Genomic DNA, 57,671 nt, shown 5'->3' on the forward strand with positions numbered 1-57,671 from the left:
AGAAGGGGATTTTGCCCTGTTAATCAACCGCATTAATAACTACACCTATACTTATGAGGCGAAACTTTCAGTCGCATCTTATGAAGGTTTAAAAGCGCTTGCCTTTGTTTGTTATTCTGAAAAAAGTGTTTTAGTGACTAAGAAACTGCAGGCAAGTCGTTCATTTGATCAATGGAGATATCCGGTATTTTCAGGTTTAGAATTAGGTTGGCAACAAGCTTATCATTGGCTTGAAAATGAATTACTGGCCGTTAAAGTAAATTAGCGTCACCGTTAATAAAAAGGGATAGCCATCGGTTATCCCTTTTTATTTTAAGGATGGTCTTGTTAAAAAATGAGTATCCTTGTGTGTCAACGGGCGTGGTTTAGTCGCTAAACCACGCTAATTTTTACATTATAGTTGAGCAAAGCACTTATCAGCAGCGGCTAACGTTAATTCAATCTCTTTATCGGTATGAGCCATAGATAAAAAGCCAGCTTCATAAGCTGAAGGTGCCAAGTAGATGCCGTTTTCTAGCATTAAGTGGAAGAAACGTCTGAACTTATCTGTATCGCAAGCGGTTGCTTGTTCAAAAGTAGTGACAGGCTCTGGTGAATCTGTAAAGAAAAAACCAAACATTGCACCAGCATAATTAATGCTTAATGACACGCCATTGCGCTCGGCTGCTGCTTTTAAACCCATAGCAAGCTTTTCAGTTGATGCACTCAGTTGCTCGTGTTTATCACCGATGCTTAATTCATTTAATGCCGCTAAACCGGCAGCCATAGCGATAGGGTTACCCGATAAGGTACCTGCGTGGTAAACAGGGCCAATAGGTGCGATATAATCCATAATCTCTTTTTTACCGCCAAACGCACCGACAGGCATACCACCACCAATAACTTTACCTAACGTCGTTAAATCAGGAACAATATTGTAATGTGCTTGAGCCCCACCTAATGCAATACGAAAGCCGGTCATTACTTCATCAAAAATCAGTACACTTTTATGTTCATCACAAACGTCACGTAGACCTTCAAGGAAACCTTCTACCGGAAGAACACAGTTCATGTTTCCAGCAACAGGTTCGACAATAATACAGGCAATTTCATCTTTATATTTAGCAAAGATTTCTCTAACTTCGTCAATATTATTAAAACTAACAGTTAATGTGTGCTTGGCAACATCAGCAGGAATACCTGGTGAATTTGGCACCCCCATGGTGAGTGCACCTGAGCCTGCTTTTACTAATAGCGAATCAGCATGACCGTGGTAGCAACCTTCAAACTTTAAGATTTTATCACGTCCAGTGTAGCCACGAGCTAACCGGATTGCGCTCATGGTAGCTTCTGTACCTGAGCTGGTCATACGAATGCGCTCCATTGACGGTACTAGTTCACGTACCTTCTCTGCCATAGTGATTTCTAGCTCGGTAGGTGCGCCAAAACTTAAGCCATGTTGAGCAGTTTCAATAACTGCTGCTAAAATAGCCGGGTGGTTATGGCCTAAAATCATTGGTCCCCAAGAACCGACATAATCAATATAAGCTTTATCATCGGCGTCATAAATATATGCACCTTCAGCGCGTTTAATAAAACAAGGCGTACCGCCAACACCATTAAATGCACGAACAGGTGAGTTTACACCACCGGGAATAATTTGTTTTGCGCTGTTAAAAAGTTGTTCTGAATGGTTCATAAATTGCCTACTTTGTTAATTATAATACGACTAACATTAAATAAACTGTTGTCACTTATATACTTAAGAATTATTTATTTGTTGGTGTACCAAGTCACTGGTTTTTCAAATTGGCTGAGCTTATTTTCGACACCCAGTGTTAAGGCAAATAATGCCATACGGACCAGTACACCATTTTGGGCTTGTCTAAAAATAGCTAGGTTGTCTAAATCATTTAAATCACTATCAAGCTCGTTTGCTTCAGGGCGAGAATCGCGTGGTAAGGGATGCATTATCACAGTATGTTGCTGGCAAAACTGCTGATAAATTTTTCTATTTAAGCTGAAGTGACCACGGTATAAATTAGCTTCGTCTTTACTGGCAAAGCGTTCTTGCTGAATGCGTGTTTGATAGATGATATCGCACGATAAATTATGGTCAATTTTATCGGTAACCACAACTTGATGTCCGGCATTGGTTAAGGATGAGATTATACTGTCGGGCATGTTAAGTGCGTCAGGAGATATCATCGTTACTTTCATGTTTTTATATAAGCTGAGTAATTTTGATAATGAATGTACGGTTCTCCCGTGTTTGAGATCACCCATTAAGACAATATTTAAACCGTCTAAAGTTTTGTTATATGGCGCCATTTCAGATTGCATGGTAAACAAATCAAGTAAGGCTTGTGTTGGGTGTTCATTAGCTCCATCTCCGCCGTTAATAACCGGTACACTACTGCCTTTTGAAAACTCTTCAACCGAATACATCGTGGGATGTCGCATCGCAATAATATCAGAGTAGCCGCTAATAACGCGTGCCGTGTCAAAGAGAGATTCACCTTTACTCAACGATGAATTTTCTTGTCCAACGGTCTCACGAACAGCACCACCAAGAAGGTTAAAAGCGGCACCAAAACTGACCCGGGTACGAGTACTGGGCTCGAAAAAAAGATTATTGAGAATTGCACCATCCAACACATGACAACGCTTCTTACGCATAGCATAAGGCGCCATTAGTGATGAAACTTCTAAAATACGAGAGATAGCATCGCGATTAAGCTGCGAGACAGAAAGGATATGACTTCCTTCAAACTTCATCATAAAAAGTTACCCAAAATTATAAGACTGCGACTATTTTTGATGCAGGAATATAGCACAATTCAGAAATGTTGAGAATAGATTATCGCTGCTATTCAATTTCTGTGGGTCTAAATCAAAGCGCTCAACCTAATTGATGAAAGCTTCTTATGGGCTATAAGCCAGAATATAAGCAAAGATCGCCCATTAGAAAGGTTTTAAATACACCAAATATAATATGGCGAGTAATATAAGGACGGGAAATTCATTAAAAATTCGATAAAATTTTCCTGAACGTACATTTTTATCTTCTTTAAAATCTTTAACTAACTTAAAACAATAACCATGGTAAGCGAGCAGTAAAATCACTAACGTTATTTTTAAGTGCAACCATTTTGAAACGATAAACCAAGCGTATCCATAATAATAAATCAAGGCTATGCCTAAAGACACAGTTAACACAGCAAAAGGTGTTACAAAATATAACAAACGTTTTTCCATACCCTTTAAATGCTCGGCAACCTCAATACTAGAGGTTTCAGCGTGATTAACAAACAGGCGTGGTAAATAAAAAACACCCGCAAACCAGGCGATCATAAAAAAAACATGGCAAGCTTGTAACCATAAAAGAGTTGTCATACTGTTGTTTTTCCTTCTAATAAATAACTTCTGATCTGTTCAAAAGTAATAATGCCTAAGATCTCATTAGGATCATTATCATAAATATAAACACCACCATCTCGCTGTTCAATCAGGGCTAAATAGGCTTCAGCTAAAGTTGATTGGCTTTGCAAAGGTAGTAGCTGTAATTGTACTATTTCTACGCGCTTAGTGCCTGAATCGTGTTTTATTTTTAACCATGAAAATGTTGAGTAAGGACTAAGACTTTCTGTTTCAGGTGCTACTTCAATAATAACATGATTTAATAATTCAACATTCTTCAATGCCCTGAAAACTTCCAAAGAACATTCTTGTTGATAAACGCTAATATTTTCCTGTAAAACGCCTAATACACCGATACGTTGTAATGATTTCTCGATGGGGGATTTTCGATATTTGAGACCCTGTTGCTCAAGTTGCATAACAAATACCGATCGGTTGTTGAAAAACTGCCCTGAAAAGACACAGGCAGTGGTGATGACTATCATTGCAGGCACAACAACCTCTAACTGATTTGACAACTCGACTACCGTTAATAATGCGGCAAGGGGAGCGTTTAGTGTTGCAGCTAAGAACCCCGCCATACCCATTAAGGCATAATCACCAGCAAAATTTTCTCCGGGAAGATAACCCGTAACTAATATTGAAACACAGGTGCCTACAATAGCACCAATACCAATAATAGGACCGATAATTCCACCAGGAATACCTAAGCCTAAAGCGGTAATGGTCATCAAAATTTTAGCAAATAAAACCCCAAGTAATAATTGTAAAGGAATATTATTTTCTAAGGCAAACGTTATTACACTTAAGTCTGTGCCCATAGCAAAGGGTACAAAAAATCCAAGTATCCCAGTAATTAATGCTGCTAACATAATGCGTGGCACAATATGAATCGAGCTCGAATATTTTATAATAAGGACTAAGTATCGGTTAAAGCCATAGGCTAATAACCCAAGTATTAACCCTAATATAATCAAAATAGGATAATGATCAAAACTGAGGGATATTTTACTAAAATATCCAAATTCATGGGTAGGTCCCAAAAGGCTTCGGCTGATCATTGACCCTGTAATAGAAGCGATCATCACAGGAATAAAAATATGCACTTTGTATTCGCGTAAAATAACTTCCATAACAAATATAACAGCGGCAATGGGGGTATTAAAACAAGCGGAAATACCTGCGGCAATGCCACATGCACATAGTGTGCGTATGGTATTAAACGGTAGATTTAACTTGTTACCTAAATAACTGCTACAAGCAGCTCCTAAATGTATAGCAGGCCCTTCTTTTCCAACTGAGAAGCCGGACGCTAATGCAATCACACTACCGAAAAATTGATTCAACGTATTGCGAAATGGAATAATGCCATTAGCTACTTTTAGGCGATGCAACACAAAAGGAATACCGGTACGTAAATACTGGTAGCCGGTTAGCCAAGCAAAAAATAAAATGACTAATCCGCCTACTATAGGCAAATGGAAACGACTTAAAGCACTTAAGCTGGTATAGTTATTTTTTTGGACTAAATAAAAGCTTTGAACTGTCTCAATGCTGTAGGTGAATAGCACAACTAGAAGTGCTGATGCAGTGCCACCTAAAGCGGCTAACAAACAAAGTTGCCAGGAAGTTCTCGGTAAGGCTAAACGTTTTCTAAGTAAAGAGAGCGATATCATAATAATGAATGGGTGCACCTTTTATTGTTTGAGCCTAAAAATATTTATTAACTCGTTGGATATCATAATACTTTTCAAATGAATTGGTTAGCAAAAATAAATCTAAATACGGTTGTTGTGCGTTTAGGCGCATTCCGTTCCGCCCTTTTACTTCTTCTCGTGATTGTTATCTGTCTTTACAGTGGCTATCGTGTTGGGAATTTTTATCATGGTTATCAAGTTAAAACGTTAGCACAACAGCAAACGCGATTGAGTAAACTTTATGAAAAAAATGTTCAGCAAAACAGTCAGATTAATACCCTTGAAGTAGAGCTAGAAGTTGAACGTATGGCTAATCAGCACTCCCAAGAGCTTTTAAAAATAATGGAGTCTGAGCATTATGAAGTAAAAAAAGAATTAGCTTTTTATGAAAAAGTGATGGCACCAGAAAAAACCGCTGATGGATTGGCAATCGATCGAATGATGGTCCATCCAACAGCCAGTCCACATCATTTTCGTTTTCAAATTGTTTTAATGCAACAGCAAGTACGTAAACGTTTTGTTAAAGGCTATGTCGATTTTACTTTATTGGGGAGTTTAGATAATAAGCCGAGCGAATTAAAGTTAAGTAATATATCGGTATCTACAAAGAAAGATTTATCCTTTAGTTTTCAATATTTTCAAATCGTTGAAGGTGAGTTTACTCTTCCAGATGATTTCTTACCTGAAAAGTTAGAATTAGCTGCTATTTTACCGAAGAACAGATGGCAAAAATATCAGCGAATAGACCAGAGCTATATTTGGAATGATTTATTAAAAAACACTCAATAATGACAAGTGTTTTTTAATTATTCACGCTATTCCACAGTAAGCTTTTCCATAAGTGCTATAGCAGCAGCTCTGTTAGGAAGTGTACTTTCATTTTCTAACGCAGCCTTTAGGTATTTTTTTGCTTCACTCTTGCGATCTAATTGATATAAAGTAACAGCTAAGTGATACTTTATTTCAGCATTGTTGAAATCTTTAACAATAACTTGTCTAAATATAGGTAGTGCCAAATCTGCTTGTTTGTTTAGGGTATAAGACCAAGCAAGTGTATCCATTATTGCGACATTATCAGGTAATAGCTTGTGTGCTTTTTTTGCATACGTTAATGCCTGAGGGAACTGCTCCAGTTTAATGAATACTTGTGCGGCGTTATTCAACAAAATTGGCAGTTCAGAAAACGCTTCAATTAAATCTTGGTATTTTTTAGCCGCACTCTGAAGTTGATTTCTTGCGACTAGTGTATCGGCGATTGCTATTTGAGAGGTAATGTCTTTTGGGTTCTCTTTAACCCAAGGGGTTAATAAGTTAAGCGCCTTTGAAAAGTGCTTTTGTTGTTTGTATACACGATATAAACCATAAACAGCGGGCCGGTTTTTACTTTTTCGCAAGGAAGCTAGAAATATTTTTTCTGCTTCGTCTAGTTTTCCTAACTGTAAGTATAAGTTACCCTCAAGGTTGTTTAAAAAGATAATATTAGTAATTTTTTTGGCTATACGCTTTAAAATATCGAGCGCTAACGTTTCGTTTTTTTGTTGTAGATAAATATCAAACAACTTTAAATGGGAGTCAAGATTTTCAGCATTCCATGAAATTGATCGTTTTAAGCTGAGTGTAGCACCTTCAAAATCTGAGCGTGACAATTGGGCATCAGCAAAAACATTATAAACATTTGATTTATCATTACTATTTTTAACCGCTAACTCGAAAGTACTAAACGCTTTTTGGTATTCTTTATCTGCCATGTATAAATTAGCGAGCGCTAGATAAATACTTCCTGCCTTGTTGTTCTTGTTTAAAAACTGACTGGTTAAGGTTATCGCTTCTTTCAATTGGCCAAGCATGACTTGTATTTCAATAATATTTATTAATGCATTGGGGTTAGTGTTATCAACACTATAGGCCTTTTTGTAGGCTGATAACGCTTCATTATTATTGTTGGTTAGGCGATGTATATTACCTAGCTCAATCAGTAAAAATGAATTGGGTTCTGTTAGTTCAACGATTTTCTTATTTATTGTTGCTATCGCTTTTTCTGGCTGTTGTTCTATAACATCGATTCTTGATAAATGGACAAGTGTTCTAAGGTTGTTAGGGTTTAACTTTAGTGATTGTTCTAGTGATTTTTTTGCTAGTAGGTGCTGTTTTAGTTGACCTAATAAAATACCTTTTTGTAAGTGCAAAACGCTATCATCACTTTGTAAAGTTAATGCAAGGTTCAATTGCTCTAGTGCCTGTTCAAACTGATTGTTTTGTTGGAAGGCCTCTGCGAGCAGCACAATAAAACTTATATTAGCATCTATTGATTTTGCTAATTGAAGGTGAGTAATAGCTTGTGGGAATTTTCCCGATAAAATTTCTAACTTTGCTAACTCAAATAAAGGTTGGGGATTTTCTTTATCACTGTTAATAACATCTTTGAGGTAATCCTCAGCAAGTTGTAGTTCTCCTAATACGGTATAGGTCTGACCAAGAAGCGACCATGTTTCAACATCGTTAGGGGCTACTAGTCTAGATTTTACTAATAATGTTTTTGCACGAAAGGGATTATTCAATGCGAGTTCAATTTGAGCGGCTAACTTTAACGCTCTTATATCGTCACTAATAATAGCGATATATTTTTGCAAAAAATCTTGAGCCTTTAAATTTTCTTGTTGCTGAAAACTAATCACACCCGCTAAATAAAGATACACGGGATTCTGTTTCATTATATCTTCGGGTAATCCCATCAATACGGTATTGATATGGGCGGTTGTTTTATTAACTTCTTCAGTATTACCTAAGGCACTGTTCGCAATTATCTTTAAATAATTTGCTTTTGGCTCATTGGGAATTTCTGTGATGATTATACTAAGGTCGTTTAAAGCAAGTTGAAAATCACCCAGTTCAATATATAAACTGGCTCGCGTAAGTAACGCAGGAAAATCTTTATTGTTTAGCTCAATAACTTGTGAAATTATTTTTAACGATTCAATCTGATTACCAGCTTGCTGTTCTATATTGGCAAGCATTGTTAAAGCGATACTGTTGGTTGGCGATGAAGATAGTGCCTTATCAATATAGACTCTTGCTTGGAGCATACTTCCATTAAGCATACCTACTTGTGCTATGCCTAATTGGGCTTTAATACTACTAGGCATATACTCTAAAGCTTCTTTGAATAAAACTTTTGCTTGCGCTAAGTTATTCATCGCTATGAAAGCACGTCCTTGCAATACGGCAACTTTACTCAGTTGTTGTTTTTGAGTTATAGAAGCCATTGGGGCATTAATTACTTTTTTATATTTTTGCTGTAAAAGATAAGCTTCAAGCATTAACGGCAGTATTTTACTTTCATCGGCATTCTTTTCTTGGGCGTTTTCTAGTTGATTTTCTGCTGATGCGCCATCACCCATAGCAATATATACTTCGGCGAGTAACACCATAGAAGGTAAATGTTCAGGATTATTTTTTAAAGCATTCTTTAAATGAATAATTGCCGCGTTGAGTTCAGAAAGGTAAAAACTTGCTAGGGCATCTTCATAAGGTTTATCTGCGCTTTGATCGGGCAAAGCCAGAGCATGCGAACTCAGCAATAAAATTGTCCCGCAGAGTAAGGCTAAAGTCGTTTTTACCAAAGAGGCCATTTAATTATTTCTCTTATGAAAATCAATTGCTAAGGATACTAGGAGTCATTATGAATATCTAGCAGATCTTTAATTGTTTAAGTTGTACATTTAATAGTTGTCGATATTTTTTACACTTTTAGGTAAGATAATCGTTATATGAAATAATATAATCCTATGCATTTAAAAATAAAGGGCTTTTTAATCTTGGCCTGAATATTGAACTGGGTTGGGTCAATAAGTAAATAAAAATTTATACATAGTCTTGTGTTTTTATTACACATGTTATTTATGCCAGTATTTAGGAGTAGGTTTAAAATATGAAATGTTTAAAATGGATTGCAATAGCTGCACTATCAGTATCAAGTATTAACGCGTTTGCAGATACACTTAGCGCCGAAGACATGATGAAGCAGTATGCTGATAAAGGTTATTCTGATATTCAAGATAATTATATAGGTAAAGGTCATAGAAATGACATCAATGGTAAATCTTATCTATATGACGTTGACCAAATGTTTGTTTCTCGTGTCGGTACCACACTATCTGTTGATATCTTTACTGCATTTTACAACGATATAAATAGAGACGGCATCAGGCTTGGTGATTTGTTTATGGCTGCTAATAATAGTTTTAACAGTACTGGAGAATCGCCTTGGGATCCCCAAGGAAATACCTCAGATGACAGCTTTACTAGCGCTGCAGCTAATTCAAATACCGGCACAAATTGGAACTACGTTTACGATTTAAGTGGTGCACGTAATTCTAATTCAGGAACTGGGCATTTGAAGTCGAATTTTGGTGCTAATCAAGTTGTTTCTTCAACGACTCTTCATGGTAACAGTGCCCGTGCTGATCAAGCGGTTATGCTTGCTGATAATAATCATACTGATAAGATTCATGATTCATCTTCATGGTATGCAGATACTTCTTATAGCTATGCTAAGACCGTTGGTGATACATATAATGGCTACGGTAAAGTGAGTTTTTCGTTTGATGTTGCCAATACTGCATTAGCGACAGCTAATCAAATAGCCTTTCGTTGGGCAATGACCTGTGCTAATGACATTATTGAAGGTGTAGCTTCTTTTGCTCCACCTAGAGATACTATTGCAGTGCCAGAGCCACAAACATTTGTGTTAATGTTACTTGCTATGTTTGGTCTTATTTATCGTAGAAAAATAACTCACTAATTTACTATTAGCTACTGACCCGTTAGTGGTTTAATTAATGCGCTATAGTTAATTATATAGCGCATTTTTTGTATATATTTTAGATAAAATTCTTCTTCTTGCTGATAAATTTTACTATCTCAGACAATACTTGACTAAATTAGTCAAGTTTAAGATAATACACGCGAGACACTCCCGTAACATCTTTGTAAGTAGAGCAATATGTCAACTCCCGAATTACCAATAAAATTTTCCGATGCCGCCGCAAATAAAGTATTATCTTTGATCACAGAAGAAGAAAATCCGGAATTGAAATTACGTGTTTATGTAACAGGTGGTGGCTGCTCTGGATTTTCATATGGCTTTACTTTTGACGAAAAAGTGAACGATGGTGACATGACTATCGTTAAAAAAGGCGTCACTATGGTTATTGACCCGATGAGTTTACAATATTTAGTTGATGGTGAAGTTGATTATATTGAAGGCTTAGAAGGCAGTCGATTTTTAGTACATAACCCAAACGCTTCATCAACCTGTGGTTGTGGATCTTCTTTCTCAATCTAATTCTCTTTAGTTACATTGTGATTAACAAAAAGCCAGCGAAATATTACTGGCTTTTTTGTGCTTTTTTGTGCTTTTTTTCAGCTACGGCCATTCTTTTATTTAAAAAGTTTTTTAAATTAGGCATGCTATTACACCTGATACTGCCGCCAAGCAGGGTTGACATCGTATTTAGCGCACTATTAAATTTACTGCTATTACAATCGACTTCTTTAATTTTTGCTTTCGCTGGGGCTAACTGATCATACGTTGTGATGGATTGGGCAATTGTACTCTTATCGGTTAGGTATTTAGTTAAGCTGTCGTTTGCAGCGTTTTCACGAGCTTGGTTATCTAAACGTTGCTTAAGCTTCTCTAGTGACGTTTGACTCATTTTTTTACTTGATGTTTTACTCTCCAACACGTTTTTATCAATTGGCTGTTTAGATAACTTTGCAGGCAAAATATTCCTATTATTGGTTTTTTCTAACCATTCATTACTTATTTTTGTTTCATCTGTTGGTATGGTTTCTTTAATGGCTAGCGGTTCCTTGCTGGAAGTAAGAGTCGCTTTTTTCCTTAACCGTAAAGGAAAATATAGGCGAGCTTGAATAATAGGGTTAACCGAATCGTTATTTTTTACTGCGCTAAGTGGAACTGTTGATAACCCTTGTGTAAAAATTATCAGTACCGCTATATGCAAGATAATTGAGAAAGTCAGTCCATTGCTTAATTTATTTAAATGTAATCCTGCTTGTTAACTTTATATTTGGCACTGTAGTATTGAGCTATAAATCTTTTAAAAGTTCAGTATTCGCTTAATTAGGGTTCAATGGTTTAATAAAGATAGTTTGCCACTTTTTTAAGGCGAACCTATTTGCATGTCGGCGCAAGATTCTTGATACTGAATTAATTCTATAATCAATAATATTTATAAAAGGGAATATAATGCTTAAAGTGCCTTTTCAATCGGTAATAAAAACGCTTGTTTTCAGTAGTACTTTGTTAGCTTTATCAAGTTCAGCGGCAACACTGACTGAATCAGAAACTAAGCAACTGACACAATTAAAAAATACCGCTCTGCAATCTAATTTGTCCTATAAGGTCTTAGAATCTTTAACCACGGAAGTGGGGCATCGATTAATGGGTTCAGAAGGTGATAGAAAAGCTGTCATTTGGGCGCAAGCTAAAATGAACGCTTTAGGCTTTGATAAAGTGTGGACAGAAGAAGTCACGGGTACTTTTTGGCAACGTGGTGAAGCACAAGCAAAAATAATCTCGCCTTATCCTCATAAGGTCGTCGCCATTGCTCTTGGTGGCAGTATTGCTACCAGTGAAGAAGGGTTGATTGGAGATGTTGCACATTTTGAAACCTTAGCTGGCTTAATCGCGGCACCAGATAACAGTTTAGATGGAAAAATTGCATTTGTTTCTTATCAAATGGAAGAGCATATCGACGGTAACGGCTATGGTCCAGCAGTAGGTACGCGTGTGGGTGGGGCAGTTGTAGCCGCTAAAAAAGGGGCATCAGCATTAATTATGCGTTCTGTAGGTACAGACAATAACCGTATAGCTCATACCGGCATTATGCGTTATGAGGCTGGCGTGAAAAAAATTCCTGCGGCTGCGCTTTCAAATCCTGACGCAGACTTACTTGTTAATCAATTAAAGCGTAATAAACCGGTTAGCTTTTATCTAAAATTAACCAGCCATACTGATGCTAAAATAACAGCTGTTTCTGCCAATGTCATTGGTGAAATAACCGGTAGCGAATTTCCTGATGAAATTGTCTCAATTGGTGCCCACCTTGACAGCTGGGATGTCGGTACGGGTGCATTAGATGATGGTATGGGTGTTGCTATGATGCTTGCCTCTGCTCACCATATTGCTCAATTACCTATACGTCCAAAGCGCACTATACGCGTCATTCTTTTTGCAGCTGAAGAAGTGGGTTTATTAGGTGCAAAAAAATATATGGAGGTCCATGAAAAAAATATGGATAATCATATCATTGGCGCTGAATGGGACTTTGGTGTTGGTCAAATTTATAAAATGACTTCGGGTGTTGGTAAAGAGTCATTAACGGCAATTAACGATCTTGCTAAGCATCTTGCGCCGTTAGGCGTTGAATTATCAAACGATAATAATGCACAAGCACAATCAGATATGAGTGTAATGAGCGCTGCAGGTATGCCAAGCATGAATTTTGCACCTGATGGCACCAAGTACTTTGATTATCACCACACAGAGAACGATACCTTGGACAAGGTGAACCCTGAAGACTTAAAGCAAGCAACAGCGGTTTACACCCTCTTTGCTTATTTTTCAGCCCAGTCAGGAATTAACTTTAGAAAATAATATGAGGAGTCGTGAAAAGTTAAGGCTGATTTTTCGCGACTCATTATTCATCACTTCGTAAATATAATCCCTTATTCTTTTTATTTAGCTCGCCTTCACCTGCTCTTCTATTCGTACAAGTATAAGAAACATTTATTGTTTTCTTGATTTTATTAGAACTATAAACTTAACTTTTAATAAATATACTTACTCATAGTCAACAGAAGAAGTTCTCTAAAGTGCTCCACGAGAGTAAATGAATAGTACCTTCACTGTGCCTTATTTTCAGTTTTATTAAAAAAGGTGAATTAATCTTTGGTGTTTACTCGCGTTAATGCTGGTAAGGTAATAGGGGGCTATAGCTATTTAGTATGAAATTACTAAAAACGTATCCAGCTAATCATCTTATGATTTATAATAAGTTGAACTTAGCCTAGCGATTGAATAACAACAGACTTTCTTGTGGAGTGTATGCTTGATAAGCACTTCTAGCAGATTTAGAGCATTGTGTAGAACGGAGTCTAGTCATTGAGTTTCATGTAAGCTCAACTTAAGAAAATGCTAATGTAAAAGTAGTTAAAAATTTTTGAAGGCCCAAAGGGTTTATTATTTGAGTATTTTAACAATGTACGGTGCATCGTACGTCATTTACGATTAGGATAAATATGAAGTTTTTTAAAGAATTACCTATATTTCATAAAATATTAGCAATACTAGCGATTGCAATTTTGAGCTTTGTTATTAATTTACTTATTAACATTACTGCCATCTCTAAAAACCAAATATTATTACAAAAAATTCAAAATACTACGATTCATTTGGTTAACTTAACCAGTGAAAATGTCAGTACTTGGCAACGTGTAGATGAGCTCTATAACCAGAGTGTCTCTTTTGGTGATGAAGAGTTAGTTGATCAAGCTAGTAAGTTAGTTACGGTATTAACTGGTAATTTAACGCGTATTGATTCACTTGAACCCTTGTTTTCCGATACTTCTACTTTAGTCTCATTAAGCAACGAGTATAATGATATCGCACGAAAGATTTCAGTAGGATTTATCAAGGAAGAAATCGATTTTCAATTGGCCTCAACAAAGACCAGTATTGATAATAAAGCAGATATTTACCAAAAGGTTACTGACAGCTTAGCCCAGGAAAAAGAAAAGGCAGCTAAAGTATTTAATACCTTGGTTGAAGAAACTGTGGCTAACTCTAGTGACTCAAGAGATTTAAGTATTTTAGTGGGTATTTTACTTTTGGTTATGATGTCACTGTTGAGTATCATTATCGCACGTTCAATTAGTCATTCAGTATTAAATATAGATGCTTCTTTAAAAGAACTGGCAGAAGGTGATGGTGATTTAACTAACCAGATTGAAGTAGTGAGCCATGATGAATTAGGCAATGTTGTTAAGCACTTTAATGCTTTTACTCAGTTGCTAAGAGGTATTGTTTCAGATGTCATTGATGTTGTGCCACCCCTGACTAAAAGTGCTGAACAATTGGCTGAAAAGGTACGTGATGTTGATGCTAATGTACAAAGCCAAGCAGAAGTGGCTGAAATAACAAAACAATCTATGGTTGAAATGCAATTTAGTGTTGCTGATATTGCTAAGTCTGCCGCAGAAGCCGCAAATGCTGCAGGTTCTGGAGAAGCAGAAGTTAATCGAGGCATGGAGAATGTTCAGCGTTCTTTACTTATTTCAGGTCAATTAGTCCACGAAATTGGTAATGCAGCTGATGTGGTTGATAGGCTCGCTAAAGACTCGCAGAACATGAACAAAATTCTTGATGTTATTAATGGTATTGCCGAACAGACAAATTTATTAGCGTTAAACGCTGCAATTGAAGCGGCCCGAGCGGGCGAGCAAGGCCGAGGCTTTGCTGTAGTTGCAGATGAAGTTAGAAGTTTAGCTTCAAGAACAGCGTTATCGACTACTGAGATTCGTGGTTTACTAGATAAGCTCATTTCAGCGGCTGACCAATCGGTAAGTACTATGGGATTAGCGCGAGAAAAAGCAAATACCAATGAGGAAATATCACTTGCAGTTGATAAATCTTTAACAAATATAAAAGAACAAATCGGTCATATCAGTTCAATGAACAGCCAAATTGCTACGGCAACAGAAGAGCAATCTTGCGTTGCTGAGACAGTTGTTAATAATATAGAGCAGATGTATAACAGTTTTGGAGCGACTCAAACAGCGATCGAAGAAATTGGTAATGTGGCTCATTTAGTTGATAAAAATGCCATTCAATTACAGAAGGCAACATCGAAGTTTAAGGTTTAAGACCTTTACCCTTCCATTAAAATAAATTCGATGATTTTGTTCATATCTAGATCAAAATCATCGGCTCTTACCCCTCTAATAATAAAGTCTTCATTGTCGGATAAATTTATATCTTCAGCCATTACGTAACGGCCATCTAGAGAATTATAGAATGAACGGACATTAGGGTTGATTGGGTCGCCGTCATTTCTGCTTTCGACAATAGCCAGTTTATTGGAACTCAATTCGACTAATGAGCCAACAGGGTAAATACCCATACACTTGATAAATAAGTCGACTAAACGCTGATCTAAATGCTCTTTTTGCGCCAAACCTCTTAAAATACTAAATGCTTTTATATGGCTATAACCCTCTTTATAACAACGGTTGGCGGTTAGGGCATCAAAAATGTCACAAATGGCAATCATCCGACCATATTTCGTGATTTTTTCTTTAGGGATGTTATAAGGGTAACCAGTGCCGTCTAGCTTCTCATGGTGGAGGGCAGCAACTTCAAGACTCAATTCGGAAATACCCGGTGTCGACTCTATTATTTTTATCGAGTGGTTTACGTGGCTTTTCATTATGGTAAATTCAGCTTCTGTTAACTTACCCGGTTTATTTAAAATGCTGTCTGGAATATTAATTTTACCGACATCATGTAAAAAAGCACCAACTGAAAGTAACTGAACTATTTTTTTGTCTATTTTTAAAAAACGCGCAAAAATCGTTATTAATACAGAAACCGATACTGAGTGCTCAAGTAAGTACTCATCTTTTTTCCTGATATTGATAACACAGGCTAAGGCATCCGCATTTTTAAATACGGTATCAATGGTTTTATTCGTTATTTCAATAACGGGTGTTAGGTTTATATTTCTTCCTTGTTGAGCATCTGCAAATACTTGCCGTTGAATCTCTTTTGATTGATTAAAAAGTTTTTTCGCTTTGCTTATCTCTAAGATAATGGGTGATTTATTACTTGCGGGTAAGGGAGTCTCTTTTATACGACCAACTATATTATTATCGGCATCGAAGGTCAGTGTTTTGCTGGTATCAATTAATAAACTTTCGACGCCCCTGCTACGCAAATTACCTATAACCTTGATATTTTTTATATGGCCAGGGGTTGTTAAGCTGTAAGCGCCTCGTTGTTTGGCAATATCAACCACATAATGCCCTTTTAATAATCCTGAAATTTCAATTTCAACAATCATACATAATTTACTCGTTAAACTAACAACTGTTTTCTATTATTCTTTAGTCGATATAAATGGGTATCAGCCTCTTTTAGCAGTTCGTCCATCGAACGTTTTCCATCACTTGCTGCTACCCCACAGGTTATTGTAACGGGTACAACGGCTTGTTGGTAATGCATAGGGTTTTTGATAAAAAACTCGCTTAAACGTATTGCTGCTAGTTCCGCTTCTTGGTGTTTTTGGCTTGCCAATACCACAACAAATTCATCGCCTGCGAAACGAAAACAGCGGTCATTCTCTCTTATTAATCCTTGTAAATTTGTTGCTATATAAGTTAATACTCTATCACCACAATCATGACCGTATCGGTCATTAACTTGTTTGAAATCATCACAATCAACAAATAATAGTGAAAAGGGAACGCCATACCTTTGCTGTCGTACTAACTCCTCAGCAATATACATTTCCATTAAACGACGGTTGGCAACACCGGTTAAGCGATCATAATGTGCCATGTATTCAAGTTGCTCTCGAATGAGTACATTGGATAAGCACAAACTTACTTTAGTAGCGAGTTGCTCTAAATGAAAGGTGCCAAGTATATTACTAAAGCGACTTTTATCTCTATCAGAAAACAATAGGCTGCCAAAAAGTTGCCCTTCTAGTATTAAGGGAATAAGCGCAATAGATTGTGCTTCTATGAGTAATTCAGTAGGTATAACAGCAGGTAAATTATCTAAATCATTCGTTAGGAAAGGTTTACTGTCATGATGAAAAGCTTTTAACTGCTCTAAAGATATTTTGTTACTATGTCGCTGTTGCCAATTCGATTGCAATCGTTCGTTGAATAAATAGCTAATCGGTGTTGGTTCAACCAAAAGTAAAGTAATTGAAGTGATATCAAATTTTTGTTGTATTGAGTTCAACAAACGTTGGATAAGTTCTTCACAAGATTTACTTTCAAGTACTTCTTTTTCTATTTCAAATAGCTTTAGTGCAATGTTTTCATTAGCTTTTGAGTTGGCGATTAGTTGCTCAATTTCTAATTCTGACATAATCATTTCTTGTTTTATGAAACCGTTTTAATTGTGTTCTTTTCAGAGCTATTGTGCAAGGGCTTAGTCAAATCCCCTTTGTTAATCGCGATATTGACTAAAACATTACTTTTAAACGCTAAGGTAGTTAAGATAATGGTATTAATATTGCTTAACCTTTAATAGTTGATAAAAGAGGCTGTTGGCAACAAAAAAATGTCAGTCTTCATTACTTAACCTTTTTTATGTTCAGCCGATAATAAGTTAATGCTTATATATTTATTTGAATTTTTGGATTGTCATTTATGCGATTTTTATTAGTAATTTTAGCGTTGTTATTTTTTATAAGTAATACCAGCTATGGTCAAAAACTTGAAGCCGTGCAAATTTATACAGATAACCAGCTGTTGGGTTTGATTAAAGAGAATAAACATTTAGGGCAAGTTGTGCTCGACGAATGTCAGCTTGTACAAGACATTGAAGCACGAGCCACTAAATCAGAATACCCTTCGTACCAATTTCTTTGGGGGGATATGCTAGCGTATGGTGTCTGTGTTAAAAAAGATGTACCGCTTGGACTTCACTTTATGAAAAATGCTGCAGACCAAGCTTTGCCTGAGGCACTTGAACAACTCGGGCGTTACTACCATACTGGTAAATTTATGCAGGTTGATGTAGAAAAAGCAATGTTTTATCTCAGAGAAGCCGCGGCAGTAAATAATTTAAAAGCACAAATCCGTTTAGCCGATATTTATGCACAAGGCTATGGCAGTCCATTAGACTACCCAGAGTTATATACACAACTTCATCACTCGGTTACCGATGATAAAAAAATTCATCAGCAAATTGCAAAAATATTATCAGTGTTGGCAGATAAAATGCCAGAGCATGTTGTTAATTCAGCCAAAGAAGGTAAATTTTAAGCTGTTTTTCATGCGATGACATTTTTTATCGCATTACTCGCTTAATAGCTTTAGCTAATCAACCCCTTGATTAACATGAGCCTAAACGAATTTATTGCGTTATTAAATTTTAAAATAGCATCATCATTCGATAAAATTAATGCCTATCGGCATCGTTTTTAATTACCACTGAAAACCAACGCTTTGATTGGTAACGGGTATAGGTATATAATTGCTGCATTAACACATTAATCGAGTTTATCCCCTGAAAGATCCTCATCAAAAACGCGAAGCACAAAAATACGACAATCCAGTGGCGAGTCGAGAATTACTATTATCAGTAATAGAAAACTCTGCTGTGCCACTTAATTTTAAAGCGATATGCAAAGCTTTGAATTATCATGATGAAACTCATCATGTTGGCGTAAAACGACGTTTGCGTGCTATGGAAAATGCAGGTCAGCTTGTTTTTAATAAACTTAAACAATATGTCATTCCTGCGAAAAATAGTTTGATCACCGGTAAAGTTACCGGTCATCGTGATGGTTTTGGCTTTTTTATACCTGATATTGCTAAAGGTGAGAAGCCAGGCAAAGACTTTTATATTTCATCTCACGAAATGCAACGGGTATTCCATGGTGATATTGTTAGCGCTATTTTAGTGGATCGTACCGATCGCAAAGGCCGACAAGAAATTAAAATAATTGAAGTCATCGAACCGCGTAAAGCTGGCATTGTTGGCCGCTTCTATGTTGAACATGGTATCGCTTATATTGTTCCAGACGATGCGCGTATTAAACAAGATATTTTGATTGAACCCGAAAGCAAGCTTGGTGCGCGCCACGGACAAATGGTGGTGGTCAATGTTTTGCACCGTCCATCAAAACGCAATAATGCCGTAGGTGAAGTGATTGAAGTCTTAGGTGATCATTTAGCACCAGGCATGGAAATTGACATTGCTCTACGTGAGCATGATTTACCACATGAATGGTCGGCTAGCGTTATTGAAGAAGTTGCAACAATAGCAGACGAAGTCGAAGACGAAGCAAAAATTTCACGAGTTGACTTACGTGACTTACCGCTAGTCACTATAGATGGCGAAGACGCTAGAGATTTTGATGATGCTGTTTACTGTCATCCTGAAGAATCGGGTGGCTGGCGTTTATGGGTGGCTATAGCCGACGTAAGTTACTACGTACGTGATGGTACAACGCTTGATGATGAAGCTATATCTCGTGGTAATTCGGTCTATTTTCCGAGCCAAGTTATTCCTATGTTACCGGAAAAACTATCTAACGGCTTATGTTCATTAAACCCTGATGTTGACCGTTTATGTATGGTTTGTGAAATGACTATCAGTGCGTCAGGTGAGTTGTCGGGTAGTAAGTTCTACTCAGCGGTTATGCGCTCACATGCTCGCTTTACTTATAGCAAAGTCGCAGCAATTCTATCGGGTGAAGACGCAACCGAAAAGGCAGCGTTGCGCGAACAATATCAGCCATTAGTCGGCGATTTAGAAAATTTATATCAAATGTATTTAGCATTAAAGACCTCGCGAACTAATCGTGGTGCCATTGCTTTTGAAACCTCCGAGTCTCTATTTTTGTTTAATAGTGATCGTAAAATAGAATCGATTGTGCCGCTTATTCGTAACGATGCGCATAAAATCATTGAAGAATGTATGGTTTTAGCGAATGTGGCAACGGCAAAATTTGTAGAAAAACACCAAATGCCCGGTTTATTCCGTGTCCATGACAAACCGAGTGAAGATAAGTATAAAAACTTTGTCAGTTATTTAACTGAACTCGGCATATCCTTGCCAACGCGAGAGCAACCTGAACCTGCTGATTACGCTAATATTTTAAACCATGTTCAAGGTCGTCCAGATCAAGAGTTGATCCAAACCATGTTGCTGCGTTCTATGCGCCAAGCCGTTTATCAAAGTGAAAATTTAGGACATTTTGGTTTAGCACTCGAGTCTTATAGTCATTTTACTTCGCCAATTCGTCGTTATCCAGATTTGGTTATTCATCGAGTGATTAAAGCGATTCTGGCAAAGCAAGCACAAAGCGCTAACGAAAGTAATGAAGCGAACGCCGGATTTTACCAATACTCACCTGAAGAAGTTATTGAACTAGGAGAGCATTGTTCAATGACCGAACGTCGTGCTGATGATGCGACTCGTGATGTTGCTGATTGGTTGAAATGTGAATTTATGCAAGATCACGTTGGTGATACTTTCACCGGTGTTATTTCAACCGTGACTAATTTTGGTCTATTTGTACGCTTAACCGATTTACATATCGAAGGCTTAATTCATATAACCTCTTTAGGGCATGACTATTATCACTTTGATGATGTTCGCATGTGTTTGAGCGGTGAACGTTCGGGCACTAAATATCGTATTGGTGATGTTTTAGAAGTTAATGTTGCCGCAGTAAACTTGGATGAGAAAAAAATAGATCTCGTTTTGTCGGGTGAACAAGCCCCGAAAAGTAGTGGTAAACCTGATGGTAAATCGAAAGCTAAAAGTACAGGGCTGAGAAAAAACGCCGATCAGGGCTTTAATAGGCCCAAGGGAACTAGCGAGAAAGGAGCGCCTAAAAAGCCAAAAGACAAGAAAACAGAAAAATCAAAAGCTAAAAAGCGTACCGCACGAAAAAAACGTCCAGGTAAAAATGCTCGTAAAACGGCTGAGTAATATCGGTTAAAAAGTCGTAACGATTAACGTTCGACCGATACGTAATGAAGCTCGATATAGAGTAATTAAAGAAGAAGTTGAAAAGAGAATAACATGGCAAAACAAGACGAATTAGTATTTGGTATTCATGCTGTTAATGAATTAATTAAACGTGCTCCAGAACGCTTTATTGAGCTTTTTTTATTAAAAGGTCGTGAAGATGAACGGTTAATGACGATCATTAATTTATCAAAAAAGTATGACATATCCACCCAGCTTGTTAGCCGTAAGGTCCTTGATGAAAAAAGTGATGGCGAACAGCATCAAGGCGTCTTAGCACGTATTACTCAAGGAAAAACTTACACCGAAAATGATCTCGTTGATATTCTAGCCCAAGCCAAACAAAAAGATGAAACACCCTTTTTATTAATTCTTGATGGTGTCACCGATCCTCATAATCTTGGTGCGTGTCTTAGAAATGCAGATGCGGCTGGTGTACAGGCTATTATTGTTCCAAAAGATAATGCGGCCCGCCTAACAGCAACAGTGCGTAAGGTTGCTGTTGGTGCGGCTGAAACCGTGCCATTGGTACAAGTGACAAATTTAGTACGTACGATGAAACAGTTGCAAGACAATGGTGTTTGGATTATTGGTACAGCAGGAGAAACGGATCATTGTTTATACGATGAGAAATTAGCTGGTCCAATGGCATTAGTGATGGGCGCAGAAGGTAAAGGTATGCGTCGATTAACCCGTGAAAACTGTGATCAATTAGTGAAGTTACCTATGGCTGGCAGTGTTTCAAGTTTAAATGTTTCTGTTGCTACCGGCATTTGTTTGTTTGAAATAGTACGCCAACGCCGTTAATGCTTACCTACATTAATGCTAGTTAAGTTGCTCCACAGCTTTAAATCCCAATAAAATCATCAAAGAAGTCATTTTCTTGGTGATTTTTTTGTTTATTGCCCTGTATCCTTATATTTATCTTGCCTTCGCTGCTTATATTTACTACACTTCGCGACCTTAATTCAGCCCGAACTTTTTGTTCCTTGCCTCTTTCTGGTGTTTGGCTGAGCCAGCTAATGAGGCTACAACCGTAAGGAGCTCGTAATGCGTCATTACGAAATCGTATTTATGGTTCACCCTGATCAGAGTGAACAAGTACCTGGCATGATCCAGCGCTATACAGACTTGATCAATGCTGCTGAAGGCAAAGTCCACCGTCTTGAAGACTGGGGCCGTCGCCAATTAGCATACCCAATCAATAAATTGCACAAAGCACACTATGTTTTATTAAACATTGAAGCGCCACAAGCAGTTATTGATGAGCTTGAAACAGCTTTCCGTTACAATGATGTTGTTATTCGTAACATGATCATGCGTACTAAAGACGCAGTAACAGAAGCGTCAGCAATGGCTGCTGCTAAAGAAGAACGTCGCGACGATCGCCGCGAAGTTAAGAAAGATGCTCCAGCTGTTACAGAAGCACCAGTTGCTACTGAAACTACAGAAGAAGCTGCGAGCGAATAAGTAACTCGTGACAAACTCTCTTTATGAGAATTGCCTTGTGTTGGTAGGTGAAGTGGTAAAACCACCGAAAAAATCAACAAGCCCTGCAGGTATTCAGCATTGTCAGTTTTCAATGGACCATAAGTCCATACAAAATGAAGCTGGCATGAACCGACAAGCATTTGTCCGAATACAGGTTGTCGCAACAGGTGAGCTGTCACAAAACTTAACTCGTGATTTAATTGCGGGCAGTAAGCTCAAAGTGACTGGTTTTATAAACCGTCATGAATCAAGAAATGGTAACCCACTTCTTGTCTTACATGCTCAACATATTGAAATGATTAATTAAGGTGGTTTTTTTGGTTGGTTAATCTACCCAATAAAGACACCATATTTAGGAGAAATCCATGTCTCGTTTTTTTAGACGTCGTAAGTTCTGCCGCTTCACAGCGGAAGGTGCTACCTCTATCGATTATAAAGATATTGCTACACTGAAAAACTATATCACTGAAAGTGGTAAAATCGTTCCTAGCCGTATTACTGGTACTGCCGCTAAATATCAACGTCAACTTGGTCGTGCGATCAAGCGTGCTCGTTACTTAGCTTTATTACCATATACTGATTTACATAAGTAACCTAAAAAGGGGTTTTGAAAATGGAAGTAATACTTCTTGATAAAATCGCCAAATTAGGCGGCCTTGGTGACAAGGTATCAGTTAAATCTGGTTATGCACGTAACTTCTTATTACCGCAAGGTAAAGCTGTTTTTGCATCTGAAGCTAACGTTGAACATTTTGAAGCACGTCGTGCTGAAATTGAAACAGCATTAGCAGCAACTTTAAAAGCTGCTGAAGCTAAAGCTGCTAAAATCGTTGAATTGGCTGAAATCACTATCGCATCATCTGCGGGTGAAGAAGGCAAATTATTCGGTTCTATCGGTACTAAAGATATTGCTGATGCAATTACTGAAGCAGGCGTTGAAGTAGCGAAAGCTCAAGTACGTATGCCTTTAGGTACAATCCGTGAAACGGGTGAATTCGAAATCGCAATTCACTTACACAACGATGTTGATACTAACATTAAAGTTGTTGTTATCGCTGAAGCTTAATTTAGTTCGCTAAATTACGTTGATAAAATACCGTTATTTCTTTTTAAGAATAGCGGTATTTTTTTGCCTATTGTTTCCGATAGTATAAATATTTTTACCTGAAAATTATCACTGTAAAATAATTCCCCTCTAAAATATCATCAAAAAGTAGGCATACTCCAGTCGTTAGCGTTAAGTAAACCTCGTTCAATTAAACCGCCAATACCTTGTAAACCACCAGTATGTAATAAGACGAGGCGATGTCCTTTAGGAAAATACTGCTGATCTATTAGGTCTAATAACGCTAAAATCATTTTTCCTGAGTATACAGGTTCAAAAATGAAACCTGTTTGTTGGCTAAAGCTTAATATTTTTTCCACATCTTTTTTACTAAATTTAGCATAACCGCCACGGTGAAATTCTGGCATTATTTGCCAATTATTGAAATGTAGATTATCACCGAGCAGGCTATTTACCTGTTCTGTTAAGTAACCGTCTTGCTTTAATACGCCAATCCCTAAAATATTATGCTGATTATTATCTGCTTTTATAAGTCCGGCTAATGTACCACCACTACCCACAGGTGTTATTAAAGTATCAAATTCACATTGTTGATTTAATTCAGCTATTACTTCGCCAACGCCACCTAATGCTAAGGTGTTACTGCCGCCTTCAGGCACTATGAAATAGTCAGGGTATATGAGTTGTAATTGAGCTAAATACTCCTTGTTTTCACGAAGTCGATAGGATTTTCTGTCAACAAAGTGCAGTTCCATACCCCATCGCTGCGCCATCGAGAGGGTGAAGTTACTCGCATATTCCTTTTCACCCCGAATAATACCAATGCTTTTTAACCCCTGCTGATGGCAAGCAAAGGCGAGGGCGTGAATATGATTAGAAAAACTGCCTCCAAAACTTATCACACCGATATAGTTATGTGCTTGCGCGTGGCGTAAGTTTAATTTTAATTTACGCCATTTGTTGCCAGATATTATTGGATGAATAACGTCGTCTCGTTTGATCGAAACAGAGAGTTGATGCCTCTCAAATAAAGGGTGGCTGATTTTCTGTAAAGGAGATTCTGTTTTCATAAAAGGTAATGTTATTCTTTACTTAAATATAACTACTCGATAAAAAACTTGCGCCTTTAATGGAATAGGGGATAATGATTTATAGACATCTGACTATAAATAATAATATTGATAAATGTCACTTATTAAAAAAATAAATAATTTTTTCTCCAAAGTTGAGTCCAAAGACTTGTTAGGTGTAAGTTTACATCAGCATTCTTTTGCCTTTTTTTCTTGTCCAGAGCAGGGGGAATCTCAGTTTCAACAAATTAACTCGCCATTGGCAGAGCATCCTCAACAGATTAAAATTCAAAAAGAAAAGTATCAGTTGCAAGGGCAATGTCATCTAGTGCTGGCCTCATCACAAACCCAAATATTGCAAGTCGACAAACCCAATATTCCCGATAATGAATTAAACGCCGCTTTAAAATGGCAGATTAAAGATCTCGTTAACCATTCTCCAGAAGATATGGTACTCGATTATTTTGACGGTCCAACACTTTCTGGTGGCAATGACAAAATAAACGTTGTTTGTACTTCTAAAAAAGAATTATTAGCCTTAATTGGTCCACTTAATCAAGATGGGCTAATATTGAAGTCGATTACTACCGAAGAATTCGCCTTTGCCAGTTTATTGCCAGTGAAAGATGATGCCTGTTTAATGGTATGTCAGCAACCTAACGAAGAAATAATTTTATTGATCGTTAAGCAAGGCAAAGTATTCTTCTCTCGTCGTTTACGTGGTTTTGCTCAAATTGCAACCAAAACAGAAGAAGAGCTATCGTTTGGCATTGTTGATAATTTAAACCTTGAAATTCAACGCTCAACTGACTACTTTGAACGTCAATTAAAACAAGCACCCATACGCAGTATTGAAGTTATTGTGCCGATGGCTAATGAGGCATTACTTGCACGTAAATTGGCTGAAAACACCAATGTTGCTGTGAACTTATTCACCATGCCTGAAGGTTTTAACCATGCACGAGAGTTTGCGGTAAGCTTAGGAGCAACAAAATTGAATAATATGGAGCCAATAAAATAATGGCAAAAAATTCAATTAATTTACTACAACAAGACTTATTGCCTAAACAAGTGCTGGTGACTTTACCCCGCGTTGTTATGCTTTGGTGTTTAGCGCTCGTCTTTATGTTGTCTTGGACTTTTTTTGACCATTATCAAGTAACTGAATTAACGGCTAAGTACGTAGCGCTTTCTCAAATCAAAACTAATCAAGATAACCAACTTGCTCAACTAGAAGATAAGCTCAAAGCGAACACAGCAGACGTGAAAGTGCTTGAAGAACTAGCAATGTTGAAAATTGTTTTGAAAAATAAAAGTGTGCTATTGAATGAATTAACTGACCGCACTCATACTTCGGTGGCAGGCTTTGCCTCATCGATGACAGAACTATCTTTAATGCACCATAAAGACATTAGTTTGCAGCATGTTAATATTACTTATCAAGATTTAACCTTTTCTGGTGTGGCGCGAACGCCAGAAGCCGTACCCGCATGGTTAGCTAAATTTGAAACATCAAAGTTTTTATCAGGTAAATCATTTATTAATTTTTCTCTTAACGAAAATGAGCAAAAGCTTACCGAATTTTTAGTTAGTTCTAAATCAAAGACTGGAGGCGCCGATGAATAAACAATGGCAAGCGTATAGTGAAAAATATTTAACGATTACTCCTCGTGAACAATATATGGTGTTATTAACTGGTTTAGTTGCCATTATATTTATTATTCATAACTTCTTTATTGATGATAACGCGCTAAAGATTGTTAAGCTTGATAAGCAAATTATACAAGTGAACAACGACAATCGAACAGCTAAAGCTTCTATATTAATTTTTGAAGAAGGCTTGTCAAAAGATCCTAACGAATCATTAAATAAGCAAATTTCACAATATAAAGATAAATTAAATAAGGTTGATGTAAATTTATTAAAACTTACCTCAGACTTAATAGACCCTGTTCAAATGCGTTACGCGTTAATGCAGTTATTAAAAACCCAGAAAGGTGTTTCTTTACAATCATTTCAAGTTATTGCTGCGCAGCCGATGAATATCGCTAGTACCACCGATGATGAGACTAAAGCGGTTGTCGTTAACTCTGACCAGCCAGCATTGATACTTTATCGTCATGCTATAAAAATTAAACTCAGCGGTAGTTACTTTCAATTACGTGACTACTTAACACAGCTGGAAGCATTATCTTGGAAGTTTTTTTGGCAAGAGTTTACTTACCAACTAAAAGAATACCCAGTGAGTGAGTTAGAAATAGAAATGTACAGCTTAAGTACTAAACGGGAGTTTATAGGTGTTTAAAATCTTAACTTTCAACAGTATTTTTTATATAACTTTACTGACTTCTATTGTGGTTAACGCCCAAGATGTTGACCCAACTAAACCACTTTCGGGTACTGATTTTTCATCAATGAGCAAAGCTCAAACGACACCGAAAGCAGAATTAATATTAGAAAGTATTATTCATGGTGTAGAAGTACACACTGCTGTTATTAATGGCCAAGTGTTAAAAATAGGTGATTTTATTCGCCAGTATGAATTAGTAGCTGTGAACAATACCAGTGTGGTCTTACGTTCAGCAGAAAAACGCTTAAAGCTCAGTGTTTTCTCTAGTGTCGTGGTGAAATCAAAATGAAAAGATATGATCAAATGAAAAACACTCAAAGAAAATTTTATTGTTTCACCTTACTTTTAACTTTGTTTGGTTGTCAAACGGCGCCAGATAAACCAACTGAAATGATTAATGCACTAGACAAAGCGATTGAAGAATCGAGTAAACCTGAGCCTAAAGCATTGCAACAAGTGCCAAATGCTATTCAGCAAGAATTAATGCAACGTAATGTTAGCCAAGCTCGAGAGGGTTTATTGGCAGAAAAACGTTTAGAAATTGCCGCTAGCGATGTTAGTGCACAAGAGTTTTTCGCAGCCTTAGTCGACGAGTCAGCGTACAGTGTTGTTGTACATCCTGACGTAAGCGGTACGATTACCCTGAACTTAAAAAGCAGTACGCTTAATGAAGTGCTTGATGTTGTTGAAGAGGTTTATGGCTATGAAATTAGACGTAGTGGTAAAATAGTACAAGTTTACCCAGCCGGTATTCGCACTGAAACTATTCCACTAAATTATTTGTTTGTTAAACGCTCTGGCATGTCGAGTACTAGCATTAATTCTGGTGGTGTGTCAGAAAATGATCAAGGTAGTGGTAATAACTCAAATAATAGTTCAAACGGTAATTCAAACAATTCAGGTAATTCAGGTGGTGGAAACAACCAAAATAGTCAGCAAGGAAGCAGCGGTATTAATATTTACACTGAGACCACATCTGACTTCTGGGCTGAATTAAAAGAAACGCTAACGGTATTGGTCGGTTCTGAAGAGGGGCGTTCAGTCTTTGTTTCTCCGCAAGCAGGCTTAGTGACTGTTCGCGCTTTTCCCGATGAAATAAAAGTCATTAAGAGTTTTATTAACGATACAGAAACTCATTTGCGCCGCCAAGTCATTATTGAAGCTAAGATTATGGAAGTTACGCTCAACGATGATTATCAGCAAGGTGTTAAATGGGATCAAATTTTAGGCAGTATTGGTAGCACTAACTTAGCTTTTTCAACGTCTGGTTCCATTGCTGGCAATGTTATTTCAAATACCATTGGTGGTACAAGTAACCTAACCATTAACAATAACGATTTTTCAGGCGTTATAGATTTACTCTCTACCCAAGGGAATGTACAAGTATTGTCAAGCCCAAGAATTACCGCTACCAATAATCAAAAAGCGGTAATTAAAGTCGGTGGTGATGAATATTATGTTACAGAGGTTTCAAGTACGACGACTACAGGTACGTCAACTACCACGACACCTGAAATTAACCTAACACCTTTTTTCTCAGGGATTGCTTTGGATGTTACTCCTCAAATAGATGGTAATGGTGAAGTTATTCTTCATGTTCATCCTTCAGTTACTTCAACTAATGAGCAGACTAAAGTCATTAAGCTTGGCGGTGAAGACATAATTTTACCCCTTGCACAAAGTAGTGTACGTGAGTCCGATACTATTATTCGTGCTAAATCAGGTGAGATAGTGGTGATTGGTGGGTTAATAGAAACACGTAAAGTGATGTTAGATTCAAAAACACCTTTCTTGGGCGATATTCCATTTATGGGTGAGCTATTTAAAAGTAGAAGTGAAACTACCCAGAAAAAAGAACTGGTGATCATGTTAAAGCCGATTGTTATTGGCCAGGATACTTGGAAAAATCAATTACAAGATGCTCGCTCACTATTGAAACAATGGTTTCCTGAGGAAAATGATTTTTCTCAAAGTGAAAAAGGTAGGTCTAATGATTCAAACGATAATGAATAATAGCTAAAATTTATGTACCTTTACCACTTTGGTCTAACGGAACTTCCGTTTACATTAACACCAAATACTGCATTTTATGTAGGGTTAGAGCCGCATAACGAAGCGTTAGCTGTATTACTAACAGCACTGAAAACAGGTGAAGGCTTTATAAAAGTTATCGGTGAAGTTGGTACGGGTAAAACCCTACTTTGCCGTAAACTGCTTAACGAAATACCCGAACATTTTGTAACCGCTTATATTCCTAACCCTTATTTAAAACCTGATGAATTACGACGAGCGGTGGCGGTTGAATTAGGTATCAAACAAGCACAGCGAATGTCAGTGCAATTGCTTACTCAACGTATTCAACAGCGATTATTAGAACTTCATTTAGCCGGTCATTCGGTAGTGCTTATACTTGATGAAGCACAAGCTTTACCAGAAGAAAGCCTAGAGGCTTTACGCTTATTTACTAATTTGGAAACTGAAACACGTAAACTTTTGCAAGTTGTGCTGTTCGCACAGCCAGAATTAGATGAGCGCTTATCGACGAAAAGATTTAGGCAGTTAAAGCAACGTATCACTTTTTCTTATAAATTACGTGCGATGACAGCGCCAGAAGTTCAACGTTATATTCAACATCGTATGCAAGTTGCTGGCTATAAAGGTGCTTCTTTATTTAGTGCCGCCATATCGAAGAAGGTGGCGAAAGTTAGTTTAGGGATCCCACGTTTAGTTAATGTGCTATGTCATAAAATGTTGATGTTAAGTTATGGCCAAGGTCAATATCAGATAACGAACAAGCATTTATCTGTGGCGATAGAAGATACCGAAGCAACAACTCAAGCGAGCAATGTTAAAGGCTATTTAAGTATTACGGGTCTGATCATTTCAGCCATCTTAATGGTCTATGTTTTAAAAAATTATGGAGTGATCGCTTGAGCGTAATTAACCAGATGTTAAAAGATTTAGATCAGCGTAAAGCTGAACAACAAGGTTCGAGTGATTTTACCGTACCTGTTTCTTCAGCGTCCTTAAATAAAAAAACTGTTTTTATCTGTTTACTGATCATTATTTTATTAAATATTTGTGGTATTTTTGTTTGGCAAATGTATGTTGAAAACCAAACATTAAAAATGTCTAATTCTTCAGAAATTAATCGAGTTGGAAAAAAAGCCAAGCAAAATCAGGTCGTAATAAGTGAACATTTAGCACAACCACCGAACAGCACTGAACCAGTAAACATGACCAAAAATAGTGTTGTAGCATCTAAACAGGCTAGTTTGAATAATGATTTGAAAGGAGAACAGCTAATTCAAGTTTATTTAAACCAAGCTAATTTAGCTGAAACTCTTTCTAAGAACAATACAATCGAAAAAGCGCCCAGTAATATTGATGCGCCAGAGACAAAAAATAGTGGTTTAGTGAATGACTCAAATATTCAACAAGCGTTAATTGACTCTTTAGCGCCAGTAGCGAAAAAATCGACATTAACAATATCTCGAAAAGCACTAACGCCTTATCAACTTGCAGAGCAAAAATTAAAACGTGCTGAGCAAGCGCTTGCCAACAATGATATTTCTAAAGCAGAGACTATGTTCGAAGATGTATTATTAGTTCTGCCAACACATAAAACAGCAAGAAAACATTTAGCGGCTTTATGGTTTGGGCGTCAATCTTATGCTGCGGCGTTAAACTTACTTTCTCAAGGTATTAACTTATCCCCTGATGATAGCGAATTTCGTGTGATGCAAGCTCGAATTTATTTACAACAAAACAGAGTACAACAAGCATTCGCCACTTTAAATAATATGCCAAATGTCAATGATGTTATTAACGTTGAATATCAGAGTTTACGCGCAACAACAGCGCAGCAACTTAAGGAATTTACATTCTCTGCACAAGCTTACCAAATTTTAGTTAATATTGAACCTTCTTCAGGGCGTTGGTGGTTGGGCTTAGGTGTCGCTTTGGACAGTAACAGTGAATTTAAGCAAGCAATTACCGCGTATCAAAACGCCTTAACTAAAACAGGGTTATCTGGAAGTGCTGAGAATTTTGCCCGTCAGCGTATTATAGAATTGGGAGAATAATTATGGCAGCACCTAAATTAAAAATGCGCCTAGGTGATTTGTTAGTACATGAGCATATCATTACTAATGAACAATTAATGCAGGCACTGAATAGTCAAAAAGCGACTGGACGAAAACTAGGTGACACCTTAATTGAACTTGGCCATATCGGTGAGCGCCAATTACAAGAATTCTTAGCGCAACAGCTTAATGTGCCTTTCTTAGATATTAGCCATCGTCGTATTCCCAATGAAGTTGCCTCATTATTACCAGAGGTTCACGCACGTCGTTTACGTGCGTTAATTATTGAAGACCAAGGTGAAAGTGTTTTGCTAGGGATGAGCGACCCTGCTGATTTAAGTGGTCTAGACCAGCTTGAAAGAATGCTTGAACCGAAAAAAATAAACCTTGCAGTGGTCATGGAATCACAGCTTTATCAAGCATTTGATGGCTTGTATCGACGTACAGCAGATATTGAATCATTCGCCAGTCAGTTAGAAGAAGAGTATGAACAAACTACTGATTTCGATTTATCATCAACATTTTCAGATGATAGTGGTGATGCAACTGTTGGTAAATTATTACAATCGGTCTTTGAAGATGCTGTGCAGATGCGTGCCTCTGATATCCATATTGAGCCAGATGAAAATCTATTGCGCATTCGCCAACGAATAGACGGTGTATTACAAGAAAATATTTTAAAAGAAAATAAAATTGCCTCAGCCATGGTTTTACGATTGAAGCTAATGGCTGGCTTAGATATTTCAGAAAAACGCTTACCACAAGATGGCCGTTTTAATCTTCAAATTAAAGGCCATAATATCGATGTCCGTATGTCTACTATGCCAGTACAGTATGGTGAGTCGGTCGTTATGCGATTACTTGATCAGTCTGCAGGTTTGTTGTCTCTCGATAAAATTGGAATGCCTGCCAACTTAGTAGCCCGTGTTCGTCATCAAATTACTCGGCCACATGGTATGGTGCTAGTTACAGGGCCAACAGGGAGCGGCAAAACAACAACTTTGTATGGTGTGTTAACCGAACTTAACCAAGCAAGTAAAAAAATTATTACCGTAGAAGACCCAGTAGAATATCGTTTACCTCGGATAAATCAGGTACAAGTAGCACCAAAAATCAATTTAAATTTTTCAACAGTGCTACGTACTGCGCTTCGCCAAGATCCAGATATTATTATGGTTGGCGAAATGCGTGATCAAGAAACGGTCGAAATTGGTTTACGTGGCGCTTTAACCGGTCACTTAGTGTTATCTACACTGCATACTAATGATGCCATTACCAGTGCCTTACGATTGATTGATATGGGCGCGGCGGGTTTTCTTGTTGGTAGTTCATTACGTGCGGTGATTGCACAACGTTTAGTACGCAAGATCTGTGAATACTGTCTTGAAGACTATTCGCCAGACAGTCAAGAAATGATGTGGCTTACTCACCTTGCTGGTGACCAAGCCACAACAGCCAGTTACAAAAAAGGTTGCGGCTGTCAGTCATGTCAATACACTGGTTATCGAGGACGTATTGGCGTTTTTGAATTATTGGAAATGAATGATGCGATGATGGCAGCTTTAAAACGTGATGATGCTGAAGCATTCACTGAATTAGCAAAAGCTAATCCTACTTTCACACCACTAGCACAAGCGGCATTTAATTATGCAAAACAGGGTATTATTAGCGTAGAAGAAGTACTTCGTTTAGTTGATAGTATTGACGTTCAGGGTTAAGAGTAGACTTAATTATGGCTATATTTAGTTACGTAGGTAGAAATGCTAGCGGCTCACAAGTTAAAGGGAAAATAGAGGCAAAAAACGCTAATACAGTTGCAGAGCAATTGTCACGTCAAGGTATTATTCCCGTTGCTATTAATAAGTCAAAAGATAGCGGTTCAACGGATATAGCAAATATAGATATTGGTGATTTACTTGGCTTTTCTGTTATATCATTGGATGAACTCATTGTTTTTTGTCGACAAATGTATGCACTTGTTCGTTCGGGCGTTCCAATATTACGCGCGATCAACGGTATGGCAGAATCAAGTACCTCTGATAAGCTAAAAGTTGCTTTAACTGATATTGGTAGTCAATTAGAAGGAGGTTACACCCTTTCAACCGCTTTAAGTCAATTCCCAAAGCTTTTCTCACCTCTGTTTGTTTCGTTGGTCCATGTTGGCGAGAATACCGGACAGCTAGACGGTTCGTTCTTAAAGCTGGCAAATTATCTTGAACGAGAGCAAGATACCCGTAAGCGAATAAAAACCGCCTTACGCTATCCAAGCTTTGTTCTTGGCGCGATTGTGATTGCCATGGTTATTTTGAATATTTTTGTTGTTCCTACATTTGCAAATATGTTTGCAAAATTAGGCGCTGACTTACCCGTGACAACAAAAATGCTAATTGCCAGTTCGAATTTCTTTTTAAACTATTGGCCTCATTTACTTGTCGGAAGTGTATTTGGCTTCTTTGGCCTTCAACATTATTTAAAAACTGAGCGTGGTATGTATTTATGGGACCGATTAAAAACAAAAATACCAGTTGTTGGAGGGGTGATTGAACGGTCGATTCTGTCACGATTTTCCCACACATTTGCAATTGTACTTAAAGCAGGTGTTCCTTTAACAACAGGATTAACCTTAGTTGCAGACGCCGTAGATAACACTTATATGCGAGATAAAATTTTAGCTATGCGCGGTGGCATTGAAAGTGGAGACAGTTTATTGCGTTCAGCCAGTGTCAGTAAGTTATTTACTCCTCTCGTTTTGCAAATGGTGGCTGTTGGTGAAGAAACCGGTCGAGTAGACGAGCTTCTAGAAGAAGTTGGTGACTACTATGAACGCGAGGTTGATTACGAACTGAGTACGTTAACGGCCCGTATTGAGCCGATAATGATTGCTATTGTTGCTGCGATGGTATTGGTGCTTGCATTGGGTATATTTACTCCAATGTGGGACATGATGTCGGCCCTTAAAGGTACATAGTGTTTGTCTTTAATCGTTACGTTTGATTATTCTCCATGTAACGAGCCCATAACTTGAAACGTAGATCAATTTAGTTTGTTGATTTAATTGTTGAGGTATCTATAGCATAATAATATTTATGGACTAAATTAGTTATAATATGACATTACAACAAGTAAGCGCTAAAAAAGGTAAGTCGTTAGCTGAAAATCTGATCATACTTGCTATGATTAGTTTACTTATGGCGACATTCCTCTATTATTTTTTTAAACAAGAGCAGTATTTATTCCGTGTAGGTTTTGACTCTGTTGCCAATACGTTTTCCGCACGAGTTATAGGCATTCATGCGCAATGGTTTATGGATAATAAGCCCCGCTGGGTCCAGATCAAAGAAGCAACAGCAGTCAATGGCGATCGCGAAAATAATCGTATTGCAGTAAACGAATTCGGTTGGGTTGACATATCAACTGTAAATAACCTAAGTCATGAAAACGAGTGTCAGGAAATATGGCAACAAGTGTTAGCAACACCTATGATTTATATAAAGCAGCCTATTTCTGCAGTAATAGTTAATATAAAAACTAATCAAGTGGGGCAGCAACAAAAATATCTTTGCCAATATAGCTTACCTTCGGGTGAGTATTTTGAATATCATCCAAGTAACGGTAAGGTCACTGAAATAAAGATACATTAATAAAGATATATTAATAAAAAGTATTGAATTTTTTCTCTATAGGCTAATAATGCTGTAAAAGTACACTAAGTAAGTGACTTTATTAGTAAATCGTTGTTAGAATCAATTTGGAACACTAGTTAAAGCGTTAGCAAAACGATAAAAGAGGTTATGATGAAGAAACAAGCAGGTTTTACACTCATTGAATTAGTCATTGTTGTAGTTATTTTAGGCTTCTTAGCGGTAACGGCCATTCCTAAATTTCTTGATTTAACTGATCAAGCTAAACAAGCCAATATCGAAGGTATGGCAGGTGGTTTTGCAACGGGTATTTCTCTAGCTAGAGCTCAGTGGGAAGCTGAAGGACGTTCGACTACAGGCACAAATAACACCACAGTTTATGATGGTGTAAGTCTAATATTAACCACTGAAGCAGCAGGTGTGCGTCCCGGTTATGTAACGGGTTTAACCGATGGGGCAACATTAGGTGGTGACTTCGACGCAGCTAACTGTAAAGAAATTTGGGATAATATTTTTCAACAACCTCCAAAACTAAAAATATTTGCTGAATTAGACAGTACTACAAATTATATTGTTGCTGAAACAGGTGATGTCGCTGACTCACATTGTATTTATTATTTAAAAGAAACATTGAATAAAGATGCAACAACGGGTGGGTTTGTTGACCCAGGTGTGGCAAATATAGGCAACAATTTTACCTATTATCCTGCGACTAGTCGTGTAGAGATTAATATTGCAGTAATAAACTAATTGTTAGATAAATAAATAAATAAAAATTTAAAATTAAATTAAAAGGTAAATTATGAAAAAATTACAAAGGCAAGCCGGTTTTACGTTAATTGAATTAGTTATCGTTATTGTTATTTTAGGTGTTTTAGCAGCAACGGCAGCCCCTAAGTTTATTGATCTGACTGGTGATGCCAAAAAATCAGTAATTCAAGGGGTGCAAGGTACCATTAATTCAGCGATGAATCTGGCTCATGCTAAAGCTATTGTTTCAAGTCAAACTGGGGCTACAGGACAAGTTGTTATTAATGGTCAGTATTATGCTCTAATTTATGGCTACCCTACTGTAGCAGGAGCAGGAACAGGAACACCTGATGGTACAACAGGAAAAGGCTTGGGCATTGATAAATTAGTTGAGTTAAGTAACGGCTCTGATATCACTTACGCTGCGGGTGTATATAGTCATGATGATGCGGCCGATCCAACAAAATGTAAAGTAACTTATGCAGACGCCTCTGGTTCAGGCAGTCCGGTTATTGTCACCCCTGCGAGTGCAGAAATTGATGTAACTGATTGTTAGGGTGTTCTTGATTAGATTTTAATTTTTTAAAGGGGAGCTTGGCTCTCCTTTTTTATTTTATATTTAAAATCTGGTAAAGAGTAATGAGAACCAAAGGTTTCACCCTCATTGAATTAGTTGTTGTTATCGTGATTTTAGGTATTCTTGCTGCTACGGTTGCACCAAAGTTTATTGATTTAAGTGTGGGGGCTCGAACCGTAAGCCTAGAAGGTGTAAAAATTTCTGTTCAAGGTACTTCTTATTTAGTTCATAGTATTACTTTAATTGCAGTCAATCAAAGTAATACAAAAACAGATACACCAATACCATCTATCACGTTATCATCAGGGTCCTCAACAGCACTTAGCTACAGATACCTTACTGTACCAGGCAACTTTACTCACCCAATACCCTAGTTTATTGGAACGCGTTAATTGATGTTGATGAAAGCTTTAATCTTATTTTTGGCATCCAGGTAGAGGGGCTTAATTATATATCTAATTGATGGTTATCTTGATGGTGCTCCCGATCCTAATAGTGCGTGTGTTGTTGTACATAATGAAGTCTCAGCAAAATTTAGTATTCCTGGCATTAAAATAAATGAGTGCATTTAACTTATTACACATTAGGCTTATAAAGTAGGGTTTGATTTATGAAGAGTGATTTTTTGTTAAAAAATGGGAAGTTTTCTCAGTATTCAGGTTTTACTTTAATTGAGTTGGTTATTGTGATCATGATAATAGGCATCCTCTCCGTAACCGTTATTCCTAAAATATTTACTTCGGGTGGTTACGAAGAAATTGGCTACCAAGCTGAAACTGTAGCTAAATTGCGTGCGATTCAATTAAGGGCCATGCAAGATACTTCAGCTATCCAATGTTTATTAGTTTATGTGACCGAAAAAAAACTAGGCATCCCAGATAGCAATTGCAGTCCGCCAAGTTTCTTATCGAATACAGAGCCAAGTAGTACTATAGTAAAAATTAGTGAACAGTCGTTAAGCTTTGATGATCAAAATGGTGGTTATAGTTTTTCTTTTGATCAAATGGGACGGCCAGATCAAGCCAGGACCATAAGTATAGAAGGTGGCGAGCAGACTTTAATTATTACTATTAATGCAGAGGGCTATATCAGTGCGAATTAATATAAGGAAGCCAACTAAGCAAAATAGTGTTATTACAAAACATGCAGGCTTCACTTTGGTTGAGCTCATTGTTGGTATCGTTGTGTTATCTATTTCTTTTTCTATATTAACCACATTACTTTATCCGCTAGCAAATCAAAGTGCCGAGCAAGTTCACCAAATCAGAGCAGCTGAATTAGGTCAATCGATGATTAATGAAATCATTGGTCGAGCTTTTGACGAAAATTCTGATATGTCAGGAGGTTTTATCCGTTGTGGTGAGTCTGGGATTAGTTGTTCTGCCATTGGCGCTGATAGCGGCGAAACCAGAGCTGGTTATGACGATGTTGACGATTATGATGCTATTAATTTTGGTGATACTTTAGAGAACTCGTTAGGTGAAGATATTTCTACTCTATATGTTGGTTTTTCAATGGACGTTAAGGTGATTAATGATGCCAATTACGACGGCAATGGCACAGGAGATAATTCAACCGCTAAATTAATTACTGTCACTGTACGTACTCCACAAAATTTTGATTTTGTATTCTCTGTTTATAAAGTGAACTTCTAATGGCCAATATTTCTATGCAGAAAAAGCAAGCTGGTTTTACGCTAATAGAATTGGTAACTGTCATTGTTATTTTAGGTGTTTTATCAATAGGGTTAAGTAGCTTTTTAAAGTTTGGGGCACAGATTTTTATTGAAGCGACAGACCGAAATCAAATATTGTCGTCAGCGCGATTTGCAATCGAGCGTATAAATCGAGAGTTAAGAGGCGCTGTACCCAACAGCGCAAGAATTTTATTTAATGGTTGTTTAGAGTTTACCCCTATAGCACAAAGCTTTGTCTATATTGATATACCGGTTACACCTGAGCCGGATGCTAATGTTGTTACACTAGTACCTACTGATACTTCATTCACCGCTGAAGAGGATGATAATTATTCTGTGGTGGTTTATCCATTAAATAGTGATGATGTTTATCAAACGATTAATAGTAAAGTGTTTCCATTAAAGTCAGGGAATTTCAATGGCAGCGGTTCTCCTCATACATTAACGTTTTTTAATGATATTAGCTTTACTGAAGACTCTACTACTCAACGACTTTTTATTAGCAAAAAAGCGGTGATGTACTGCCATGAGAATAACAATGAATTAGTACGTTACGATATAGATGGTCATAATTCTGATGGTAGTATTAGTGGTCAAAGTACGGGTGTGTTAATGGCTGAAGATTTAATTACTGCTACTTTTAAAGCTGGGACAGGTTCACGTCAACGAAATGGTACTATTGAGTTAGGTTTCGAATTTTCTCGTAACAATGAAACGATTCATTTTAATAATGAAGTACAGGTGCCTAATGTTCCTTAATCATGTTGGTCAGCAACTATTGCTAACAAAAACTATAACTCATTGTAAAGTTAGAAAAAATCAACAAGGTAGTGCTTTAGTTATTGCAGTATTTATTATTATCGTGATAACAGTCTTAGGTTTGGCACTTGTTCGTATGTTAAACACTAGTGCAGAATCTGTTGCCTATGAAGTGATGGGTACTCGCGCTTACGCGACAGCACAAATCGGGGTTCAGTGGGGGGGGCGAGAAATTTTTCCTCTAGGTACCGGTGCATCTCGCCATTGTGATGGCAGTACGGTTTCAGAAAACAATAACAGTTTTGTGTCTCCGCAAACGTTAAATCCCCCTAGTGGTATAAGTAATAATGACGGCTTAGCTAATTGTCAAATAAGCTCTTTAATCTGTAAAGATTTAAAATATGATGGCGTAGTATATTTTACGATTACCAGCACAGGGCAATGTAATGTTGGTGGGATAGTTACTTCACGAACGATTGTAATAGAAGCCCGTAGTTTATAAGCTTTAAATACTATTATTACTCATGCTGTATTGTATAATGTGTCAATATTCTTTACAAAACATAATACTTATAGTTAATTATTTTTATAATGTACGTTAAAACAATGCGTTGGGTTTTGGCTTATAAATTGATTAGTGTTTGTACAGTGAAAGTTTTACTGCAACTCTTCATTAATTTTAAAGGTTTTTATTGGGCTTGGGCTTCTCCAGTAAACATAGAGGTACACGAATAGGCTAAATTAACCTAACCAATACTGCATAAAGGGTAGATATTTGCTTCTGAAGATGAATTAAATATTTTGAAAACAGAATTAACTCTTCAAGGTTTCACGGGTATTAATGGAAGTGGTAACGAATTTACTATTCAAGCCATCTAATATTGGAATACACATTACATTCGCTTTAATACCGTAGATTTTAATAATGACTGGGTGAATAGTAATTGGACAATAACACCTAATATTTATTGGAATTACGAAACATTCTACGTACGTAATATTGCTGACAGACCTACAGCTGAATTACCTGAACCATCTATCCTTATGATTTTTGCTATCGCACTAATTGCTTTATCGATGAGAAAATGCCCTATTCAATAATGCTGAGGTTAAGTAAAAAAAATTCAAAACAGCCTCGCCATTGTCGGGATTTTTTATTGCTTGTTTAGATACTTAGCGTTACATTTGTTCTATAATTACTGGTAATATTTTTAACAGATTGACGATTAATTATACCATTTTAGTTTAATGGCATTTTTATATTTGTTTAAAAGCAGGTTCTATCTATTTATGAAGCGCATCGTATTACTATTATTTCTGTCTATTTCATTTTTTGTTGGCGCAGCCACAACGACAATCTATGATTTTTCTGTAAGAAATCAGGGAGTAGATATTTTTGCATATGAAGGGATTTCTAGCACTCAATTACCTTCAAATAATGGTACTGCATTCTCACAACTATCTTTTTCAAATTATGATTATATTGAAATAAATAATAACACCTACCATGACCTTATAAATTATGATAGAGACCTATATCCTGCTTTGCTTTTCTTTGTAGAACTAGATGAAACAGCTAACGAAGTTACAGAAATGAATGTTTTTTGGAATGGTTTTGGGTCAAATAGTAAAGCAGGTAAAACAGATGGTGTACTTATTTATATTTGGAATATTCAGAGTAATTCTTTCGACTTGCTTACGCAATCAACAAGAAACTGGGTGGAAGAATTAGAGCAAAGCGTGACTTCAAATATTACTGCTTATATTGATAGTAATAATCAAGTTGCCATCTATATCGTTTCACAAGAAAAAACATTTAATAATGAAAGTAATTGGATTGGAACAGATTATTTTAGTCTTTCAGTTACAGCTGAAAATAACGTTGTTCCTGCAATACCCATTGTTGATTATCGTTTTGATGAATGTATATATACGGGTTCAGGATCTGAAGTTATAGATCAAACCGGAAACTATAATGCGGGTATCAATGGCATATATGAATCAGCAGTTGAAGCACAAATAAATTATTCGCTTGATCTTTCAGCGCCAAGCTATGAGGATTGGTTAACATTACCTAGCGGTGTTATTGACGGCCTTAATGATTTAACGTTATCTGTGTGGGTCAATGTTGCTAATGGCTATAGCCAACAAGCAATATTTCATGCATTAGGAAGTAGTACAGATGATGATGAGTTCGAGGTATACCTAAGTAACGAAAGTGATGTATATGTAAAGGTGCAGGATGTAAGTACAATATTAGAAGGCAACATAACCATCACTGACAGTATGTGGCACCATATTTTGGTAACACGTACCAGTGACCAAGTCTGTTTGTACGTAGATAATCAATTTCAAAATTGTGATACTGGGGTTGGCAGCGGGCAATTATCGGTACCCTCGTCAAACGCGATAGTTATAGGACAGGAGCAAGATAGTTTTGGAGGTTCATTTAATCCAGCACAAAGCTTTGAAGGTCTAATCGATGAATTTAAGATTTATGACCAAGTACTTTCATCCACTGAAATAACGAGTTTATATACCAATGAATTCGCTAACAATAATTATGATGGTACAAGCCGTGATGCGGTACGTTGTAATTTTGAACCCATCGCAAAATATAATTTAGAAGAAAGTACTTGGAGCGGTAGCAATTCAATATTAGATAGCTCTGGTAGTAATTTTCATGCGAGCCCTGTAGGGAATATATCATCAACGCTCCTTAATCCTATTTCATGTCAAGCCGTTGACATACCAGATAATAATAATCTGGCTACACGTGATGCTATAGATACGGGTGTTGATGTCAATACATTAGGTGATCAAGGTAGTATAGCTTTTTGGTATCGAAGTAATGACGAATGGGATGGACCTTCTTCTGCAAAGGTATTATTTGACGCATCAGCAAGCTCTGACGCTCAGTTTTTGATGTATATTTGGCCTGGAGGTTACTTAGAGTTTGAAGCTTCAGATCCTGATGGAAATAGGATAGAACGATACACAGATCAATCTTCAATTGCTGCCAATACTTGGGTACATATTGTTGTTACTTGGAATGCAAAGAGTGATGATATTAAGATTTATGTTAATGGGGTAAGTAATACTGTTACCCCTTATTTGGGAAACACACTAACACAAGGGTTAAATTTAAGCCTAGATACATTGTACTTTGGTGATAATAACAGCACAACTGAGTCCGAGCTTGGCGGTTCAGCACATGGTTCAATAGATGAAATACACTTATTTAGTCATGTTCTTACGCAAACTCAAGTCAATGCTATTTATGCTGACACTCCCCCCTGTGACACCATTCATCATTTCGAAATAAATCATGATGCTCAAGGGTTAACGTGTCTTAGCGAAATTTTAACCCTAAAAGCATGTGCCGATGAAGCTTGTACTGCAACAATTGATACGCCAACCGAGGTGCAAATATTTGCTGGTGGCGAGCTAAAGCAAACTGTTACTGTTATAGGTGAAACAAGCACTAGCTTTAATCACTTAGTTGAAGAAACCATTACGCTAAGTTCAGATCAGACTTATACCTGCAATAATGGTAGTAATACAAGTTGTGGCATAAGCTTTGCTAATGCAGGTTTTTTACTCGATGTGAACTCAGGATCTGATGTTTCGTCTTGTGAGAGTGTTAATTTTGAAATTAAAGCGGTTAAGTTAAGTGATTCAGGCGTTAGCTGTGCACCTGCTTTTACTGGTAGCCAAGATTTAGATGTTAGTTTTAGTTATTCTAATCCCACTTTTGGAACAAAACTACCCTTAATTAGCAATGCCAACATGGCTACATCAGGACAGAGTCAAACACGCAGTATTATCTTTGATGCAGCGGGTGAAGCGACGCTACCTGTCGAGTACGCTGATGCTGGCACCTTGACATTTACGCTCAGTGAGAAGGTTTCATCGGGAGTGTCTAGTGCTACTATTAGTAAAGATTTCATTCCATCAAAAATTGTTTTAACGGCGTATAAATTAGATGACGTACTTTTAAATAATGTGACGCCTGACGGTAATCCAAAACAGGTTGCAGCAGAAGGTTTTAAATTTAATTATAGTGGGCAATGCAGTGACAACACCGAAACACCTAACTACATACCTCAATCATCGAGCGCCGTAGCCTTAGATGTTAGGCACATTTTACCTTCATCAGGCACTTCTGTTTTGGGTGATTTAACTGTTGGTGTTGATTTAACTAATGATGTAACTGTAATCAATGCTTCAAATTCAACGGATGAAAACTGGCAAACCATAAATACTACAGAGAAAGAGTTCCTCGCCAGTTACGATGAAGTTGGTATCATCAGTGTTAATATAAAAGATAATAATTATCTGGGAAGTACCATAAATGCTTTGAGCTTTCTTGATGTTGGTCGTTTTTACCCAAGTTACTTTGATGTAACTGTTACTGACAACTCATTTGAAAACGCTGGCGCTACAGATTTTACGTATATTGGTCAGCCATTTGGTTATTTTAATGTTCCTTTATTAACCATTACAGCACAAAATGCTTCAGGGGTTAAAACACAAAATTATACGGAAACATCATTTCAAAAATTAATAGCGGCTAATATTACCAGAACATTCCCATTAGCAGATACTGTAGTTAATGGTATTGATAATGCGACTAAAATGGTTGTAGAAGCTACAACATCAACGGGTGATTTGATCAAATTGTCAAATGGCGTAATGCATTATAGCTTCTCTCCTTCGGATACATTTACCTATACTAAAGATAGTAATTCAGAAGTATCTGAGTTTACGGTGAGCTACGATATACTCATTAATAGCATTATTGATTCTGATAGTGTGGGTATAAATGTTAATACAACTCTTCCGTTAATTATACAACCAACAGGAGGCTTTCAACGTTTTGGCCGCTTAGTACTCGCAAACAGTTTTGGCCCTGAAACATCAGCATTAATTCAGTCTTTTGAAGTTGAATTTCTTAATACCTCTGGTAATTTTCAACGTAATTCGGATGATGATTCTTCAGTAATCACAAATGTTGGTTCTCATTGGTCTTTTACTAACCCCACAAATGACATAATCATTAGTGATCTTTTAATTAGTGGCAATGTGGGCAGTTTTACTGGCGGTCAATTTCAAAATATTTACCTGCTTAGCGGTGATAAACAAGGGGCTATTGATATTAAGTACACTACTCCAACATGGTTGAAATATAACTGGTCAGGTAACGTGAGTAATTTGCATGATGAAAATGCAAATGCAACAGCCACATTCGGTGTGTATCGGGGTAATGACCGAATTATTTCATGGCGAGAAATTGGTAATTAGTGATTTTTACCTAACAATTCACTTGATTATGACCTGCACAGTAAAAAATTGATAAAAAAGTTATTATTTTTGATATTTTTGATGATTCAAATAACACAATATTGAAACACTCAGGTATGATTAGCCAATATATTATTAATACACTTAACTAAATGCTATTTGATTAATTCAAGGTTTTGTTGAGAGCAAAAGGGGATTATTCTCCTTCATAACATTTTAGGATATTTTGATCTTATGTTTAAAAAATTACGCGGCATGTTTTCTAATGATTTATCAATAGATTTAGGAACGGCGAACACTCTTATTTATGTAAAAGATCAAGGCATCGTTTTGAATGAGCCTTCGGTAGTTGCTATTCGCCAAGACCGCTCTGGTGGTTCAAAAAGTGTTGCCGCAGTAGGTTCTGCTGCAAAACAAATGCTGGGCAGAACGCCAGGTAATATTGAAGCTATTCGCCCAATGAAAGATGGTGTTATCGCTAACTTTTTTGTTACTGAGAAAATGCTGCAATACTTTATTAAGCAAGTTCATAGTAATAATTTCTTGCGTCCAAGTCCTCGTGTGCTCGTTTGTGTTCCTTGTGGCTCAACTCAAGTAGAACGTCGTGCGATACGTGAATCAGCACTTGGTGCGGGTGCTCGTGAGGTTTATCTTATTGACGAGCCAATGGCTGCTGCTATCGGAGCAGGCATGCCCGTTTCAGAAGCAACAGGTTCAATGGTCGTCGATATTGGTGGTGGTACCACCGAGGTTGGTATTATTTCATTGAACGGTGTAGTCTATTCTTCTTCTGTACGTATCGGTGGTGATAAATTTGATGATGCTATTATTAATTATGTACGCCGTAACTTTGGTAGTTTGATCGGCGAAGCAACTGCTGAGCGTATTAAACATGAAATTGGTTCAGCCTATCCAGGTGAAGAAGTACTAGAAATTGAAGTACGTGGCCGTAATTTAGCAGAAGGTGTTCCTCGCAGTTTTACGTTGAACAGTAATGAAATATTAGAAGCACTACAAGAACCACTAACCGGCATTGTTAGTGCTATTATGGTTGCTTTAGAGCAAGCGCCACCAGAACTAGCTTCTGACATTTCAGAGCGTGGTATGGTACTTACAGGTGGTGGTGCATTATTACGTGACTTGGATCGTTTATTAATGGAAGAAACGGGCATTCCTGTTGTCGTTGCTGATGATCCACTTACGTGTGTGGCTCTTGGTGGTGGTAAAGCGCTTGAGATGATTGATATGCACGGTGGCGATTTATTCTCTTATGAGTAAGTAACACTTCCGTCTGTCGTTGTAGGGTAAATTTAGCTATTAGAAGTACTTATTGATTAATCTCATCTTGTATCTATTACTTAAATTTACCTATGTAGCTTAACGATGACCATTCCCTAAATAAATTTTAGGTTTATATGAATCCAATATTTAAACATGGCCCTTCCCCTCAGCACCGACTCTTGTTGGTGCTGTTTTGTTCTGTGTCTTTAATTTTCTTCGATCACAAAATGAATAGCTTTGAAAATATTCGGGGTTATTTACAGTCTCTGGTCAGCCCCTTACAGTATTTAGCGACGACTCCTAAGCAAGTCATGACTTGGGCTGCCGAAAATATTGTTACGCGGCGACAACTACTCAGTGACAACCAGCAATATAAAGTTGAAGAATTGCGTTTTCATCAACAACTATTAGAACTTGAAATTATCAAGAAAGAAAATGCGCGGTTGCGTTTATTACTGGCTTCGCCGATACGTGGTGAAGTAAAGAAAATGGTCGCTGAAATAATATCAGTCGACTCTGATCCTTATAGTCAGCAAGTCGTTATTAATCGTGGCAGTGATGATGGTGTCTTTGAAGGTCAACCGGTTATTGACGATGAAGGTATTGTTGGGCAAATATTACATGTGGGTATTAATAGTAGTCGGGTAATTTTAATTACTGATGTTACCCATGCCGTACCTGTTAGAGTTAGTCGAAATGGTGTGCGTTTAGTCGCTTCAGGAACAGGGCAAATAGACAGATTAACCCATAATTTTGTGCAACACAGCACCGATGTTCGCACGGGTGATTTATTAGTAACTTCAGGTCTTGGCGATAAGTACCCTGAAGGGTATCCTGTTGCGCGAGTGACCAAAGTTTCACAGAATGATGCAAATGCTTTTGCTTTAGTACAAAGTCAGCCAGTCGCTAAAATTGATCGATTACGCTATTTATTGTTGCTGTGGCCTGAAAAAGCATCAGAAATTTTTGCACCTTCGCAAAAAGTAGTAACACCAAACGTACCTGATAATAAAAAAAGTGAAGATAGTACAGGACTAAATAATGTCGATACGTAACCTTTTGATTATTATTTTTACGACGGTTATCGCTTTAATCGCCAGTATTATGCCATTACCCCAAAGTATTGATGTTTTTCGTCCAGACTGGGTGTTAGTGGTATTAGTATACTGGTGCTTAGCCTTACCCGCGCGTATTAATGTTATAACCGCTGGTTTTGTTGGCTTATTACTCGATGTTTTACTGGGGTCTATTCTCGGTGTGCACACGATGGCGATGGCTCTTGCTGTTTATATTATCGCGGGCAACTTTCAAAAAATTAGAAATTTCTCTGTTTGGCAACAATCACTCATTGTTGGTGTTTTATCGGCGTTATACCATTTAATTGTTTTTTGGATGCAACGGTTTTTAACTGATGCTGTGTTCCTACCTAGTTATTTATATCCGGTGATCACAACGATTGTACTGTGGCCTTGGGCGTTTTTATTATTAAGAAAAGTACGTCGTCACTTTCGTATTACTTAACCCCTGTTATTGACCCGTTAACTGAGTAATTTTTCTATGAAGTCCGTTTTAATTTTAGCGTCACAGTCACCACGAAGAAAAGAATTACTTAGCCAACTGGGTTATCAATTTCAAACTATTTCTGCCGATATCGATGAAAGCATCATCGACAATGAATCACCAAGCGATTATGTGTTACGTTTGGCGATTGAAAAAGCGACGGTAGTCTCAAAAAATCAAGTAGCAGGTAGTGTCGTGCTCGGTTCTGATACTAGCGTTATTTTTGACAATCATATTCTTGGTAAACCGGAGAATATTGCAGCATGCTGTCAACAACTGCTAATGTTATCAAACAACACTCACCAAGTACTGACCGCCATTGCCGTTGTAAAAAACAAACAAATATTATCCGCGGTTATTTCTACGGATGTTACCTTTAAAAAATTGTCTGTTGAAGAAATTAAGCGCTACTGGCATACCGGCGAACCTCAAGATAAAGCAGGCTCGTACGGTATTCAAGGTATTGGTGGACAATTTGTGACACAAATTAAAGGTAGTTATTCTGCTGTAGTCGGTTTACCTTTATATGAAACAGCAAAATTATTGGCTGAGTTAGGTTTACCTACCCCTGTTCAAGACCAAGCAAGCCCCCTCAGCGACGGAGAAATTTTATGAGCGGTGAATTACTGATTAATGTAACCCCAAGTGAAACTCGAGTTGCGCTAATAGAAAATGGCGTATTGCAAGAAGTTCATGTTGAACGTGAATCTCGTCGTGGTTTGGTTGGCAATATTTATCTAGGTAAAGTTATTCGGGTTTTACCGGGTATGCAAGCAGCCTTTATTGATATTAATTTAGAAAAAGCCGCGTTCTTACATGCTTCAGACATCAACACTAAACTCATTATTAGTAATGACGATTTGCCCGCTGACCACGTACCTGACATTAGAGCGTTAGTGCATGAAGGCCAACAAATTGTGGTTCAGGTCATTAAAGATCCACTGGGCACCAAAGGAGCGCGCTTAACCACAGATATTACCGTAGCCGCTCGATATCTGGTGTTAATGCCAAATGCTAATCATGCGGGCATATCACAACGTATTGAATCTTCAAAAGAGCGCAATCGTCTCAAAGATATTATTACACCATATTGTAGTGAAGAACACGGCTTTATTGTTCGAACGGCTGCTGAAGGTGCTGATGAAAAAGAATTAAAACATGATGCTGAATTTTTACGTCGTGTCTGGAAAAAAGTGCAAGACCGTAAAAAAAGAAAGCAAATGAAAGCGCCTATCTATCAAGATCTTTCGTTAGCATTTCGTGTACTCCGTGATTTTGTTGGTATTGATCTTGAACGAATTCGTATCGATTCAAAACTGACTTTTGAGCAGTTGCGGGAATTTACCGAAGAATTTGTCCCTAATTTAACCCCTTTTTTAGAGAATTACCCAGGGGAGCGACCAATCTTTGACTTGTTTGATGTCGAAAATGAGATACAAAGAGCGTTGCATAGAAGAATTGAATTGAAGTCGGGTGGTTACTTAATTATTGATCAAACCGAAGCGATGACCACGATTGATATAAATACCGGTGGATTTGTCGGCCATCGTAATCTAGAAGAAACTATTTTTAATACTAATTCAGAAGCCACACAAGTCATTGCTCGACAGTTGAGACTGAGAAATCTAGGTGGCATCATTATTGTCGATTTTATTGACATGAACAGTGCCGAGCACCAAAAACGTGTGTTACACAGTTTAGATGTTGCGATGGCGAAAGATAATGTTAAATACAGTATTAGTAAGTTTTCTAAGCTCGGCTTAGTAGAAATGACCCGCAAACGTACCCGAGAGAGTTTAGAACATATATTGTGTGGCGAATGTTCAGTGTGTTCAGGTCGAGGGCATTTAAAAACTGTTGAAACCGTTTGTTTTGAAATTTTGCGTGAAATAGTACGAGTAAATCGCGCCTATGATTCAGATAAATTCACTGTTTATGCTTCTTCTGCAGTGAGTGAATCACTAATTAATGATGAATATCATCACCTTGCTGAGTTAGAAGTCTTCATCGGTAAGCAAATTAAAGTTCAGACAGAAACCATGTATAATCAAGAGCAGTTTGATGTGATTATGATGTAATTAAAAACTATCAATAAAGGCCATTAGGGTCTTATTGTTACTTAAACTTAGGTTTATAGTTCCAGACTAAACCTAAGTCCCTACATCCGTGTAGGCAATTTAGTATGATGGCTTCAAACATGATTTAACGGTAAATAAATCAATCACCGTAAGTTAAAAATTAAGATAATTAAGTGTGTAGTAAATTCATTTTATGAGTATTTCAGCTTTTTCGAATCGTTGGTTAAATCGACTGTATAAAGTATTGGCAATTTTGTTGGTGCTTTTTGCGGTACTGATCAGTGCGTTTCGTTTATCTTTGCCCTACGCACATAATTTTCATCAAGACTTACAATATTATCTCAATGAAACTTATGATAGCAATGTAACCATAGGCTCGTTGAGCATGGAGTGGGAGGTTGACGGGCCAACGATAGTTGTTGAAAAAGTTAATGTGCTAGATACTCAAACCGTTAATATATTTGTGGCTCGTATGGAATTGACTGTTGATTTCTGGGGAAGCTTACGCCATCAAAAATTGATTTCTCAAGATATAACCTTAGCAGGTGTGCAAGTTTTTTTTGATAAAGCACTATTAACGGCAAAAGATCAAAGCGCGGAAGATAGTACCGTTATTGCTACCATCAGCGATGTATTGTTTCAGCAAATTAATCGCTTTTCATTAATAAATAGCAATATTACCCTGCAAGATGAGTCAAAAACACGAACTTTTGTGGTCGACCAACTTGCTTGGGTAAATAATGGCAATCATCACCGAGCTACGGGTAGTATGCTTATTGACGGGTTAACATCTAATAATATTAAATTTAATCTTGATGCATCTGGACAAGATCTTCGCGATTTAAGTGGTCAACTATATCTTGAAGCAAATAAGCTTAATGTAACTCCTTGGCTAGATACTGTTTTTGCTATCGAAAATAACAAAACTTATTCATCGGTTAATTTTAGTGCTTGGTATACCTTAAACAAAGGCAAAGCCAACAGGTTACAAATCGCATTAGGCGATAATGAAGTGAGCTGGCTTTTTAAAGATGAATTACACAGTATTCGCATCGACGAAGGTAATATCTTGGTTGAAAATTTTGACGATGCTAAAAACATAAGCACTACGACCACACCATTACAGTTCTACACCAATAATAAGGCTTGGCAGCCTTTAACCATCAGTACAAAAAGAACAGCCAATGGCTTACTCACGTATATCTCTTCATTAGAATTGTTTGGTTTAGCTGACCTTTATCCACTTTTTTCTGGTCACCCAGAGAGTGAAACATTATTAAATAACCTTGCTCCAGTTGGCCAGATAACCGACGTTTATCTACTCAATAATGACGATGATATTAAAGCCGTAGCGCAATTTTCAGATGTTACCTCTTCGTTTAGTCAAGGGATCCCCGGCGTTGAAAATGTCAGTGGTGAACTTACCTTCACTCAAAAAAACTTGCAGGTTAAATTGTTAGCTGAAAATGGAGAGCTAGATTTTGACCAACACTTTCTTTATCCCATTCCATACCAATCGATTGCTGCACGAGTTAATGTCGACTTTAATCATGCTGAACTATTGGTGAAAGTTCAGCAAATCGAAATGATATCAAAACAACTTCATGCTACCGCCGATGTAGAAATTAAAGCGCTGGAAGATGAAACGATCACGATGGCATTACTCGCTAATGTGCATCAAGGTGACGCTAAGCTCGCAAACTATTTTTACCCACATCTACTGATGGGGCAGGAGCTGGTCGATTACTTAAACTTAGCCATCATTGACGGGGAATTCGCACAAGCTCAAGTGCTTTTTAATGGGCCACTCGATAAATTTCCATTTGAAGATAATAGCGGTGTGTTTGTTGTTAATGCAGAATTGGTCAAGAGTCAATTTCAGTTCGATCCAAGTTGGCCAGTGATTAATGATTTTGATGCTAACTTAAATTTCACTAACAACAGCATGCTAATTACGGGGCGAGGTGGCGAGCTTACTGGTATAGACGTTACCGGTGTTAAGGTTGCTATTGATGATTTAGCTGGCCAACAAATATTAACGGTTGCCGCGAATTTTAAAAATACCCAAGCCAATGCAGTAAGTGACTTAATGAACAAGAGTCCGTTGGCCGACACGGTTGGAGAAACACTAAACCAGCTACAAGTATCAGAAAATATTTCAGGTAGCTTTGCACTAAATTTACCTTTGAATGACCTTGATAGTGCTGTGGCAAGTGGCAAAGTTGAGTTCAAGAATAATAAAATAGCATTGCAAGCACCTGCCATGAACTTTACAGAAGTGAATGGTGAATTGAGCTACGAAAATGATGTAATAAAGACGCAAGGACTGACATTAAATTGGCGAAAAATGCCCTTAGCACTGAAAGTAGAAGCTCAGGATACTAACCGTAAATATTACCAAACATTGATTAACCTACAAGCGCAGTGGCCAGAAACTGCTTGGAAAAAAGAGCTGCCAGAATTACTTGAAAAATATGGTCAGGGTCTGTTAGCGTGGCAAGGTGATTTAACGCTAAAGATGCACCATCAAGCTGGTTTTAGTTATGAACTCTTACTGGACTCTACTTTAGAAAATATAGCACTTTCATTACCTGCTCCTTATAAAAAAATAGCCGATGATGTACTTAATGTTACGGTAAAAGTTTCTGGAGAGGAAAATTCATCCGTACTTTACGCACAAATCGGTGATGAGCTGAATTTTTATGGTGAGTTAAATCATAGTAAAGTGCAATTTACTAAAGCACATTTAGTCTTAGGTAATGAACATATGTTATTACCAACGGAAGGCTTTCATATCACGACAAACTTATCTACCGCCTCAGTAACCGAGTGGCAACCGTTAATTTTGGATATTCTTGATGGCATAGAACAAGCATCGGTAAATACAACTGCAGATAATGTTACCCTGTTAAGTGCGCCTAAACGTATTAGGGGCAAGGTTGAAAAGCTTAATGTATTAGGACAAGAATTAACTGACGTCTCTTTTAATCTTAACGATGAAGTGCAATGGTGGTTACTTGAATTGCAAGCCAAAGAAACACGAACCAAAGCTAAGTTTTATCCTGATTGGCATCAACAAGGGATAGAGCTTAATGCTGATTTTATTCACTTAACGGCAGATGATGAACTTGTTAATGAAAGTCTTGTTGAGGAACCATCAGAAGAACCGATAAGTAACGATGTTATTTTTGCTAATATTCCGCCTATTCGCGGAAAATGTTCGAGTTGTAGCTATGGAAAGTTTGATTTTGGTGAAGTTGATTTTTCTATTGAACGGTCTGCTGTTGATACGTTAACCATCAAAAAATTTACGGCTACACGGGGGAAAACACAGTTAAGTTTTGATGCCAGTTGGCAACATAATGCCGATGAGTCTCAAACCACTGTTATAGGTCAATTGAAAGCGAAAAATGTTGATCAAGAAGTCGAGAAATTAGGTTATCCTTCAACTATAAAAGATAGTGAATTGGACTTGTACTATAATTTCAACTGGACAGGTAGCCCTTTAGATTTCGCGATAGAAAGCTTTAACGGTACAAGCCAAGTTAAACTTTCAGACGGATATTTAGCTGAAGTACCTGATCAAGCCCGAGCATTCTCACTACTCAGTTTGCAGTCCTTAGTGCGTAAATTGAAGTTTGATTTTCGAGATATTTTTAGTGATGGTATGTTCTATGATTCCATTAAAGGAGATTTTGAGGTCAAAAATGGCATTGTTTATACCGACAACACTTTTATGAAAGGTGCGGCAGGCGACTTGTCTATAAAAGGTAATACCAACTTAAATGACCAAGTACTCGATTATAAAATGTCTTATAAGCCCAATTTAACCTCAAGCCTACCGGCCATTGCCTGGATAGCGACATTAAACCCATTGACCTTTATTGGTGCTTTGGCTCTTGATGGTGTTATTACCTCGCAAGTTGTTTCAGAATATAAAATGGAAGTTACCGGGCCAATTGATTTACCCGTAGTAAAAGTAGTTGATAAAAAAACCCAAAATATAAAAGTTGGCCGTTCAACACCTCCTGAAGTTATTGATAGCATTCCTGATCAGAACAATATCACCCCTGTGACGCCAGTAAATAAAACAGAGGGTATAAAAGATCACAAGGAAATAAACCTAGATGGTTAGACTTACGGCAATACAACTATGCTCTGTACCGAATGTTGAAGAAAACCTAGTGAGTATTGAAGCTGAATTAGCCCGATTATCGCCAGTTACTTCGAGTGATGAACATATTGTTGTTTTACCTGAGTGTTGTTTGTTCTTTGGAGGAAAAGACGCTGAGCAATTAGCAGTATCTAAACGATCATTAAAAGATAAGCTGGCAACGTTAGCCAAAAAATATCAGGTGCTTTTGGTTGCTGGTAGTATTCCACTAGTAACCTCAGCTAAAATTGAAGATAAGTTTACTAACAGTAGTTGTATTTTTTCACCGCAAGGTCATGAGTTAATACAGTACGATAAAATTCATTTATTCGACGCTAATGTTGAAGATAACGAAAAAAGTTATCGTGAATCTCGCTATACTCAAGCAGGTGATAAAATTTGTTGTTGGCAAGCTGCAACTGTGAATATTGGCTTAACAATTTGTTATGACTTGAGATTTCCTGAACTTTATCGCCAACTTCGCTTGTTAGGTGCTGATATTATTACGGTACCAAGCGCCTTTACTGTGATAACCGGTCAAGCACATTGGCAAACATTATTACAAGCACGTGCCATTGAAAATCAAGTATATATTGTAGCTGCAGCCCAACATGGTACGCATCTTAATGGTAGAGAAACATGGGGACACAGTATGATTATCAGTCCTTGGGGAGAAATACTTAGCTGTATAGAGCAAGGTATTGGTAGTATTAGTGTTGAATTTTCCCGTGACGAACTAGACAGAGTAAGAGCAGCAATGCCTGTTACTGAACATAATCAATTTGAAAGCACATTAAAACGCCCAAATTAAATAAATTAATACGATAAGTGAAAAATATGAATAGTGTTGAACGCGAACTTTTAGCCGATAGCCAAATTGACCGAGATCTTTTAGATCAAACGTTAAACAATATATATCAACGAAACATTGATTTAGCCGACTTATACTTTCAGTCGAGCTGTCATGAGTCATGGATGCTAGAAGATGGCATTGTCAAAGAAGGTTCATATAATATTGAACGTGGTGTTGGTGTGCGAGCAATATCAGGCGAAAAAACTGGTTTTGCTTACTCTGATGATATTTCTCCCCTCGCGTTAAAAAAAGCAGCTGATGCCGCTAAAGGTATTGCAAATGCCGACCAAAATGGTCGTGTACTTGCTTTTAAAAATCAAACGGTGAAATCAGTTTATCAAGCCACTGATCCGTTAGGCAGTCTAGCGCAAGAGCAAAAAATCACCTTAATGCATGAAATTGAAGCCCATGCTCGTTCAGTTGATAAGCGTGTTCAGCAGGTTATTGTTAGTTTGTCAGGTGTTTATGAAAAAATATTAGTGGCTGCTAGCGATGGTACTTTTGCTACTGATATACGTCCACTGGTTCGCTTAAATTGCTCAGTATTAGTTGAAGATAATGGTAAACGTGAACGTGGCAGTGCTGGCGGCGGTGCTCGAACTGATTATAGTTATTTCTTTGAACTTGAAAATGGTAAAGCACGTTATTTAGCTTATGCCGAAGAAGCGGTTCGTCAAGCTTTAGTCAATGTGGTGGCAATAGAATCTCCAGCTGGCATGTTACCTGTTGTACTTGGCTCAGGTTGGCCTGGCGTGCTGTTACATGAAGCCGTTGGTCATGGTTTAGAAGGTGATTTTAACCGTAAAGGTTCGTCAGCATTTTCAGGTAAAATCGGTCAAAAAGTGACTTCTGATTTATGCACTATTGTTGATGATGGCACAATCCCTAATCGCCGTGGTTCAATCTCAATTGATGATGAAGGTACACCCGGACAATACAATGTACTGATTGAAAAAGGTATTTTAAAAGGTTATATGCAAGATAAGCACAATGCTAAGCTGATGGGTGTAGCACCTACCGGCAATGGTCGCCGTGAATCTTATGCACATTTACCTATGCCTAGAATGACTAATACTTATATGCTTGCGGGTGAACATGATCCAAAAGATATTATTAAGTCAGTGAAAAAAGGCATTTACGCGCCACATTTTGCTGGTGGTCAAGTTGATATTACCTCTGGAAAATTTGTTTTCACCAGCTCTGAAGCTTACCTTATTGAAAACGGTGAAATTACTTCGCCAATAAAAGGCGCTACGTTAATTGGTAGTGGTCCTGAAGCGATGAAAAATGTCAGTATGGTCGGTAACGACCTGAAACTTGATGCTGGCGTTGGTGTTTGTGGAAAAGATGGTCAAAGTATTCCGGTAGGTGTTGGCCAACCGACTTTGAAAATCAATGAAATGACAATTGGCGGTACTCAGTAGCTCAGTCCTGAATAAATTATTTTTAAGAAAGTCATCCGCTATTTAGAAATAAATGGCTGATGACTTTTTTTTTGCACTAGCAATTAAGAGGAATATTTTTGCAAAACATTATAAAAGTAATAACAATCGCTATTTTATTAACAAGGATTGAAAAATAGTTCTAGTTGTTATAATATAACAAAATATGCGTAGCTATTACTTTTTATTTACACAGTTTTTTTCACAGAGTCGGCAATCAATAATAAGTTTATTGATCATGTCTGCATTTCTGTGCGCCACGCTTAGTCATAGTTCTCATGGTGAATTGATACCTGATAATGTTGAATTACAGCAGTGTAAACTGTGTCAGCATAACATTGACACACCAAAGAATAATATCACCTTAAAACTGGTTAACGTCAGTAATTATCAACAATCCACGCAAACGTTAATTATAGTTAATCGTTACACGCCGTTTTATTTGATACCACAATTACGTGCCCCCCCTGTTCAATAGATAATAATTAATGCAGTTCAAAAATAAAAATTTTAGAAAATTAGCTTAATCGCTAATCTTCTTTAGATCTATCTATTGGAAAAAAAATGAAATCAATTTATATCAATAAAATTGCGCCTTTGTGTGCTTTATCATTATTAATGGTCGGCGCTGCCAGCCATGCTCAAAAATTTTCAGGCGTAGTATTTGATGCCGATGGCAACAGAATTGCGAAAGCTAAAGTTTCTTTGGTTAATACCAAATATAAAGCAGTTACTGACGAAAAAGGCCAATTTACTTTTAATGATATTGGTGTTGGTAAAGTAGAACTTCATGTTAGCGCTAAAAACTTTAGTCATATCAACGAGTATTTCACCATTACCGATCAAGACATGACCGAGGTGACAATTTCACTCAGTGCTACGGTCATGGAAGTGGTTGATGTTTATGCGACACCTTTGCATTCATCGAGTATTGAGTCGGCCTTGCCAGTAAGTGTTATTTCTGGTGACGAGCTGCGTTTAAAGCAAGCATCTACATTAGGTGAAACACTAAAAAATGAAGTGGGTGTACATTCAAGTTATTTTGGCCCAGTAGCAAGTAGTCCTATTATTCGTGGTATGGACGGACCAAGAGTGTTAATCACACAAAATGGTTTAGACGTAGGAGATGCGTCTCGCGTCGGACCAGACCACGCGGTTGCAGCCGACGCTGGTACCGCTCAACAGGTAGAAGTACTACGTGGTCCGTCAACGCTTTTTTATGGCAGTGGTGCGATAGGTGGCGTGGTGAATGTCGTTGATAATAGAGTACCTACAAATACTGATAATCAGGTCGATTATTTACTAAAGCATAATGATGTTGCAGATGAAAATGAAGCGACACTCAATATAAACACAGGGTACAAAAGTTTAGCTGTGCATCTTGATGCGTTTTGGCGTGAATCTAATGATTATAAGATCCCAGGCTATGCGACTGCAGAAGAAGACCATGATGAACATGAAGAAGATCATGATGAACATGAAGAAGGTCATGATGAACATGAAGAAGGTCATGATGAACATTCAGACGAAGAAATTAAAGGTATTCTAGAGAACAGTGCCTCGAAGTCATCAGGTTTTACCCTTGGTTCAAGTTATTTGTTTGACGCAGGATATATTGGCTTTTCGTATGGACGAATGGAAAGAACTTACGGTATTCCTGGGCACTCAGAACACGGTGAAGAAGAACATGAAGAAATAGGGGGTGAAATCGCTGAAGAAGGCGCTGTTTTTGGTGATTTAGTACAAGACAGATACCAATTACTGAGTGAAGTGAGTTTTGAAGACAGTTTTATTAATCGTGTAATGAGTAAAGCAGCCTACACAGATTACCAACATCAAGAAATTGAAGGAGGTGAAGTCGGTACTCAATTTAATAATGAGATGTTAGAAACACGCTTTGATCTTTATCATCAAGCCGTTGACGGTTGGAAAGGTGCATGGACATTGCACTATAAAGAAAATGATTTTAATGCGATTGGAGAAGAAGCATTTACGCCTCCTTCAAATACAGAATCAATTGCTGTTGCTTGGCTTGAAGAGAAACACATAGAGGATGTTTTATGGCAACTAGGTATACGTGCCGAACATGTAACCTTGAGTGCAAATGCTGAAGTTGAATCACACAGTGAACATAGCGATGAACTAGGCAGCCATGAAGAAGAGTTGCATTTTAATAAGCAGAGCTTTACGCCTATAAGCGCGTCTTTAGGCGCTGTATGGGAATATTCAAGGGGTTATAATGTAGGATTTTCTGCTGCGTTTTCTCAGCGAGCACCTTCAGCGAGTGAATTATTTTCGAATGGTGCTCATATCGGCACGAATACTTATGAAGTTGGGGCATTGTTTGAGGTACATGAAGAAGACCATGAATTACATGTAGACTTGTCTGATCAAAATGTTGAGCTAGAAACGGCTTATAATCTAGATCTTACTTGGAGAAAATTTGAAGGTGACTTTGGTTTCGTTGCTAGTGCTTTTTATAATCATATTGACGATTATTATTATCAAGCGAATACTGGGCTATTTGCAGAAGATGGACACGATGATCATAATGAAGCTCTAGAAGAACAGCATTTGGATGAAGGCGTAGAAGAGCATGCAGAGGAAAGCGAAGGTTTAC

At 37.4% G+C, this 57,671-nt stretch carries 51 protein-coding genes and 1 pseudogene (2 of these 52 only partly in view); 43 read left to right on the forward strand and 9 right to left on the reverse strand.

Translation table 11 applies throughout. The features are described from left to right. Nucleotides 1-265: the 3' portion of a hypothetical protein gene (locus tag H4J66_RS13005; RefSeq protein WP_182175399.1), read on the forward strand. It extends 131 nt beyond the left edge of the window; only the last 265 of its 396 coding nucleotides appear in the window; its start codon lies off the left edge, out of view; the stop codon is at nt 263-265. Nucleotides 266-394: 129 nt separating this feature from the next. Here H4J66_RS13005 and hemL read toward each other — a convergent pair whose 3' ends face one another. The 4 genes from hemL to H4J66_RS13025 form a co-directional block, all read right to left on the reverse strand. Continuing rightward, on the reverse strand, nt 395-1,678 hold the full coding sequence (gene hemL, locus H4J66_RS13010) for a glutamate-1-semialdehyde 2,1-aminomutase (protein WP_182175401.1): 1,284 nt from the start codon (nt 1,676-1,678) through the stop codon (nt 395-397). A gap of 74 nt (nt 1,679-1,752) precedes the next feature. After that, a complete protein-coding gene (locus H4J66_RS13015) occupies nt 1,753-2,760 on the reverse strand; it encodes an aspartate carbamoyltransferase (RefSeq protein ID WP_220463301.1) in 1,008 nt (335 codons plus the stop codon). Nucleotides 2,761-2,943: 183 nt separating this feature from the next. Then, nucleotides 2,944-3,375 (reverse strand): CopD family protein, encoded by a 432-nt coding sequence (locus tag H4J66_RS13020; protein ID WP_182175403.1) that lies wholly within the window; start codon nt 3,373-3,375, stop codon nt 2,944-2,946. After that, nucleotides 3,372-5,012 carry a chloride channel protein gene (locus H4J66_RS13025; RefSeq protein WP_259369122.1) on the reverse strand — a complete coding sequence of 547 codons (1,641 nt, stop codon included), beginning with the start codon at nt 5,010-5,012 and terminating at the stop codon, nt 3,372-3,374. The genes H4J66_RS13020 and H4J66_RS13025 overlap by 4 nt, the downstream gene beginning before the upstream one ends. A gap of 141 nt (nt 5,013-5,153) precedes the next feature. Here H4J66_RS13025 and H4J66_RS13030 point away from each other — a divergent pair, with 141 nt between their 5' ends. Both H4J66_RS13030 and H4J66_RS20815 read left to right on the forward strand, forming a co-directional pair. Further along, nucleotides 5,154-5,885, forward strand: a complete 732-nt coding sequence (locus H4J66_RS13030) for a DUF6776 family protein (protein WP_182175407.1) — start codon at nt 5,154-5,156, stop codon at nt 5,883-5,885. A 6-nt stretch (nt 5,886-5,891) separates the two neighbouring features. Beyond that, nucleotides 5,892-6,029: a hypothetical protein gene (locus tag H4J66_RS20815; protein ID WP_404842783.1), complete on the forward strand. Its 138-nt coding sequence runs from the start codon at nt 5,892-5,894 to the stop codon at nt 6,027-6,029. On the opposite strand, the pseudogene prsT reads toward H4J66_RS20815, so the two are convergent. Further along, a pseudogene (gene prsT / locus H4J66_RS13035) lies at nt 5,990-8,725 on the reverse strand (XrtA/PEP-CTERM system TPR-repeat protein PrsT); the annotation flags it as partial. The gene H4J66_RS20815 and the pseudogene prsT sit on opposite strands and share 40 nt — an antisense overlap. Before the next feature lie 299 nt (nt 8,726-9,024). Between prsT and H4J66_RS13040 the strand changes: the two are divergent. After that, nucleotides 9,025-9,897: a PEP-CTERM sorting domain-containing protein gene (locus H4J66_RS13040; RefSeq protein ID WP_182175411.1), complete on the forward strand. Its 873-nt coding sequence runs from the start codon at nt 9,025-9,027 to the stop codon at nt 9,895-9,897. 201 nt (nt 9,898-10,098) lie between these two features. Beyond that, nucleotides 10,099-10,440 carry an iron-sulfur cluster insertion protein ErpA gene (gene erpA / locus H4J66_RS13045; RefSeq protein ID WP_070375537.1) on the forward strand — a complete coding sequence of 114 codons (342 nt, stop codon included), beginning with the start codon at nt 10,099-10,101 and terminating at the stop codon, nt 10,438-10,440. 43 nt (nt 10,441-10,483) lie between these two features. On the opposite strand, the gene H4J66_RS13050 is transcribed toward erpA, so the two are convergent. Then, nucleotides 10,484-11,119 (reverse strand): hypothetical protein, encoded by a 636-nt coding sequence (locus tag H4J66_RS13050; protein WP_182175413.1) that lies wholly within the window; start codon nt 11,117-11,119, stop codon nt 10,484-10,486. A gap of 245 nt (nt 11,120-11,364) precedes the next feature. On the opposite strand from H4J66_RS13050, the gene H4J66_RS13055 reads away from it, so the two are divergent. Together H4J66_RS13055 and H4J66_RS13060 are read left to right on the forward strand one after the other, a co-directional pair. Beyond that, entirely contained in the window at nt 11,365-12,774 is a 1,410-nt protein-coding gene (locus H4J66_RS13055; RefSeq protein WP_220463302.1) for a M20/M25/M40 family metallo-hydrolase, read from the forward strand. Between the two features lie 644 nt (nt 12,775-13,418). Then, entirely contained in the window at nt 13,419-15,041 is a 1,623-nt protein-coding gene (locus H4J66_RS13060) for a methyl-accepting chemotaxis protein (protein ID WP_182175415.1), read from the forward strand. Nucleotides 15,042-15,046: 5 nt separating this feature from the next. Here H4J66_RS13060 and H4J66_RS13065 read toward each other — a convergent pair whose 3' ends face one another. Both H4J66_RS13065 and H4J66_RS13070 read right to left on the reverse strand, forming a co-directional pair. Continuing rightward, nucleotides 15,047-16,237 (reverse strand): HD-GYP domain-containing protein, encoded by a 1,191-nt coding sequence (locus H4J66_RS13065; protein ID WP_182175422.1) that lies wholly within the window; start codon nt 16,235-16,237, stop codon nt 15,047-15,049. Between the two features lie 14 nt (nt 16,238-16,251). Then, complete coding sequence (locus H4J66_RS13070; RefSeq protein WP_182175424.1) at nt 16,252-17,274, reverse strand: DUF484 family protein; 1,023 nt, start codon at nt 17,272-17,274, stop codon at nt 16,252-16,254. Between the two features lie 284 nt (nt 17,275-17,558). Between H4J66_RS13070 and H4J66_RS13075 the strand changes: the two genes are divergently transcribed. From H4J66_RS13075 to rplI, 7 genes are all read left to right on the forward strand, one after another. Then, complete coding sequence (locus tag H4J66_RS13075; RefSeq protein WP_182175426.1) at nt 17,559-18,176, forward strand: tetratricopeptide repeat protein; 618 nt, start codon at nt 17,559-17,561, stop codon at nt 18,174-18,176. A gap of 292 nt (nt 18,177-18,468) precedes the next feature. After that, nucleotides 18,469-20,856 (forward strand): ribonuclease R, encoded by a 2,388-nt coding sequence (gene rnr / locus H4J66_RS13080; RefSeq protein WP_404842784.1) that lies wholly within the window; start codon nt 18,469-18,471, stop codon nt 20,854-20,856. Between the two features lie 93 nt (nt 20,857-20,949). Then, nucleotides 20,950-21,702, forward strand: coding sequence for a 23S rRNA (guanosine(2251)-2'-O)-methyltransferase RlmB (gene rlmB / locus H4J66_RS13085; RefSeq protein WP_070375544.1), 753 nt, complete (start codon nt 20,950-20,952; stop codon nt 21,700-21,702). A gap of 243 nt (nt 21,703-21,945) precedes the next feature. Then, the gene (gene rpsF, locus H4J66_RS13090) at nt 21,946-22,365 is read left to right on the forward strand and encodes a 30S ribosomal protein S6 (RefSeq protein WP_070375545.1); all 420 of its coding nucleotides are present in this window, start codon (nt 21,946-21,948) and stop codon (nt 22,363-22,365) included. Between the two features lie 37 nt (nt 22,366-22,402). Then, the gene (gene priB / locus H4J66_RS13095) at nt 22,403-22,693 is read left to right on the forward strand and encodes a primosomal replication protein N (protein WP_083277989.1); all 291 of its coding nucleotides are present in this window, start codon (nt 22,403-22,405) and stop codon (nt 22,691-22,693) included. A gap of 58 nt (nt 22,694-22,751) precedes the next feature. Continuing rightward, entirely contained in the window at nt 22,752-22,979 is a 228-nt protein-coding gene (gene rpsR / locus H4J66_RS13100; RefSeq protein WP_070375547.1) for a 30S ribosomal protein S18, read from the forward strand. Nucleotides 22,980-22,999: 20 nt separating this feature from the next. Continuing rightward, on the forward strand, nt 23,000-23,452 hold the full coding sequence (gene rplI, locus H4J66_RS13105; RefSeq protein WP_182175428.1) for a 50S ribosomal protein L9: 453 nt from the start codon (nt 23,000-23,002) through the stop codon (nt 23,450-23,452). Between the two features lie 140 nt (nt 23,453-23,592). Here the strand turns inward: rplI and H4J66_RS13110 are convergent, their stop codons facing one another. Then, nucleotides 23,593-24,522 carry a 1-aminocyclopropane-1-carboxylate deaminase/D-cysteine desulfhydrase gene (locus H4J66_RS13110; protein ID WP_182175430.1) on the reverse strand — a complete coding sequence of 310 codons (930 nt, stop codon included), beginning with the start codon at nt 24,520-24,522 and terminating at the stop codon, nt 23,593-23,595. A gap of 115 nt (nt 24,523-24,637) precedes the next feature. Between H4J66_RS13110 and H4J66_RS13115 the strand changes: the two genes are divergently transcribed. The 29 genes from H4J66_RS13115 to H4J66_RS13255 form a co-directional block, all read left to right on the forward strand. Continuing rightward, complete coding sequence (locus H4J66_RS13115) at nt 24,638-25,543, forward strand: MSHA biogenesis protein MshI (protein ID WP_182175432.1); 906 nt, start codon at nt 24,638-24,640, stop codon at nt 25,541-25,543. Then, nucleotides 25,543-26,148, forward strand: coding sequence for a PilN domain-containing protein (locus tag H4J66_RS13120; RefSeq protein WP_182175434.1), 606 nt, complete (start codon nt 25,543-25,545; stop codon nt 26,146-26,148). The genes H4J66_RS13115 and H4J66_RS13120 overlap by 1 nt, the downstream gene beginning before the upstream one ends. Further along, entirely contained in the window at nt 26,141-26,827 is a 687-nt protein-coding gene (locus H4J66_RS13125) for a hypothetical protein (protein ID WP_182175436.1), read from the forward strand. The genes H4J66_RS13120 and H4J66_RS13125 overlap by 8 nt, the downstream gene beginning before the upstream one ends. After that, entirely contained in the window at nt 26,820-27,161 is a 342-nt protein-coding gene (locus H4J66_RS13130) for a hypothetical protein (protein WP_182175438.1), read from the forward strand. The genes H4J66_RS13125 and H4J66_RS13130 overlap by 8 nt, the downstream gene beginning before the upstream one ends. Nucleotides 27,162-27,175: 14 nt before the next feature. Beyond that, nucleotides 27,176-28,885 carry a pilus (MSHA type) biogenesis protein MshL gene (gene mshL / locus H4J66_RS13135; RefSeq protein ID WP_182175440.1) on the forward strand — a complete coding sequence of 570 codons (1,710 nt, stop codon included), beginning with the start codon at nt 27,176-27,178 and terminating at the stop codon, nt 28,883-28,885. Between the two features lie 12 nt (nt 28,886-28,897). After that, nucleotides 28,898-29,806: an ExeA family protein gene (locus H4J66_RS13140; protein ID WP_182175442.1), complete on the forward strand. Its 909-nt coding sequence runs from the start codon at nt 28,898-28,900 to the stop codon at nt 29,804-29,806. Then, the gene (locus tag H4J66_RS13145) at nt 29,803-30,957 is read left to right on the forward strand and encodes a lipopolysaccharide assembly protein LapB (RefSeq protein WP_182175444.1); all 1,155 of its coding nucleotides are present in this window, start codon (nt 29,803-29,805) and stop codon (nt 30,955-30,957) included. The genes H4J66_RS13140 and H4J66_RS13145 overlap by 4 nt, the downstream gene beginning before the upstream one ends. Before the next feature lie 2 nt (nt 30,958-30,959). Further along, the gene (locus H4J66_RS13150; RefSeq protein WP_182175446.1) at nt 30,960-32,675 is read left to right on the forward strand and encodes a GspE/PulE family protein; all 1,716 of its coding nucleotides are present in this window, start codon (nt 30,960-30,962) and stop codon (nt 32,673-32,675) included. A gap of 14 nt (nt 32,676-32,689) precedes the next feature. Then, the gene (locus H4J66_RS13155) at nt 32,690-33,925 is read left to right on the forward strand and encodes a type II secretion system F family protein (RefSeq protein ID WP_182175448.1); all 1,236 of its coding nucleotides are present in this window, start codon (nt 32,690-32,692) and stop codon (nt 33,923-33,925) included. 139 nt (nt 33,926-34,064) lie between these two features. Beyond that, complete coding sequence (locus H4J66_RS13160; protein ID WP_182175450.1) at nt 34,065-34,598, forward strand: hypothetical protein; 534 nt, start codon at nt 34,065-34,067, stop codon at nt 34,596-34,598. A gap of 150 nt (nt 34,599-34,748) precedes the next feature. Beyond that, a complete protein-coding gene (locus tag H4J66_RS13165) occupies nt 34,749-35,348 on the forward strand; it encodes a prepilin-type N-terminal cleavage/methylation domain-containing protein (protein WP_310650658.1) in 600 nt (199 codons plus the stop codon). A gap of 52 nt (nt 35,349-35,400) precedes the next feature. Continuing rightward, on the forward strand, nt 35,401-35,904 hold the full coding sequence (locus tag H4J66_RS20640) for a Tfp pilus assembly protein FimT/FimU (protein WP_182175452.1): 504 nt from the start codon (nt 35,401-35,403) through the stop codon (nt 35,902-35,904). Between the two features lie 83 nt (nt 35,905-35,987). Next, nucleotides 35,988-36,299: a prepilin-type N-terminal cleavage/methylation domain-containing protein gene (locus tag H4J66_RS20645; protein ID WP_182175454.1), complete on the forward strand. Its 312-nt coding sequence runs from the start codon at nt 35,988-35,990 to the stop codon at nt 36,297-36,299. Between the two features lie 236 nt (nt 36,300-36,535). Next, on the forward strand, nt 36,536-37,027 hold the full coding sequence (locus H4J66_RS13180; protein WP_182175455.1) for a type II secretion system protein: 492 nt from the start codon (nt 36,536-36,538) through the stop codon (nt 37,025-37,027). Next, nucleotides 37,017-37,580, forward strand: coding sequence for a prepilin-type N-terminal cleavage/methylation domain-containing protein (locus H4J66_RS13185; protein ID WP_310650659.1), 564 nt, complete (start codon nt 37,017-37,019; stop codon nt 37,578-37,580). The genes H4J66_RS13180 and H4J66_RS13185 overlap by 11 nt, the downstream gene beginning before the upstream one ends. Then, a complete protein-coding gene (locus H4J66_RS13190; RefSeq protein ID WP_182175459.1) occupies nt 37,580-38,380 on the forward strand; it encodes a PilW family protein in 801 nt (266 codons plus the stop codon). The genes H4J66_RS13185 and H4J66_RS13190 overlap by 1 nt, the downstream gene beginning before the upstream one ends. Beyond that, the gene (locus H4J66_RS13195; RefSeq protein ID WP_182175461.1) at nt 38,370-38,882 is read left to right on the forward strand and encodes a hypothetical protein; all 513 of its coding nucleotides are present in this window, start codon (nt 38,370-38,372) and stop codon (nt 38,880-38,882) included. Before H4J66_RS13190 ends, H4J66_RS13195 begins: the two co-directional genes overlap by 11 nt. Nucleotides 38,883-39,313: 431 nt before the next feature. Next, nucleotides 39,314-39,481, forward strand: a complete 168-nt coding sequence (locus H4J66_RS13200; protein ID WP_182175463.1) for a PEP-CTERM sorting domain-containing protein — start codon at nt 39,314-39,316, stop codon at nt 39,479-39,481. Between the two features lie 189 nt (nt 39,482-39,670). Continuing rightward, the gene (locus H4J66_RS13205; RefSeq protein ID WP_182175465.1) at nt 39,671-43,684 is read left to right on the forward strand and encodes a LamG domain-containing protein; all 4,014 of its coding nucleotides are present in this window, start codon (nt 39,671-39,673) and stop codon (nt 43,682-43,684) included. Nucleotides 43,685-43,918: 234 nt separating this feature from the next. Next, on the forward strand, nt 43,919-44,962 hold the full coding sequence (locus tag H4J66_RS13210; RefSeq protein WP_070375565.1) for a rod shape-determining protein: 1,044 nt from the start codon (nt 43,919-43,921) through the stop codon (nt 44,960-44,962). Between the two features lie 137 nt (nt 44,963-45,099). Then, nucleotides 45,100-46,020 (forward strand): rod shape-determining protein MreC, encoded by a 921-nt coding sequence (gene mreC, locus H4J66_RS13215; protein WP_182175467.1) that lies wholly within the window; start codon nt 45,100-45,102, stop codon nt 46,018-46,020. Next, the gene (mreD, locus tag H4J66_RS13220) at nt 46,007-46,486 is read left to right on the forward strand and encodes a rod shape-determining protein MreD (RefSeq protein ID WP_182175469.1); all 480 of its coding nucleotides are present in this window, start codon (nt 46,007-46,009) and stop codon (nt 46,484-46,486) included. Before mreC ends, mreD begins: the two co-directional genes overlap by 14 nt. A gap of 36 nt (nt 46,487-46,522) precedes the next feature. Next, complete coding sequence (locus H4J66_RS13225; protein ID WP_182175471.1) at nt 46,523-47,140, forward strand: nucleoside triphosphate pyrophosphatase; 618 nt, start codon at nt 46,523-46,525, stop codon at nt 47,138-47,140. After that, nucleotides 47,137-48,603, forward strand: coding sequence for a ribonuclease G (gene rng / locus H4J66_RS13230; RefSeq protein ID WP_182175473.1), 1,467 nt, complete (start codon nt 47,137-47,139; stop codon nt 48,601-48,603). The genes H4J66_RS13225 and rng overlap by 4 nt, the downstream gene beginning before the upstream one ends. Nucleotides 48,604-48,796: 193 nt before the next feature. Then, the gene (locus H4J66_RS13235) at nt 48,797-52,738 is read left to right on the forward strand and encodes a YhdP family protein (RefSeq protein ID WP_182175474.1); all 3,942 of its coding nucleotides are present in this window, start codon (nt 48,797-48,799) and stop codon (nt 52,736-52,738) included. Next, nucleotides 52,731-53,567, forward strand: a complete 837-nt coding sequence (locus tag H4J66_RS13240; protein WP_182175475.1) for a carbon-nitrogen hydrolase family protein — start codon at nt 52,731-52,733, stop codon at nt 53,565-53,567. Before H4J66_RS13235 ends, H4J66_RS13240 begins: the two co-directional genes overlap by 8 nt. 26 nt (nt 53,568-53,593) lie before the next feature. Then, the gene (gene tldD / locus H4J66_RS13245) at nt 53,594-55,033 is read left to right on the forward strand and encodes a metalloprotease TldD (RefSeq protein WP_182175476.1); all 1,440 of its coding nucleotides are present in this window, start codon (nt 53,594-53,596) and stop codon (nt 55,031-55,033) included. A 256-nt stretch (nt 55,034-55,289) separates the two neighbouring features. Next, entirely contained in the window at nt 55,290-55,529 is a 240-nt protein-coding gene (locus tag H4J66_RS13250) for a hypothetical protein (protein ID WP_182175477.1), read from the forward strand. Nucleotides 55,530-55,615: 86 nt separating this feature from the next. Then, nucleotides 55,616-57,671 carry the 5' portion of a TonB-dependent receptor gene (locus tag H4J66_RS13255; protein ID WP_182175478.1) on the forward strand. It continues 446 nt past the right edge of the window, so the window shows 2,056 of its 2,502 coding nt (coding positions 1-2,056); it begins with the start codon at nt 55,616-55,618; its stop codon lies off the right edge, out of view.

It is taken from the genome of Colwellia sp. MB3u-55, from assembly GCF_014076785.1.
Taxonomy (GTDB): Bacteria; Pseudomonadota; Gammaproteobacteria; order Enterobacterales; family Alteromonadaceae; genus Colwellia_A.

What these genes read in the sequence shown, in the direction of transcription:
- hemL (WP_182175401.1), bottom strand. Translation starts at nt 1,678, where the DNA reads ATGAACCATTCAGAACAACTTTTTAACAGCGCAAAACAAATTATTCCC.
- H4J66_RS13015 (WP_220463301.1), bottom strand. Translation starts at nt 2,760, where the DNA reads ATGATGAAGTTTGAAGGAAGTCATATCCTTTCTGTCTCGCAGCTTAAT.
- H4J66_RS13020 (WP_182175403.1), bottom strand. Translation starts at nt 3,375, where the DNA reads ATGACAACTCTTTTATGGTTACAAGCTTGCCATGTTTTTTTTATGATC.
- H4J66_RS13030 (WP_182175407.1), top strand. Translation starts at nt 5,154, where the DNA reads ATGAATTGGTTAGCAAAAATAAATCTAAATACGGTTGTTGTGCGTTTA.
- H4J66_RS13040 (WP_182175411.1), top strand. Translation starts at nt 9,025, where the DNA reads ATGAAATGTTTAAAATGGATTGCAATAGCTGCACTATCAGTATCAAGT.
- erpA (WP_070375537.1), top strand. Translation starts at nt 10,099, where the DNA reads ATGTCAACTCCCGAATTACCAATAAAATTTTCCGATGCCGCCGCAAAT.
- H4J66_RS13055 (WP_220463302.1), top strand. Translation starts at nt 11,365, where the DNA reads ATGCTTAAAGTGCCTTTTCAATCGGTAATAAAAACGCTTGTTTTCAGT.
- H4J66_RS13060 (WP_182175415.1), top strand. Translation starts at nt 13,419, where the DNA reads ATGAAGTTTTTTAAAGAATTACCTATATTTCATAAAATATTAGCAATA.
- H4J66_RS13065 (WP_182175422.1), bottom strand. Translation starts at nt 16,237, where the DNA reads ATGATTGTTGAAATTGAAATTTCAGGATTATTAAAAGGGCATTATGTG.
- H4J66_RS13070 (WP_182175424.1), bottom strand. Translation starts at nt 17,274, where the DNA reads ATGTCAGAATTAGAAATTGAGCAACTAATCGCCAACTCAAAAGCTAAT.
- H4J66_RS13075 (WP_182175426.1), top strand. Translation starts at nt 17,559, where the DNA reads ATGCGATTTTTATTAGTAATTTTAGCGTTGTTATTTTTTATAAGTAAT.
- rlmB (WP_070375544.1), top strand. Translation starts at nt 20,950, where the DNA reads ATGGCAAAACAAGACGAATTAGTATTTGGTATTCATGCTGTTAATGAA.
- rpsF (WP_070375545.1), top strand. Translation starts at nt 21,946, where the DNA reads ATGCGTCATTACGAAATCGTATTTATGGTTCACCCTGATCAGAGTGAA.
- rpsR (WP_070375547.1), top strand. Translation starts at nt 22,752, where the DNA reads ATGTCTCGTTTTTTTAGACGTCGTAAGTTCTGCCGCTTCACAGCGGAA.
- rplI (WP_182175428.1), top strand. Translation starts at nt 23,000, where the DNA reads ATGGAAGTAATACTTCTTGATAAAATCGCCAAATTAGGCGGCCTTGGT.
- H4J66_RS13110 (WP_182175430.1), bottom strand. Translation starts at nt 24,522, where the DNA reads ATGAAAACAGAATCTCCTTTACAGAAAATCAGCCACCCTTTATTTGAG.
- H4J66_RS13115 (WP_182175432.1), top strand. Translation starts at nt 24,638, where the DNA reads ATGTCACTTATTAAAAAAATAAATAATTTTTTCTCCAAAGTTGAGTCC.
- H4J66_RS13120 (WP_182175434.1), top strand. Translation starts at nt 25,543, where the DNA reads ATGGCAAAAAATTCAATTAATTTACTACAACAAGACTTATTGCCTAAA.
- H4J66_RS13125 (WP_182175436.1), top strand. Translation starts at nt 26,141, where the DNA reads ATGAATAAACAATGGCAAGCGTATAGTGAAAAATATTTAACGATTACT.
- mshL (WP_182175440.1), top strand. Translation starts at nt 27,176, where the DNA reads ATGAAAAACACTCAAAGAAAATTTTATTGTTTCACCTTACTTTTAACT.
- H4J66_RS13140 (WP_182175442.1), top strand. Translation starts at nt 28,898, where the DNA reads ATGTACCTTTACCACTTTGGTCTAACGGAACTTCCGTTTACATTAACA.
- H4J66_RS13150 (WP_182175446.1), top strand. Translation starts at nt 30,960, where the DNA reads ATGGCAGCACCTAAATTAAAAATGCGCCTAGGTGATTTGTTAGTACAT.
- H4J66_RS13155 (WP_182175448.1), top strand. Translation starts at nt 32,690, where the DNA reads ATGGCTATATTTAGTTACGTAGGTAGAAATGCTAGCGGCTCACAAGTT.
- H4J66_RS13160 (WP_182175450.1), top strand. Translation starts at nt 34,065, where the DNA reads ATGACATTACAACAAGTAAGCGCTAAAAAAGGTAAGTCGTTAGCTGAA.
- H4J66_RS13165 (WP_310650658.1), top strand. Translation starts at nt 34,749, where the DNA reads ATGATGAAGAAACAAGCAGGTTTTACACTCATTGAATTAGTCATTGTT.
- H4J66_RS20640 (WP_182175452.1), top strand. Translation starts at nt 35,401, where the DNA reads ATGAAAAAATTACAAAGGCAAGCCGGTTTTACGTTAATTGAATTAGTT.
- H4J66_RS20645 (WP_182175454.1), top strand. Translation starts at nt 35,988, where the DNA reads ATGAGAACCAAAGGTTTCACCCTCATTGAATTAGTTGTTGTTATCGTG.
- H4J66_RS13180 (WP_182175455.1), top strand. Translation starts at nt 36,536, where the DNA reads ATGAAGAGTGATTTTTTGTTAAAAAATGGGAAGTTTTCTCAGTATTCA.
- H4J66_RS13190 (WP_182175459.1), top strand. Translation starts at nt 37,580, where the DNA reads ATGGCCAATATTTCTATGCAGAAAAAGCAAGCTGGTTTTACGCTAATA.
- H4J66_RS13195 (WP_182175461.1), top strand. Translation starts at nt 38,370, where the DNA reads ATGTTCCTTAATCATGTTGGTCAGCAACTATTGCTAACAAAAACTATA.
- H4J66_RS13205 (WP_182175465.1), top strand. Translation starts at nt 39,671, where the DNA reads ATGAAGCGCATCGTATTACTATTATTTCTGTCTATTTCATTTTTTGTT.
- H4J66_RS13210 (WP_070375565.1), top strand. Translation starts at nt 43,919, where the DNA reads ATGTTTAAAAAATTACGCGGCATGTTTTCTAATGATTTATCAATAGAT.
- mreC (WP_182175467.1), top strand. Translation starts at nt 45,100, where the DNA reads ATGAATCCAATATTTAAACATGGCCCTTCCCCTCAGCACCGACTCTTG.
- mreD (WP_182175469.1), top strand. Translation starts at nt 46,007, where the DNA reads ATGTCGATACGTAACCTTTTGATTATTATTTTTACGACGGTTATCGCT.
- H4J66_RS13225 (WP_182175471.1), top strand. Translation starts at nt 46,523, where the DNA reads ATGAAGTCCGTTTTAATTTTAGCGTCACAGTCACCACGAAGAAAAGAA.
- rng (WP_182175473.1), top strand. Translation starts at nt 47,137, where the DNA reads ATGAGCGGTGAATTACTGATTAATGTAACCCCAAGTGAAACTCGAGTT.
- H4J66_RS13235 (WP_182175474.1), top strand. Translation starts at nt 48,797, where the DNA reads ATGAGTATTTCAGCTTTTTCGAATCGTTGGTTAAATCGACTGTATAAA.
- H4J66_RS13240 (WP_182175475.1), top strand. Translation starts at nt 52,731, where the DNA reads ATGGTTAGACTTACGGCAATACAACTATGCTCTGTACCGAATGTTGAA.
- tldD (WP_182175476.1), top strand. Translation starts at nt 53,594, where the DNA reads ATGAATAGTGTTGAACGCGAACTTTTAGCCGATAGCCAAATTGACCGA.
- H4J66_RS13250 (WP_182175477.1), top strand. Translation starts at nt 55,290, where the DNA reads ATGTCTGCATTTCTGTGCGCCACGCTTAGTCATAGTTCTCATGGTGAA.